Source organism: Yersinia nurmii (assembly GCF_001112925.1).
Lineage (GTDB): Bacteria > Pseudomonadota > Gammaproteobacteria > Enterobacterales > Enterobacteriaceae > Yersinia > Yersinia nurmii.
The window spans coordinates 115191-172861 of sequence record NZ_CPYD01000010.1 but is presented as its reverse complement, the minus strand read 5'-3'; the positions used below and the strand labels follow the sequence as shown (position 1 = coordinate 172861).

Sequence of the window (57671 nt, the reverse complement as noted above, 5' to 3'; positions counted from 1 at the left end):
AACGCGGTATCGAAGTGGGTCATATCTTCCAGTTAGGCACCAAGTATTCCGAAGCGATGAAAGCGACGGTTCAAGGCGAAGATGGCCGCAATCAGGTAATGACCATGGGCTGTTACGGCATCGGGGTTTCCCGCGTAGTGGCGGCGGCGATTGAGCAAAATCATGATGACCGCGGGATTATCTGGCCAGACGCTATTGCGCCATTCCAGGTTGCTATTCTCCCGATGAATATGCACAAGTCTTTCCGCGTTAAAGAGCTGGCGGAAGAACTGTACGCCACTCTGCGCGCTAAAGGCATTGATGTCATTCTGGATGACCGTAAAGAACGTCCGGGCGTGATGTTTGCCGATATGGAACTGATTGGCGTGCCGCACAACATCGTTATTGGCGATCGCAATCTGGACAGCGAAGAGGTGGAATACAAAAACCGCCGTGCCGGTGAGAAGAAAATGATTAAAACCAGCGAAATCATTGAGTTCCTGCTGAGTGAAATCAAAGGTTAATCAACCGAGAATGAGTACCAAAAAGCCCTGTTTTTAACAGGGCTTTTCTTTGGCTGAATCACGGAAAAACTTGTGAATAATCCGCCGGCTTACGATTATTTGCTATTGCAGGTTTTACCCGCAGTGAACTTGATATTGCCATCAGGAATCATAGACTTATCCCACTGTCCATCTTCCATAGACGGTCGCATACCAAAATGTCCATTTAACGTCAGGAAAACCGGCTCACCGGCGTTTTTCCGCGCATTCATATAACCGGTTTCCAACTCGACATTATTATCAACGGCGAAGCTATGGCCGGTAGCGCAGTCGGTAAACTGTGCCGCATCAGCCATATAAATATACATGCCGCGCAAAGGGATAGACGTCGTTGGCAAAGCTTCGCTGGCCGTTAACTGGTAGTTCAGAGAGGATTTAATCCGTAGGCCATCTTGATCCAACATTTCCAGATTCTTTCCTACCGGATGGAAATAGCGCTTCTCACCTTTAGAGCTGGTTAACACTAGTTTATCGGCAGTTCGCGCCCAAGTTCCCTGCTCTGAGAATGTCCGATCGCCATCTCTGGTGCCACGATAGGTTTCCTGTAACACGAAGGTGCCGTCAGCATCTAAAAATAAAGACGTATCCAACCCACTGCAATCCGCGCAAGGCAATACGCCCTGATAACTTTGAAGCATCGGCTGTAAAGGTTGCTCTTTTGGCTGATAAAGGTTTTTACAGCCCAGCAGTGACAAAGCGCCAGCTGCTAATAACAAAGTAATACTGAGTTTTCTCACAGTTTATCTCCTACTGTGTACCAATCCTATGGACCCACACCCCTGCGGTATCAATCCTGATGTATTTTGCCACGCAGCGCTTTAGTTGCACCTTTGCGGACTTTTCCTTCCACCCGCCGAATTTTAGAGCCTTTGGTCGGCTTAGTTGGTCGTCGGGTCTTTTCTACGACCATGGCTTGGCGAATCAGCGCCGCTAAACGAGCCAGAGCTGCCTCGCGATTCATATCCTGACTGCGGTATTCCTGAGCCTTGATAATCACCACCCCATCCGCCGTGACCAGATGATGATTCAGCGCCAACAGGCGCTGCTTGTAATACTCTGGCAGGCTAGAGGCCTTGATGTCAAAGCGCAAATGTATTGCCGTTGAGGATTTATTAACATGCTGTCCGCCCGCGCCCTGAGCCCGGATCGCCGTGAGCTCTATCTCGCTGTCGGCCAGCGTCACGCTATTCGAAATATTTAACACACTTATTGCTCGCTGCCTTGCCATTCAGAAAAAGTGATTTCCAGATTATTCTGAGCATCAGAAAGCCAAATGGTTCCCTCTTGCAGGGTCGCCTGCAAATTCATGTTGCGAGTGGACATCGCAGCCAGTTTCGTCATTTGCTCATCATCCAGAAAACGTACCTGAAGATTCTCATGGCCGGAAAGTTTCTCTTTAACCTGTGGCCACCACACTTTAGCCGCGCGTTCCCCATAGGAATAAAGAACAACTTTTTTCGATTGATTACAGGCTTTACGCAAGCGTTTCTCGTCCGGCAGCCCTAACTCCACCCACAGCTCGATGCCGTTATGATCGTTACGCAGCCAGATTTCCGGCTCATCGTCCGCACTCAGGCCTTTGGTAAATAACAAACGCTCGTCCGCATGGCAAATCCACGCCAATAGACGCAGCATCATGCGTTGATCGGTTTCGGATGGGTGCTGTGCCACCGTCAGGTTGGTATCCATAAAGACATTGCGATCCATATCGGCAATATTGACTGTGGCTTTGTGAATGGTTGCTTTTAGTGCCATGGGTGACCTCTTAATTTTCAGGGGGACAGTGTACTTGATCCCGCCTTTTCGCGCGCTGCTTACCCCACATAAACCGATTATTAATGGCTTTTAGTAAGCAAAGAAACCTTCCGTTGAACGCTGATATCTCTTCAACTCCTGTGCTATAGTCCTTATAAGTTCAGAGTTTATCTTCGTGGTTTTACAATGTGATTTACCATTGAAAATCCACCGGGTTAAACTTTTCCGGGAGGATACCGTGCAACAATACTGTGAATTAGTACGTCGTTTTTATTCCGAGATTGGCAGTGGCGATCTTGGGTATGTGCCTGATGCGCTGGGCTGTGTATTGAAAGCATTGGACGAAGTTGCGGCAAATGACGCACTGCCGTCCTCCGTTAGGGAACAGGCGGCTTACGCCGCCGCTAACTTATTGGTGAGCGATTATGTCGATGAGTGAAGAGTATCAACCCATCAATTGCGATGATTACGATAATCTGGAACTCGCCTGCCAGCATCACCTGATACTGACGTTGAAGTTGAGAGGCGGTGAGATCGTAGAAGGTAAAGCCAGCGACCTGCTATTACGCAAGCATGTCGAATACCTGATTGTGGAAGAATCGGGGAAAATGCGCGAGTTACGGCTGGATCATATCGCCAGCTTCAGTCATCCGGAAATTGGAACTGTCGTGGTAAGTGCTTCGTAATCCTTTCGCCAAAAAATGGGCCGCTGAAAAGTGGCCCGTTTTGTTTTTAACTAACACGAAATATTAGGGTTTCAGGCTGGCATAGTAAGCCGCCAAATCGGACATATCCTCATCGGTCAAACCTGAAACATAGGCGCGCATTACCTCAGCCTGACCGCCAGAACGCCCGCCGGTTTTATACGCTTTTAGCGATTGCTCCAGATACAGCGCATTTTGCCCAGCCAAATTCGGATACATCGGCACCGAAACCTTGCCATTCATACCGTGGCAGGCAATACAGGCGGCAGACTTCGCCTTACCGGTCTCAATATCATTTTTCGCCATTGCAGAAAAAGGGCTTAAGCTTAACGCCACTGCCAGACACAGAACTGATTTCATCATTATTGCTCCTCAAGACCGCTTTTATTATTCGTTATTTATTATGTTATTCAGTTGACGCCACTGAACGCACCAGCAGGCTCCGTCTTCTTCCGCTACGCCCTCTGGCGTGATAAATACGCCAACGGCGGCTATCAATTGCTCACCAAAATACAATAGCGGAATACGTTCACGCTCCCAAGGTGGAATACCCAATTCCTGCCACAGTTTTTTAGCGCGCCGCGAATGCTGGCGCCCAACGATTCTGACGTTCCCTTGTAGGCCAAAACGGACGCTAACAGGTTCATTTTCCGCAGGCACTCGGATTTTCTGCCCCTTATCATCAGTCAGTTCCAGACTTCCCAGCCCGGCGGGTAGCGCCAACCGCGATGGTACAGACCACGGTAAAACCGGCGTAGTGATGGCTTCCAACCGTGGTAATACATACAAATGTTGGCGAAAACGCCGTACCTGATGAGGAGCCAACTCCAGCACCGGTTCTGCATCAGCCCGCGCCAACGCCACTTCATTCCAAATTCGCTGTAGCTGTTCTCTGGCTGGCATCGCTACGCCTTTCTCCGCCAACCAGCGCCGCAGCAAGGCACCGCGTTTGGCTTCCGACATTAGCGCTAACCCATTGATCGCCAAAGAACCATCCGGCTGCCGTAGTTGTGCTAAGGATTCAGATAATAGCTCATCTAACAATTGTTCCTGCTCAGCACAGAGCTCCGCACTACGCGCCACCGATCGGGAAAAGTGCGGCCAACGTTCGGATAAAACAGGCAATACTTTCAGACGCAGGAAATTACGATCGAAGCGGTCGTCCTGATTGCTATCATCTTCTATCCATTCCAACTGGCAATCTTCGGCGTAACGCTCTAATTGTTTGCGGGAAATAGCAAGTAATGGGCGCAAAATCTGACTATCCGCAAATGGCATAACCGCAGCCATTGAAGATAAACCCGCAGGGCCGCTGCCGCGTTTTAACGCCAGCAAAAAGGTTTCACTTTGATCATCGAGATGCTGAGCGGTAAGTAAGGTTTCCCCTACTGCCAGGTGGCTGGAAAAGGCCTGATAACGCGCGGTTCGCGCGGCGGCTTCTATCCCACTGTGGCGCGTATCGAGCTGTACCCGAACAACCTCAAACGGCACATTCCAACCCTGACACTGCGCCTGGCAATGTTCCACCCAGTTTTCCGCCAGTGGATTCAAGCCATGATGTATATGAATAGCGCGCAGGGTTAGAGACGGCAACAGACTGGCGCGCAGCTGTACCAACGCGTGGAGCAACACGCTGGAATCTAGCCCACCGCTAAATCCAACCAGAAAACAGGTTTGCCCACGCAAGTTATCGGCAATATGTTCAATGAGCTGTTGTGGCTGATTCATCGATAAATCACCGAGACGGCTGCAATTCATACAGTTCCAACGGCAGCCCGTCCGGGTCCTGGAAGAAAGTGAAACGCGATTGTGTATAAGGATCAATACGCACCGCTTCACACATCACACCCTTCTCACCCAATTGTTTGACGCTCAAATCAATATCATCTACCTGAAACGCCAAGTGACGTAATCCACAGGCTTCCGGTCGACTTGGCCGCGCAGCCGGAGTCGGGAAGGAAAATAGCTCAATGATATAATTACCGTTTAATGCCAGATCGGCTTTCCAGGAATCACGCTCTGCGCGATAAACCTCGCTCAACAAAGTGAATCCCAATACGTCGCAGTAGAAATCCTTGCTGACCTGATAATCTGAGCCGATCACCGCAATATGGTGAATCTGGCGAATGTCCAACATGGCTGGCTCCATCATTCTTCTTTCACCCGCTGGCCAACGGGTGATGGGTTATCAACTGGTTTTCAGCACCTTAACCATATATCGTCCATCGTCGGTCAGATGAGCGCCATGAATATCGGTTTCAAAACCGGGATAGTGCTCGCCGATGGCACACAGCATCAGCAGGAAATCCAACACCGCGCGGCTTTCTTCGGTAATCATTTCACCCGGCATCACCACGGGTACGCCCGGCGGATAAGGCAAAATCATATTGGCAACCACCTTGCCAATCAGATCATCCATTTCACATTCTTCTATATTACCGCGGATTTGCTGTTGGAACATATCGTAAGGCGTCAGTTTCATTTCCGGCAATACGCTAAAAGACTGATGCATTAGACGCGGCAAGTCATGATGACGAATAAGTTGATGTATGCCAGCGGCAAGATCCTGAATGCGCATATGACGATAAAAATCAGGATCTTCCGCATACAAATCCGGCAGCATATTTTTGACACGTAAATTCAGATCGTAGGCACGCTTAAACTCCATCAGCCCACGTAATAAACTCATTGCTTTGGTTTTATCGATACCAATACTGAATAGGAACAATAAGTTATACGGCCCGGTTTTCTCAACTATAACACCACGTTCATCGAGATATTTTGCCACCAGAGCGGCAGGAATACCTTCCTCAGCCAACTGCCCATTACTGTTCATTCCCGGCATCAGAATCGTGACTTTAATCGGGTCCAGATACATATGATCAGCGTCTGCCTGAGCAAAGCCATGCCAGTTTTCACCCGGCTCTAGCGGCCAGCATTGGGTTTCTTCAATATCATCTGGCTGCCAAACGTCAAAGAACCAATTATCGCTTTCTGCCCTCAACCGCTTAACTTCTTTACGGAAATGCATCGCGCGCTCAATAGAACGCTGAATCAGCCGTTTACCGGGTTTACCTCGCATCATAGCGGCTGCCGTTTCCATTGAGGCCACGATACCGTAATGAGGGGAAGTGGTGGTGTGCATCATATAGGCTTCATTAAAGGTCGATTCGTTGTAATCACCTTTTATATGAATCATTGAAGCCTGAGAAAATGCGGCCAGCAATTTGTGAGTCGATTGGGTTTCATAAATAACTTTACCGGGAATCCTATCGCCGCTCATGCCACTCTTACCGTCGTATATCTCGTGAAATTGAGTATAAGGCACCCAAGCAGAATCAAAATGTATCGAAGGAACGTCCAGAGTCTGTTTAATATAATCGGTGTTATACAGTAGGCCGTCATAGGTTGAGTTAGTAATAACCGCATGGACAGGCCAGGTAGCCCCCGCCGTTTGCGCGATCTTTTCGTTGATGCTTTCGCGGGTAAACTCTCTCTTCGGTATTCCACCCAAAATGCCGTAGGCATTACGCGCAGGCCGTAAATATAGCGGCGTGATATCACTCATCATCAATAAGTGAGTCAGCGACTTATGACAATTACGGTCGATCAATATGCTGCAACCGGCTGGTGCAGAGTACATACCAACGATTTTATTGGCGGTCGACGTACCGTTGGTCACCATATAACTTTGTTCGGCGTTAAAAGTACGCGCGATATACTCTTCCGCTTCCAAATGCGGGCCGCTATGATCCAATAAAGACCCCAGTTCGGTCACCGAAATAGAAATGTCGGCCTTTAAGGTATTGGCGCCAAAGAAATCATAAAACAGGCTCCCCACCGGGCTTTTCTGAAATGCCGTGCCCGCCATGTGCCCAGGGGTGCAAAACGTATATTTTCCCTCTTTAACATAGTTAAACAACGCTTTGGTCAGCGGCGGCGTGATGGCATCAATATACTCGGCGGTATACTGTTCAATATGTTGAGCAATATCATCGGCAGCGTTAAGCGCATACTCGAAGAAATACAGTGCCATGCGCATTTCATTCAGGGTGACATCCAGCGATGAAGTCGTATTGATAAAAGCATAAATCGGCAGGTATTCATTTAACTCGTTGATCTCGGTACACAGCGCCATACTATGCTGATCCCAATCGAAAATGACGCCAATAATTCGAGCATTATGCTCAATCAGCTTGAGCAAATCCTGCTGATCTTTCGGGTAAACCAGCTGAAAACCTTTAGTTTGCAGAGCACTATGAAGTTCACGGATTGGCTCATCCTTATAGTAAACCCCCATTGGGCTCATAATGGCGATGATATTCATCTGTATAGTCCTCACATTATTAATTTTATCCCTATAACAGCATGAAAACTCTCCGCTGTGTACCTAATTAGATCATAATATTGGAAATTCCATATCAGACATCATGCCATATATTTATTTCATTCTGGGAAAACCAATGAATTTAATCATTGAGTAAATTAATAGAGCGAAATCAAATCCAAAATTAAAACTCAAAAATGGAATAACAAGACAATAAGAGTAGTTATTGGAATAAACCCTACAGCAAACTTTAACACATCAAGTAATAATAACAATGTAACTTATTTTGAGGCTTTTAACTTTTAGATTTATATTTAATACTACACTCTCAAAATATAATATTTTATTTCATAGATGATAAAGGAGGTGTTATGCAGGGAAAGTGTCTCTCTCTATTACTCAATCCACTTTTTATTATTGGCTTTCTATCTTTTTATATATCCGCCAGCTATGCTATTTATCCCGTTAACTTGGTATACCGCGCCGATACCCGGAACTTAGGGGAGATATATGCAGCCAACGGAATGCGTCCTTGGGCTGGTTCGCCCGTTGATTATGATCTTATTCATCATTTTGATGGAGAATCTGTCGAAGATTACACCAGTGCGTTTGTCTCAACCAGTGCTTCGTTTCGTCAAAGCATTGAGCACGCCGCGTCACTTGCCAGAGCCAATAGCGAAGAACCTTTTGAGGAAGATTTTCGAATTTTTATCTATGCCATCAGGCCAGAGTCAAACTTCTATGAAGTCGAAGGTTCTATCGCACATGCCAGAGATACCAGCGCTGAGCACTCACAACGACAAGCCGGATTATCAGCGCTATTACATAATTATGGCGGAATGGAGGAATGGGTGGCGCTGGAAGGTCTATCCGCGGAGAGGATCATTTCTTTTATCGAAATAACCGGAGAAATGTTACAAAACTATTATCAATCTGGTCAGCTATTTTCATATAGCTTTTGGATAAATCGATGGCAGCCCAATTTGCGTTATAACTCAGCCAGCGATGGCGATATCAGTAGCTCAGAATTTTATACACACATTGGCAATCCACGAGGTTATCGTGACGTAATACAAGGTGAAATACCGACTCCATTAGCAGCTTCTTTTATTTGTATAACCCCTACACCTAATTCCATAAAGAAAAGGCAGTTGCAAAGTGAAAGATGTAAAACCCGAAAAGGCAGACATTTTTATTTCGTCAACAGGCTGATTACTGCATTAGAAAATAGCATTGAATAAAGAAGCATATTTCAAGTAAATATCAACCAACCATAATATAAATGATACACGGAGGTTATTTTGAATAAACCGATTATTTTTTCTCTGTTCGCTTCATTAATGCCCATGGCCTTTGCAGATGATACTCCCGGTTCCAGCTATGTTATCGATGGAACCGTTGCAGCCATTCGCGTATCTGACCAGGGGTGCAGGATTTCATTTAGTGAGCGAACCGTACCACGCGAAAATATGGTCTGGCATTTTAGTAATGTACCGATAATCTGTAACTTGGCTAAAACGGCTTATGTACTGCGGGAAAAGGTCAGAGCAAACGTGGAGATAAACCCGAATAAAAATTACGTTAACACTATTTCCAGTATTATTCTTGGCGATACCAACGCAAGGTGGTTACCCAATAATCTCTGATTGAGCGGCTATTACCGCCCAATAAAAAAACCCGGAGTCAAAATGAGTCCGGGTTCTTATCTGAAAGATTAAATCAGCAATAACCGTAGTTCATCAACCGCTGGTAGCGGCGATTCAGCAACTCTTCGTTATTCAATACATCCAGATCGCTCAGATCGGCCAGCAGTTGCGCTTTCAGTGAAGCGGCGATGGCCTGATAATCCCGATGCGCACCGCCTAAAGGTTCAGGAATCACAGAGTCGATCATCTTGAGCTCTTTCAGGCGCGGAGCGGTAATGCCCATAGCTTCGGCAGCTAACGGCGCTTTATCCGCACTTTTCCACAGAATTGACGCACAGCCTTCCGGTGAAATCACCGAATAAGTACTGTACTGCAACATATTCACTTTGTCGCCTACGCCAATCGCCAACGCGCCACCGGAACCGCCTTCACCGATAACGGTACAGACGATAGGAACATTCAGACGAGACATTTCACGCAGGTTACGGGCAATGGCCTCTGACTGGCCGCGTTCTTCCGCGCCAACGCCAGGGTAAGCCCCCGGAGTATCAATGAAAGTAATGATCGGCAGCTTGAAGCGCTCGGCCATTTCCATCAAACGCAGGGCTTTACGGTAGCCTTCTGGAGCAGGCATACCGAAGTTGCGGCGAATTTTTTCTTTGGTTTCACGGCCTTTCTGATGACCAATGATCATCACCGGGCGGCCTTCCAAACGGGCAATGCCGCCGACGATAGCTTTATCATCAGCGTAGGCGCGGTCACCTGCCAGCTCTTCGAAATCCGTAAAGATGTTAGCGATATAATCCAGGGTATAAGGACGTCGCGGATGGCGCGCTAATTGAGCGACCTGCCAGGCCCCGAGGTCCGAAAAAATCTTCCGCGTCAGCTCAACGCTTTTCTCACGCAGACGCTGGACCTCTTCATCCAGATTAATATCTAATTTTTCGTCTTGACGGCTGACTGCAGTCAGCGAGTCAATTTTCGCTTCCAGCTCTGCAATCGGCTGTTCAAAATCAAGAAAATTCAGACTCATAGCATTCCTATTTTAGTCAAATTCCAGTTCCACCTGCTCATTACCAACCAGCGTCCGCAGGTCGATCAATAAACGGTCTGTCGGGGTAACACGCCACGTGGCACCAAATCGTAGTCTGGCGCGCGCATCTTCCCGTTGGTAATAAAGATGTACTGGGATCGTCCCCGATCGGTGGGGTTCCAACGATTGGCGGAGACGGTTCAAAAGCTGGTCATCAATTTGCCTGTCAGTCAGCGAGATAGCAAGCCCACGGGCATATTTTTCACGAGCTTCACTGATATCCATTAACTCACGGGCAGTCATTTTAAGTCCACCGCTAAAGTCATCAAAGCTGACCTGCCCACTGGCTATCAGGATACGGTCTTTTTCTAACAAATGCTGATATTTTTCCAACGCATCCGTGAACATCATCACTTCCAGACGCCCGGAACGGTCATCTAACGTACAGATGCCGATACGATTTCCGCGTTTTGTTACCATCACGCGCGCAGCGGTTACCAGCCCCACTGCCGTCGTCATTTTACCCCGATCCGTCGGGTGCATATCTTTCAGGCGCAACCCACCGGTATAACGCTCGATTTCCTTTAGATACTGAGTAATCGGGTGACCGGTTAAATAGAGCCCCAGCGTCTCCCGCTCACCATCAAGAACCACCTGTTCCTGCCAGCGCGGCACATTGGCATAAGATTGCTCGACCTGCTCCGGCGCATCCGCCAGTACGCCGAACATATCTGCCTGACCAATAGCTTCCGCTTTGGCATGCTGATCTGCCGCTTTCAGCGCTTCTCCGAGAGAGCTCATCAAGGCCGCGCGATGCGGGCCGAGACGATCGAAAGCGCCGGACATTATCAGTTTTTCCAGAATCCGTCGATTCAGTTTTTTGGTATCAACCCGCGCACATAAATCGAACAGATCTTTAAAGTAGCCGCCTTGGTTACGGGCTTCCAGCATGGCTTCGATTGGGCCTTCGCCCACGCCTTTGATAGCGCCGATGCCGTAAACAATCTCGCCTTCATCGTTCACATGGAAATGATACAGCCCGCTGTTAATATCCGGCGGCAGGATTTTCAGCCCCATACGCCAGCACTCATCCACCAAACCAACGACTTTCTCTGTATTATCCATATCGGCGGTCATTACCGCAGCCATAAATTCAGCCGGATAATGTGCTTTCAGCCACAAAGTCTGATAGGAAACCAACGCGTAGGCGGCAGAGTGAGATTTGTTAAAACCATAACCCGCGAATTTCTCTACCAAATCGAAGATCTTAATCGCCAGTTCGCCGTCGATACCCTGACTTTTAGCACCATCCTCAAACACGGAACGCTGCTTGGCCATTTCCACCGGATTTTTCTTACCCATTGCACGGCGTAGCATATCCGCCCCGCCGAGAGAGTAGCCCGACAGAACCTGAGCGATCTGCATCACCTGTTCCTGGTACAAAATAATGCCGTAGGTAGGCTCCAGTACCGGTTTCAGGGATTCATGCTGCCATTGGATATCTGGATAAGACAACTCTTCGCGACCGTGCTTTCGGTCAATAAAGTTATCTACCATGCCTGATTGCAACGGCCCAGGACGGAATAGCGCCACCAAGGCAATCATATCTTCGAAGCAGTCGGGTTTCAGGCGTTTAATCAGATCCTTCATCCCGCGGGATTCGAGCTGGAATACCGCCGTCGTTTCCGACCGTTGCAGCATATCAAAGCTCTTTTTATCCTCCAGCGGAATCGACGCGATATCGATGGGTTCCAGCCCGGTCTTGGCGCGACGGGCATTGATCATCTCCAGCGCCCAGTTAATGATGGTTAGAGTACGCAAGCCGAGGAAGTCAAACTTCACTAAACCGGCATATTCCACATCATTTTTATCGAACTGAGTAACCGGGTTATTCCCCTCGGCATCGCAATACAGCGGCGCAAAGTCGGTAATTTTGGTCGGCGCGATAACCACCCCACCGGCGTGTTTACCGGCGTTACGGGTAACCCCTTCCAACTTACGCGCCATATCGATCAAAGCTCGAACTTCTTCGTCCGCTTCGTAAATTTCAGGTAACTGTGGCTCCGCGGCGAAGGCTTTTTCCAGCGTCATCCCTGGATCGGGCGGAATCAATTTGGAAATTCGATCGACAAAACCATAGGGATGACCCAGCACCCGGCCAACATCGCGAATTACCGCTTTAGCGGCCATCGTACCGAAGGTAATAATCTGTGAAACCGCGTCACGACCATACATTTCAGCAACGTGCTCAATCACCAGATCGCGTTTTTCCATACAAAAATCGACGTCGAAATCGGGCATGGAGACACGTTCAGGGTTTAGGAATCGTTCAAAAAGCAAGTCAAATTCCAGCGGATCCAGATCGGTGATTTTCAGGGCATAAGCCACCAGAGAACCTGCGCCCGAACCACGCCCCGGCCCAACCGGTACGCCGTTGTCTTTCGACCACTGGATAAACTCCATCACGATCAGGAAGTAACCTGGGAATCCCATCTGGTTGATAACTTTAAGTTCGATATCCAGACGTTCATCATATTCAGGCCGCTTTTGCGCCCTGACTTCGGGATCCGGGAATAAAAACTCCAGCCGTTCTTCCAGACCTTGTTTAGATTTTTCGATCAGAAAATCTTCAGTACTCATATCCCCTGTCGGGAATTGAGGCAGGAAGTATTCACCCAGTCGAATAGTCACGTTACAACGCTTGGCGATTTCAACGCTATTGATCAGAGCTTCAGGAATATCCGCAAACAGCTCGCACATCTGCTCTTCATCGCGCATAAACTGCTGAGGACTATAATTTTTGGGTCGTTTCGGATCGACCAAAGTGAAGCCATCATGAATCGCCACGCGAATTTCATGGGCATCAAAATCCGTTTCATCAATAAAGCGCACATCGTTAGTGGCGACCACGGGAATACCGCGTTCGGTCGCTAATGCTACCGCTACGTGCAGATAATTCTCTTCGTCCTGTCGTCCAGTACGGATTAGCTCTAAATAATAGCTACCAGGGAAGTATTCATTGTAAAAATCAAGACATTGATCGACCTGTGCCTGATTGCCACGCAGCAAAAATTTGCCTACGTCGCCCATGCGTCCACCGGACAACAGAATCAGCCCTTCGCGGTGCTTAATCAGCCAATCACGATCGATAACCGGCCCAGCGGCGCCATAGCCACGCTGATAAGCCTCGGAAATAAGCAGAGTAAGGTTTTGATAGCCTTCGTTGTTACGCGCCAGAATAGTCAGGTGCGCAAACTCATCGCCCAGCATCTCACTCTGCACGCAGAAATCAGCGCCAATGATAGGTTTGATTCCCGCGCCGTGAGCGCTGCCGTAAAACTTCACCAAACCGCACAGGTTGGTAAAGTCAGTAATCGCTAACGCGGGCATGCCTAAGGCGGCAGCCCGCTTCACCAAGGGTCCAATCTTGGCTAATCCATCGATCATGGAATAATCGCTGTGAACACGCAGGTGGACAAAACGAGGTTCGGCCATATCCAGATACCAGAAATTAGTGGATTGAATCACACCCGCAGGAGTGGGTGTCTCGGGGCATCATAACTATAACCTGTATCACGCAGCCCATTGTATGTATGCGATTCGATATTCATTGGCTATATGTTGTTTCTATCAGGCCGTAGCAATGCGTGCCTATGCCAGCCCGAGTACGCGTTTAACCGGAGCAAAACTGCGACGATGGTGCTCTGTCGCACCTAATGCGGCCAGCCGCTCCAGGTGGAACGCAGTCGGATAGCCTTTATGCTGAGCAAAGCCGTAATCCGGAAACTCAGCATCCAACAACGTCATTTCCCGATCGCGGGTCACTTTAGCGACGATAGACGCAGCGCTAATCTCAGCTACACGACTATCCCCTTTCACCACCGCGAGGGACGGCATCGGCAGTGCCGGACAACGGTTACCGTCGATTAAGACATAGTCAGGCGCAATATGCAGCCCGGCAACCGCTCTCTGCATCGCTAGCATGGTAGCGTGCAATATATTCAACTCGTCAATTTCTTCCGGCTCTGCTCGCCCTAAGCTCCAAGACAGCGCCTTTTCAGTAATCTCATCGTAAAGCGCCAATCTGCGCTTCTCACTGAGTTTCTTTGAATCTGCCAGCCCGATAATGGGCTGATTCGGATCGAGGATCACGGCAGCGGTCACGACCGCGCCAACCAGAGGCCCACGCCCGACTTCATCAACGCCGGCAATGAAATTTGCCGGCGGATAAATAAAAATATCGCTCATCGCTTCGCTAATTCCAATACTGCCTGTGCGGCCTGTTTGTCCGCATCGCAGCGAATGCTTTGGTGCAAGGCCAGGAAACGTGTTTTTAGTGTTTCAACCGCTTCGCCGCCCTTCAATAAAGGTAATAAAGCGTCTGCCAATTTTTGCGGCTGACACTCTTGCTGTAGTAATTCGGTAACCAGTTCTTCGCCAGCCAGTAAGTTAGGCAATGATACATAAGGTGTTTTCACCAAACGCTCCGCCAACCAGAAGGTAAAAGGCTTCATGCGGTAACCCACAACCATCGGCGATTTGGCCAGCATACATTCCAGCGCGGCGGTGCCCGAAGCCAACAGCGTGGCATCACTGGCGACCATTGCAGCTCTGGCTTGCCCATCCAATAAATGGACGGATAATTCCGGTGCAACTTCGGCTTTTATACGTTCGAACTGTTCCCGACGCTTGCTGTTCACCAGCGGTACCAATACTTCTAAATCAGGGATTTGCTGCCGTAATATTTCGGCGGTGCGGAGAAAGTCGGCACTTAACATTTCGACTTCTGAATGCCGACTCCCCGGCAATAACGCCAGACAATGAGCATCAGTAGCAATACCTACTTCAGCACGAGCCGCCGCACGATCGGCAACCAACGGCATGGCATCAGCCATCGTGTGGCCGATAAAACGACAGGGAACGTTGAAACGGTCGTAAAACGCTTTTTCGAAAGGCAGAAAAGCCAAAACCATATCTGTGGCTTTACCGATTTTGAAAACGCGCTTTTGACGCCAGGCCCAAACCGAGGGACTGACGTAATGAATAGTGCGAATTCCGTTCTGCTTTAAGCGCCCTTCCAAGGTGATGTTAAAATCGGGAGCATCGATACCCACGAATACATCGGGAGAAAGCTCGCTGAAACGGCGCGTCAAATCCTTACGAATCTTAAGAAGACGCGGTAACCGTTCCAGCACCTCCACAACCCCCATCACAGCCAACTCTTCCATTTCGTACCAGGCTTCGCAACCCTCGGCTTGCATCAAGGGGCCGGCAACGCCGACAAAGCGTGCATTGGGAACCTGAGCTTTAAGCGCTCGGATTAACCCTGCACCTAAAATATCGCCGGAGGTTTCTCCGGCAACTAACCCGATAGTTAATGGGCGATCGGCTGTCATTACAGGCTCTTGCATAAGTTAGCGGATAATACCGCGGGTCGAACGAGCGAAGAAATCGCTGAACGGCTTAACCGCAGGATGCTGCTCGGCCAATTCGGCAATTTCCGGCTTCACTTCATCCAAAGTACGTCCGCTGCGATACACTAGCTTGTAAGCATTACGGATAGCATGTAGAGATTCTTTATCAAAACCACGGCGTTTCAGCCCTTCGATATTAATACCGAACGGTGTCGCGTGGTTTCCTTGCGCGATGACAAAAGGAGGCACATCCTGCGCAACCCCGGAACAGCCGCCAACCATTACATGTGCACCGATCACACAGAATTGATGGACAGCGGTCATTCCGCCAATAATGGCATAATCATCCACTTCAACGTGGCCACCCAAAGTCGCGTTATTGGCAAAGATGCAGCGGTTGCCGATAATGCAGTCATGAGCGATATGGGCATTAATCATCAGTAGGTTATCGCTACCAACTTTAGTCACCCCGGTACCTTGTACCGTGCCACGGTGGATAGTCACACTTTCACGGATACGGTTACGATCGCCAATTTCCACCCGTGTCGGTTCGCCGGCATATTTCAGATCCTGGTTGGCTTCACCAATGGAAGCAAACTGGTAAATCTCATTATCGCGGCCGATTTTAGTCACGCCGTTCACGACAATATGGGATTTCAGTACTGTGCCTTCACCAATTTCCACCTGGGAACCGATATAGCAAAATGGGCCAATGTGAACATTAGCACCAATCACAGCACCTTCTTCAACGATAGCACTCGGGTGGATAAAGGCGGTTTTGTCAATCACGTATCAAGACTCCTTAGATGCGGGTACTGCTGGCGCCGCCGGTTTGCTGCGTGCGCACATCATGGTGGCAGTACAGACAATTTCACCGTCAACTTTAGCAACACCGGTAAAGCGGGTTAAGCCACGACGCTCTTTGACGAATTCAACTTCCATAATCATCTGATCGCCAGGCACTACCGGGCGTTTAAAGCGGGCTTCATCAATACCAGCAAAGTAGTAAAGTTCGCCTGGTTCAAGTTTCCCGCGGCTTTTAAATGCCAGAATGCCGGTAGCCTGTGCCATTGCTTCTAAAATCAGTACGCCAGGGAAGATAGGCTTACCTGGGAAATGGCCTTGGAAAAAAGGCTCGTTGAAAGAGACGTTCTTCACTGCACGTAGAAATTTCCCTTCCTCAAAATCAAGGACGCGATCTACCAGCAAAAAAGGAAAACGGTGCGGCAGCAGATCTAAAATCTCTTCAATATGCAGAGTATGAGTGTCAGTAGTCAAAATACTCTTCCTGTCTAAAAAATTAATGCTATCAACGACACGGCCTGCTTTGACCCCAAAAGGAGATCATTAGGCAGGCCGCAAATTAGGAACTCTGTACGCTTTGGGCAGTAAGCGCCAATAGCTTTTGTTATTGGCTCAGAGTGGTCATTACTCTTTATCGATTTTACGTTCTACAGCTTTCAAACGCTTATTCATCTCATCGATATTCATCACCAGTGCTGCGGTTTTTCGCCACGCTTTATTTGGCTGCAACGGAATCCCGGAGGAGTATACCCCAGGTTCAGTGATTGGACGCATCACCATTCCCATTCCGGTCACAACAACCTTGTCGGCAATCTCCATGTGACCATTGATCACACTGGCACCACCGATCTGGCAATAACGGCCAACTTTCAGGCTACCCGCCATGATAACGCCGCCCGCAACTGCGGTATTGTCGCCAATAGTCACGTTATGCGCAATCTGGCATTGATTATCAATGATGACACCATTACCGATAACCGTGTTATCTAGCGCGCCGCGGTCGATAGTTGTACAGGCACCAATCTCCACGCGGTCACCAATTATTACGGTGCCAAGCTGCGGGATTTTGATCCAATTACCACGATCGTTAGCGTAACCAAAACCATCTGCACCAATGACCGTACCGGATTGAATCAGGCAATGCTGCCCAATCTCAACGTCATGATAAACGGAAACATTGGCCCACAAACGGCTATCTGCACCGATTCGTGCATTTTTACCGACAAAACAGCCCGCACCAATAACCACGTTATCACCCAGAACAACGCCGGATTCAATCACCGCATTTGCGCCAATTGATACCTGCTTGCCCAAGGTTGCTTCAGGGGAAATCACTGCGCTTGGGGCAATATCCTGAGCTGGCTGTGGTGTGGTATCCATAATCTGCGCCATGCGCGCATAGGTCAGATACGGATTTTTAACGACTAAAGCAGCAACGTTACAATAAGGCAGATCTTCCTCGGTCAAAACCACGGCGCTAGCCTGGCAAGACGCGAGTTGTTCCCGGTAACGGCTGTTTGACAAAAACGTGATTTGCGCAGATTTGGCAGAATGCATTGAAGCGATGCCGGTGATGACGATATCGCCATCACCGTGCACTCGTGCATCCAACTGCTGGGCTAAATCAGCCAGTCGAATTGAAGGCATGTGTTATTTAACCTGTTTCAGCACGTCAGCAGTGATGTCTTTTGAGGAATCAGCGTATGCCACAGCATTCGCGTCGATAACCACATCATACCCACCTTTACTTGCAACAGATTTCACAGCGTCCTGAATACGACTCAGGATTTTGTTACGCTCTTCCATCTGGCGACGGCGGTTGTCTTGTTCAAACGCCTGTGCTTTTTGAGAGAAGGTTTCACGCTGTGCCATGACGTCTTTTTCCAGTTTGGTACGATCGCTGGCTTTCATGGTAGAACCGTCACGCTGCAGCTTCTGCATTTTGGTCTGCAGATCGCGCTCCATTCCTTGCAGTTCGGTTGCACGGCCTTTGAATTCATTCTCCAGCTGCTTAGCCACGGTTTCACGCGCGGGTAATTGTTGGAAAATGCTGGAAACATTAACAATAGCAATCTTGTCAGCGGCTTGAACGCTGGCTGAAGCAGCCAATGCTAAACCAAGACCTGCGGCACACAACCACTTTTTCACTATAAACTCCTTACCATTACCCGTTTGTGTCAGAGACACCCTGAAATGCACTTGACGCCGGATTGATCCGATGCAGCAAAGGTAATACTAGATCACCTTTACCACAGAGAGATCGGCGTCAGCGCGATCTTTACTTATCGATCAACAATTCTTGCTCAACGACTCAGTAGCCTGTTACCAGGTTTTACCAATGTTAAACTGGAACTGCTCGGATTTATCACCCGGATAATCTTTGACTGGTTTGGCGTAAGAGAACACCAATGGACCCAGCGGTGACATCCACTGTAGTGCCACACCCGCAGAAACGCGAATATTGCTTGGGTCGCTGTAGTCAGGGATCCCGGCTGCTGCCGTTGCCGCAGTGTTTTCCCAGTGAGTATCCCAAACGGTACCTGAATCGATAAAGATCGAAGTACGAACCGAGTTAGAATATTTTTCACTGATAAACGGCGTTGGCGTGATCAATTCGATACTCGCCACCGCCATGGCGTTACCGCCCACAGCATCGGTAGATTTATTAACCGTAGTACCATTATTCGCATAGTATGCAGCTTTAGGCCCGATGTTGTTCGAGCGGAAACCACGTACGGTGCTGGAACCACCGGCATAGAAGTTCTCGTAGAACGGCATTTCTTTGCCACCGAGACCATCACCATAACCCAAGCGCCCGCGACCTAACAGAACCCAAGAGCGATCCTGATCCAACGGCAGGTAGCCGGAAGTATCGAAGGTCACTTTGTAGAATTCGTTATCGGAACCAGGGACGGTTACTTTACCGTTAACTGAAGATTTCACACCGGAAGTCGGGAAGAAACCGCGGTCCAGGTTGTTATAAGTCCAACCAAGGTTCAGGGTAAAGTCATCAGCGGTGAAGTCAGCGCGGTCAGTATAATTCGGCTTCTGGCCGACTGACTCGAGATAACGCCACATAGCAACCTGCGGCAACATGTCAGATAGACTGTTGTGCACGTAGCCCACGCCTACGCGTAACGAGTTATTTTCGTTGATTGGGAACCCAAGGGTACCGTCAACGCCATAGCTGCTGTTGGTATAACCTGACAGGTCTGCGTTATCCGCTTTAAAGTCGTTGTAGAACACACGACCACCCAGACTCACGCCATCAACGGTGAAGTAAGGGTCGGTTAACGTAAATTCAGCATAGGTTTGGTAATCATTCTTAGTACCGTTAATCCCCACGGTGTTACCCGTGCCCAGCCAGTTATCCTGCTGAACACCCACCTGGAAACTCACGCCACTTTCAGTACCGTAGCCAATGCCGAAGTTCAGGCTACCGGTATTACGTTCTTTAACTTTGTAAACAATATCAACCTGATCGGCAGTACCCGGAACACGCTGTGTTTCCACATCGACGGTTTCGAAGTAACCCAAACGGTTCAGACGATCTTTACCTTGTTCAACCTGAGCGTTACCCAGCCAAGCACCTTCCATTTGACGCATTTCACGACGAAGAACGGAATCTTTACTGGTGTCATTGCCTTCGAAGCGAACATGACGCACATAGAAACGGTTACCCGCATCCACATTAATGTGCAGTTTCACGGTCTTATCCGCATCGTTGATTTCAGGCTGAGTCTGTACACGCGGGTAAGCGTAGCCATAGCGACCTAACATCTTTTTGATGTCGTCTTCCATGCGCGTCACTTTACCGCCGTTGTACAACTCGCCCGGCTCGATTTTGGTCAGCTTCTCAGCTTCAGACTGATGGCCCGCCAGATTCCCGTTGACCACCACGCTGCTCAACTTGTACTGCTCGCCTTCAGTCAGGTTGATCGTGATGTAGATGCCTTTTTTATCCGGCGTCAGACTCACCTGAGTAGAATCGATGTTGAAGCGTGCGTAACCGCGATCCAGATAGAAGCTACGTAGGATCTCAAGATCGCCTGCCAGTTTCTGTTTCTGATATTTACGGTCACCAACCACGTTCCACCAAGGCACTTCATCGCGCAGTTGGAAACGTGAAATCAGTTCATCAGTGCTAAACGCGTGGTTCCCGACGATATTGATCTGCTGAATTTTGGCAGATACACCTTCGGTAAACACCAGCTTCAGATCGACACGGTTGCGCGGCAATGGCGTCACTACGGCTTTCACCGAAGCACTGTATTTACCCACGCTGTAATAGAAGTCCTCCAGACCTTTTTCAATGCTGGAGATCGTTGTGCGGTCTAGTGCCTCGCCAACCCGAACGCCAGAGGCTTCAAGGTTCTGTTTGAGCATATCCTCTTTCACCGCTTTGTTACCGGAGAAAGTGATACTGGCGATCGTTGGGCGTTCTTTGACTTGAACAATCAGAGTATTACCATCGCGCAGAACGCGAACGTCCTCGAAGTTGCCTGTGGCAAACAACGCACGGATAGTATTACTGATGTCATCATCACTGACGGTATCGCCTACGCGAACCGGCATATTAAGTAACGCCGCACCGACGGCGACTCGCTGCAGGCCTTCGAAATGAATGTCTTTCACTACGAACCCGTCTGCACCGTATACGGTGGCGCTGCCAAACAGCAGCGACGCTATGAGCAACTTTTTCATCGCCATCGTTGTTATGCGTTCTTCCTAACCTATCCCCTGCCGTTAAAAGCGGGAGAAATCATTGAAAAGTGCAAGTCCCATCAACAGCATTAGCAATATTGAGCCAATGCGGTAGCTGAAATCTTGAACTCGCTCAGAAACCGGCCCACCCTTGAGCTTTTCTATCGCCAGGAAGAGCAGATGTCCACCATCTAATACCGGTAACGGGAACAGATTGATAATCCCTAGGTTGACACTAATTAGTGCCAAAAACATCAGGTAATAAATCAATCCGAACTCGGCTGAAACTCCTGCACCCTGTGCAATGGAAATCGGGCCACTCAGGTTATTCAGCTTAACATCACCAGTAATCAGTTTACCCAACATGTTGACCGTCAACCGCATCAGCTGCCAGGTTTTATCTCCAGCCTGATAGAGTGCCGTAAACGGACCATATTGGCGAATCGTTTTATACTCATCCGGAAGCGGTATAACTTTCGGAACTACGCCTGCAAAGCCCTCGGTTCTGTCTTTACCCGCCGATTTTGTATCTGGAATCAGGGTTAAAGACAAGGGAGAACCACCCCTTTCAATTTCAACTGCCAGTGGCTTGCCAGGATTTTCTCGTACCCGACTGGCAAATGTCTGCCAGCCTTCAACTAACTGACCGTCAACTTTAACGATCCTATCCCCTGCTTGTAAACCCGCCTTTTGCGCCGCCGACGCTGGTTGAACCTCTTGCAGCACTGATTCAATCTGCGGGCCACGCGGAATCATCCCCAAAGTCACCACGGGGTCTTGCTTATCAGGCTCAAACGACCATTGACGTAAATCCAGAGTTTTCTGTACTACGTTATCAGAGCCAAAAGGCGCTACGCCAACCTGCACCTGCTGGTCGCCAATTTTACCAACCAGAGCCAGGCGAACTGCAGACCAATCAGGCGTTTCGATACCGTCAACAGACTTAAGTTCCATTCCAGCAGAAATATCAGCCTGCGCCGCAATGGATTGTGGTGATATTTCACCCACAACCGGACGAAAGCTCGGGATGCCGATGATAAACACCAGCCAGTAGGCAAAAATAGCAAAGAGGAAGTTGGCGATAGGGCCGGCGCTGACGATCGCAGCACGCTGGGCAATACTTTTATTGTTAAAAGCCTGATGGCGGAATTCCGGTGCAACGGCTTCGGCACGCTCATCCAGCATTTTCACATAACCGCCGAGGGGAATCAGGGCGATCACATACTCGGTACCTTGTCGATCGGTTCTGCGCCATAAGGCTTTGCCAAAACCGATAGAAAAGCGCTCAACACGGACACCACAGCGACGCGCCACCCAAAAGTGGCCGAACTCGTGAACCGTAATTAAGATGCCCAGCGCAATGATAAATGCAGCCAGGTTCCAGAGTATGCTCATCATAATCCCTAAACTCCCCGTCAGTGACGGATTAAAACACTAACAGCATCAGGCAGGCAAATACCGGCACGGCTGCGGTCAGGCTATCGATACGATCCAGTATCCCGCCATGACCAGGAATCAGATGACCACTGTCTTTGATTCCCGCTTCACGTTTGAACATACTCTCGGTCAAATCCCCGAGTACTGAGGCCAAAGCCGCAACCACAGAACACACTAACAGTTTTTCCGGAATCACATCCAGCGGAGCATAGCGGCCGAACAGCCAGGCTATCAACGCCGATGACAGCAAGCCGCCTATCAACCCTTCCCAGGTTTTTCCTGGGGAAACTTTCGGTGCAAGCTTATGTTTGCCGAACATTTTGCCAAACATGTAGGCACCGGAATCCGCCCCCCACACCAGCAACATCACGTAAAGTAGCCACCAGGCGCCGGTTGAATGATTTTGTTCATAACCGTACTGACGCAGTGCAAACATGCCCCAGAAGAATGGCACTATGGTCAGAATACCGAAGATAATTCTGATGGTTCGCGAGTTACGCCAGAAAGCAGCCGAGCGCGGGTAGGTCAACACCAGCAACAGAGCGACTATCCACCACCCCATCGATGCCCAAAGTGGGCCGCTGACTTGCAAGTCGTGCACTTTAGGTTGATATTCTGGAATACTCAACCACATTGATACCAGCAAGAAACCGCAGAGTATCGCCAGCCAGATGCGCTGTGAGTGTGAAGCGAAGCCAGCGAGCTGCCCCCACTCCCAAGCCGCCAACATACAGACCGCCAGCGTCACAATGGCAAAACCAACCGGCGGCAGCAAAAACAGCGCCCCGATGACGATAGGGATTAAAATCAAAGCAGTTATGAGACGATACTTCAGCAAAAGTTCCCCCTAAGATGCAGCAACATCGTTAGGTGTAGTTCCACCGAAGCGGCGCTCGCGTTGTGCAAATGCATTCAGCGCACCTTCAAAGACAAGTTCATCAAAATCAGGCCAGAGGACATCAGTAAAGTAAAGTTCAGCATAGGCTATTTGCCACAGCAGGAAATTACTGATGCGATGTTCGCCACCGGTCCTGATCACTAGATCCACCTGAGACTGTTCGCTCAGGCAAATATGAGAATTTAACAAATCCTCAGTGATATCTTCAGGTTGTAACAATCCCTTTTGAACCTGCCCAGCCAATTGGCGCATTCCCTGAATGATATCCCAACGTCCACCATAATTGGCAGCAATGTTAAGCTTTAAACCATCATTATTTGCCGTCAGCGCTTCAGAGCGTCGAATTCGTTCCTGCAAACGTCCACTGAAGCGGCTGATATCACCGATAACGCTTAAACGTACGTTATGTTTATGCAGACTTTTCACTTCGCTGTCCAGCGCTCGAACGAAAAGCTCCATCAGTGCGGTCACTTCCTGAGCAGGGCGATTCCAGTTTTCACTACTAAAAGCATAAAGCGTGAGCGCATCTAATTGATGAGTGGCGGCAAAACTTACCGCACGGCGAACTGATTTCACTCCCGCTTTATGACCGAAGATCCTTAATTTACCCTGACGTTTAGCCCATCGACCATTACCATCCATAATAATAGCAACGTGGCGCGGGCCTTGGGGGGACAAGTTAGCCCTATCTTCATTTACGGACGACATAACGCGAACATTCTTCCTCAATAAATACGACTGCTCTTCCCGAACATTAGGCCTCATGCGCACAAAAAAAGCCGTGTACTGAATCACGGCTTCTTATATGACAGCCAAACCAGAGGGTCTAAATACCCATAGAACCGTTAATCAAGGGTCTGTCTGCCCATTGACGGCGCAGACTATATCATCTCAGTCCGAGTCGAACAAATTCCGCCAATGAATAACATCACCTTCAACGACTTAATGCACCTAATGCTCGCTCAGCAGCAATCCGTGCCAAACGGTCAATATCTAAGACTTCATCGACTGAATTGGGTTCCTGCAATACCAAACTTTCGAGCACATTTCTGTTTAATCTTGCAATATCCGTGAAACCAATGCGCGATTGCAAGAAAGCCATGACAGAAATTTCATTAGCCGCATTTAATACCGTGGTCGCCGCCTGCCCTGCGTTAAAAGCTTCCATTGCCAGCTGCAGACACGGATAACGCTGATAATCAGGCTCTGCAAACGTCAGCGGCCCCATACGGCAAAAATCTAACGCTTCAACGCCTGATTCTACCCGATTTGGGTAAGCCATCGCGTGGGCGATTGGCGTGCGCATATCCGGTGTACCAAGCTGTGCCAGCACGCTTCCGTCCTGATAGCGAACCATCGAGTGAATCACCGACTGCGGATGCAGAATCACTTCAATCTGCTCCGCCGAAGCGTTAAACAGCCAGCGAGCCTCGATATATTCCAGCCCTTTATTCATCATGGTCGCTGAATCAACGGAAATCTTGCGACCCATAGACCAGTTAGGATGAGCACAGGCTTGGTCTGGCGTCATTGTGGCAAACTGATCCAACGGTGTTTCACGAAAAGGACCGCCGGAACCGGTCAGAATAATACGCGATACGCCATTCTCAATTAGAGAAGAATAGCCTAATTGTTGCTGTACGCGCTCTGGCAAGCTTTGGAAAATGGCATTGTGTTCACTATCGATAGGGAGCAGTTGCGCACGACTTTCCCGCACCGCGTCCATGAAAAGACGGCCACAGGTAATCAGTGATTCTTTATTGGCCAGCAGCACTTTTTTACCCGCGCGGATCGCTGCCAGCGTAGGTAATAGCCCGGCTACGCCGACGATGGCAGCCATGACCTGATCGACTTCACCGAGAGCAGCCAGTTCGCAGGCAGCCTTTTCACCGGCTAACACTTCGGTTTTGCTACCTTGTTCAGACAGCAAACGGCGCAGCGCTGCAGCAGAATCTTCGTCCGCCATTGCCGCATAACGCGGGGTAAATTCCAGACATTGTTCTGCCATTAATGTGACATTGCGCCCTGCAACCAATGCGGTGACAGCGAATAAATCGGGATTAGCCCGCACAACGGCCAGTGTACTGCAGCCAACGGAGCCAGTAGAACCAAGAATAGTCAGTTGCTTCATGAGGGTGCTCTGAATAACTGTTTTTATGATAGGAAGATGCATCAGTATGAAACATCTGAGCCCGCAAGACTAAGACATTTAGCCCAAATATCAGCTGTTGTCTTCAATAAAACCGTACAGATGTAAAAAACAAAGCGCCGCCTAAGCGACGCCTTGCGGAACCGGTTAACGATTAGAAATTCATTAACTCAGCTTCTTTATCAGACAAGATAGAGTCGATTTTCTTGATGAAGGTATCAGTCATTTTCTGAACTTCATCCTGACAACGACGATCTTCATCTTCGCTGATAGCTTTATCTTTCAACAAGGCTTTAACCTTATCGTTAGTATCACGACGCACGTTACGCACAGAGACACGGCCCTGCTCTGCTTCGCCACGCACCACTTTGATCAGGTCTTTACGACGCTCTTCGGTTAGCGGAGGCAGTGGAACGCGGATCACGGTGCCAGCTGAAGATGGGTTCAGACCCAAATCAGAAGACATGATCGCTTTTTCTACCGCGGCGTTCAGGCTGCGGTCAAATACGGTAATTGCCAGAGTACGGGAGTCTTCTACTACCACGTTGGCCAACTGGCGCAATGGCGTTGCGCTACCGTAATATTCAACTTGAATACCATCAAGAATACTTGGTGAAGCACGGCCAGTACGTATTTTGTCGATATGGCCCTGGAATGCTTCTACGCACTTACCCATGCGCACTTCTGCATCTTTTTTAATTTCGTTAATCACGTTGCGAACCCTTGTAAACTGGTTACTTGGCAGGCTATACCTTGCAGCATAGCCGGTGAATATGTAAACCAGCAATTGCTGGTTAAAGGGGACTCAGCGCACAATTACGTGAAGCCCCCTAATAAGAACGGCGCTATTTAGCGATCAACGTCCCTTCGTTTTCACCCATCACAACACGACGCAGCGCGCCAGGTTTGTTCATGTTAAATACGCGAATTGGCAAGTTATGGTCACGAGCCAGCGTAAAGGCGGCAAGATCCATCACTTTCAGTTCACGTTCTAACACGTCTTGATAGGTTAACTGTTCGTACAGCGTAGCATCAGGATCTTTCACCGGATCGGCTGAATACACACCGTCAACTTTGGTGGCTTTTAACACCACGTCGGCTTCGATCTCGATACCGCGCAAACATGCCGCTGAATCAGTAGTGAAGAATGGATTGCCGGTTCCGGCAGCAAAAATCACCACGCGATTGTGACGCAGCAGGCTGATTGCTTCAGCCCAGCTGTAGTTGTCACATACGCCGTTCAACGGGATTGCCGACATCAGGCGGGCGTTCACATAGGCACGGTGCAGTGCATCACGCATTGCCAGGCCGTTCATTACGGTAGCCAGCATTCCCATGTGGTCGCCCACTACGCGGTTCATCCCAGCCTGTGCCAAACCGGCACCGCGGAATAAGTTACCACCGCCAATTACCACACCGACCTGAATACCCAGTTCGACCAGCTCTTTGACTTCTTGAGCCATACGATCCAAAACGCTAGCGTCGATACCAAAACCTTCCGCGCCTTGCAGGGCTTCGCCACTCAGCTTTAGCAGGATTCGCTGATATACGGGTTTTGCATTGGTTGCCATGGTGTTCTGTCCTAAGCAGCAGTAATAGTATTGGGGATTTGACCGTCATACATTCAGAACACCTATAAGCGAGCTGAAAGTCTACGGACTAAATTCTAGATTGGATAAAATGGAACCGCCTGTTGGCGGCCCCATTTTTAAGCATTAAGACTGTTTGCTCATTGCTGCAACTTCAGCAGCAAAGTCAGTCTCAACTTTCTCGATGCCTTCGCCCACTTCGAAGCGGATGAAGTTAATCACGTCAGCTTTATGCTCTTTCAGCAGTTCACCAACGGTTTTGCTTGGGTCCATTACGAAGTGCTGACCGGTCAAAGAAACTTCGCCGGTGAACTTACGCATACGGCCTTCAACCATTTTCTCTGCGATTTCGCGTGGCTTGCCAGATTCCATAGCGATGTCCAACTGGATTTGGTGCTCGCGAGCAACAACTTCAGCCGGGACGTCTTCTGGTTTAACGTATTCTGGTTTGCTTGCAGCGATGTGCATAGCGATGTGCTTAACCAGCTCTTCGTCAGCACCGGTAGCGGCAACCATAACGCCGATACGCGCGCCGTGCAGGTAAGTACCCAGAATGTCGCCTTCCAGAGCAGCAACACGACGGATATTGATGTTTTCACCGATTTTAGCAACCAGGTTAGCGCGTTGTTCTTCGAACTGTGCTTTCAACACTTCGATATCAACGATTTTGCCAGCCAGTGCTGCTTCGATAACTTCGTCGCCGAATGCTTTAAAGCCAGCATCTTTAGCAACAAAGTCAGTTTCGCAGTTCAGTTCCAGCATCACGCCGAATTTGCCGTCTGCAGAAACTTTAGCCAGGATGATACCTTCAGCAGCGATACGGCCTGCTTTCTTGGCAGCTTTAGCCTGACCAGATTTACGCATGTTATCGATCGCCAGCTCGATGTCGCCATCAGCTTCAACCAGCGCTTTCTTACATTCCATCATACCTGCGGCAGTACGCTCACGCAGTTCTTTTACCAAAGCAGCGGTAATAACAGCCATTTCAATTTTCCTCGGTTCTCTCGTGAAGATAGTTCTCACTGTAGATACGCAAAGGGGGCCTATAAAAGGCCCCCTAACCAACATATTTCAATACCTGGTTAATAAGGGCTCAGTGACGAGCCTGTCTTATTATTCAGCTTCTACGAAGCTTTCTTCCGCTTGAACGGCCAGATCTTGAGAACGACCTTCACGGACGGCGGCAGCAACAGCGCTCAGATACAGTTTAACTGCACGGATTGCGTCATCGTTACCAGGGATAATGAAGTCAACGCCATCTGGATCGGAGTTGGTATCAACGATAGAGAATACCGGGATACCCAGGTTGTTAGCTTCTTTGATAGCGATGTGTTCGTGATCGGCGTCAACAACGAACAGTGCGTCAGGTAAACCGCCCATGTCCTTGATACCGCCCAGGCTGTTTTCCAGCTTGTTCAGCTCACGGGTACGCATCAGAGCTTCTTTTTTGGTCAGCTTTTCAAAGGTGCCGTCTTGAGACTGGATTTCCAGATCTTTCAAACGTTTGATGGACTGACGAACGGTTTTCCAGTTAGTCAGCATGCCGCCTAACCAGCGATGGTTCACGAAGAACTGGTCGCAGTTATGAGCAGCTTCTTTTACCGCTTCGCTTGCTGCGCGTTTAGTACCAACGAACAGGATCTTACCTTTACGGGAAGAAATCTTAGTCAACTCAGCCAGAGCTTCGTTGAACATTGGTACAGTTTTTTCCAGGTTGATGATGTGAACTTTGTTACGTGCGCCGAAGATGAAAGGCTTCATTTTCGGGTTCCAGTAACGAGTTTGGTGACCAAAGTGAACACCAGCCTGAAGCATGTCGCGCATGGAAACAGTTGCCATGATTAAAACCTCTATATTTAACGATTGGGGTTATGCCTCCACGTGTCCCATAACACCGACCCCACAAGCCTCCGCTATAAGACAGCGGCTTTAGGGCACCCCGGTGTATGTGCCGACACGTGTGTGTTATTTACACATATGAGTGCGATTAGTACTACTTGGCTGAAGGCTCATTGCTGCCCTAAGGGCATATGACGCAGAGCGGATCGCCGGCGCGCTTTATACCATAATCCGGCACCATACACCAACTTTTGTTGCATTTCGTGGCAGCATAAAAAGGAAAGTTTGGCAGCAATTTGCTGGGCTGGTACCATATGCAACAGCATTTTTTACTTATTTAATCATAACAGCGGCCACACTCTGGCCCCTGTGGACCTTTTCTTCATGGCTATCACAATTAAAACACCTGCAGATATCGAAAAAATGCGCGTTGCCGGCCGCCTGGCCGCTGAAGTGCTAGAAATGATCGAACCTTACGTAAAACCGGGCGTAACGACCGGCGAACTGGATCGTATTTGCCACGATCACATCACCAATAAGCAGCAGGCTATTTCCGCCTGTCTGGGCTACCACGGCTTCCCGAAATCAGTCTGTATTTCCGTTAACGAAGTCATCTGTCACGGTATTCCAAGCGACGATAAAGTGCTGAAAGACGGCGATATCGTGAATATCGACGTGACCGTAATCAAAGACGGTTTCCACGGTGATACGTCCAAAATGTTTATCGTTGGCAAACCAACTATTCTGGGCGAGCGCCTGTGTCGTGTCACTCAGGAAAGCCTGTATCTGGCGATTAAAATGGTGAAACCAGGCATTCGTCTGCGCACCTTGGGTAAAGAGATTCAGAAATTCGTCGAGGCGGAAAACTTCTCCGTAGTACGCGAATACTGCGGCCACGGTATCGGTGAAGGTTTCCACGAAGAGCCACAGGTTCTGCATTACGATGCGGATGACGGCGGCGTGGTACTGCAGCCCGGTATGGCTTTCACTATCGAGCCGATGGTTAACGCCGGCGATTACCGCATCCGTACCATGAAAGACGGCTGGACGGTAAAAACCAAAGATCGCAGCTTGTCTGCACAGTATGAGCATACTATTGTGGTGACTGAGAACGGCTGCGAAATAATGACGTTGCGTAGGGATGACACCATCCCCAACATCATAACGCACGAGTAATGACGACAAGCCGGCAATCGCCGGCTTTTTTATGGGCTGCGTTTTATATCGGAAAACCCTATGTCTGACCACAACACTGAAAACCCTCTCCCATCGGCATCAGTGAGCGCTCTCCCTGAGCAGCCTGCATTTCCCAGCACTTATTCCGATAGCGAACTCCACTGCCAACCGTTGAAACAACGTTTGGAAACCTTCCAGAACTGGCTGGCCGATGCCTTCAATGCAGGGGTTAGCGCGGAAAAACTGGTGGTTGCCCGCAGCAATTATATTGATGCTCTGTTACAGCGACTGTGGTCCTTTTATGGCTTTGAGCCTATTCCGCAGACCGCACTGGTCGCCGTTGGTGGCTATGGCCGCGGCGAACTGCACCCCCTGTCCGATATTGATGTATTGGTATTGAGCGAGCAGCGTTTAAGCGATGAGCAGGCGCAGCGCGTCGGGCAGCTTATTACCCTGCTATGGGATTTAAAACTGGAAGTCGGTCACAGCGTACGCACCCTTGAAGAGTGTCTGCTGGAAGGGCTAGCTGATTTAACCGTCGCCACTAATTTGATCGAATCCCGCTTGATTTGTGGTGATGTCGCGCTATTTTTGCAAATGCAGAAACACATTTTCAGCGATAGCTTCTGGCCCTCTCCCGAATTTTTCGATGCCAAAATTGCCGAGCAACAAGAACGGCACAAACGCTACCACGGCACCAGCTATAATCTGGAGCCGGACATCAAAAGCAGCCCCGGCGGCCTACGAGATATTCACACTTTGCTGTGGGTTGCCCGTCGCCACTTTGGGGCCACCACGCTGAGTGAAATGGTCGAGTTTGGTTTCCTGACCAAAGCGGAAAGCAACGAGCTTATCGAATGCCAAAGCTTCCTGTGGCGCATCCGTTTTGCCCTTCATCTGGTCTTAAATCGCTACGATAACCGGCTGCTGTTCGATCGCCAGCTTAGCGTGGCGCAACTGCTTCGTTATCAGGGAGAAGGCAACGAACCGGTTGAGCGCATGATGAAAGATTTCTATCGAATGACGCGTCGCGTCAGCGAACTGAACAACATGCTGCTACAGCTATTCGATGAAGCCATACTGGCGCTGGATACTAATGAAAAACCACGGCCTTTGGATGATAATTTCCAGCTACGCGGCAATCTGATTGATCTACAGGATGAGCAACTGTTTATCCGCCAACCCGAAGCCATCATGAGAATGTTTTACCTGATGGTCCGCAACCAGGATATCACGGGCATCTATTCCACCACTGTGCGCCAACTGCGCCACGCTCGCCGTCATCTAAAACAGCCGCTGTGTACCATTCCAGAGGCTCGCAAGCTGTTTATGGCTATTCTGCGCCATCCGGGAGCCGTTTCCCGTGCCTTACTACCGATGCACCGCCACAGCGTGCTGTGGGCCTATATGCCGCAGTGGGGTAGCATTGTCGGCCAGATGCAGTTTGACCTGTTCCATGCCTACACTGTCGATGAACACACTATTCGGGTATTACAAAAACTGGAAAGCTTCGCCGACGAATCAACTCGTCCGCGCCATCCATTGTGCGTAGAGCTATATCCGCGCCTGCCTCAGCCGGAATTACTGTTGCTCGCCGCGCTGTTCCACGATATAGCCAAAGGGCGCGGCGGTGACCACTCCATTCTCGGCGCGCAGGATGTGCTGGAATTTGCCGAGTTACACGGATTGAACTCGCGGGAAGCTCAACTTGTTGCCTGGCTAGTTCGTTGCCATTTATTGATGTCAGTGACGGCTCAGCGTCGTGATATTCAGGATCCAACAGTTATTCAGCAATTTTCTGCCGAAGTACAAAGTGAAACGCGCTTACGCTACCTGATTAGCCTGACGGTGGCTGATATTTGTGCCACCAATGAAAACCTATGGAATAGCTGGAAGCAGAGTTTATTGCGCGAGCTCTATTTCGCCACTGAAAAGCAGCTGCGACGAGGCATGGAAAACAGCCCGGACCTGCGAGAACGTGTGCGCCATCACCGTCTACAGGCGTTGGCATTGCTGCGAATGGATAATATTGACGAAGAAGCACTTCACCGAATCTGGAGTCGCTGCCGCGCCGATTATTTCCTGCGCCATTCACCAAATCAATTGGCCTGGCATGCCCGACACTTACTTGAGCATGATTCCACCAAACCTTTGGTGCTAGTCAGCCGCCAAGCTACACGTGGCGGCACAGAAATCTTTATCTGGAGCCCTGACCGCCCTTCCCTATTCGCTGCCGTGGTGGGTGAATTAGATCGACGTAACCTGAGTGTTCACGACGCCCAGATTTTCACCAATCGTGACGGTATGGCGATGGATACCTTTATCGTCCTAGAACCGGACGGCAGCCCGCTGGCGCAGGATCGGCATCCGGTGATTCGTCATGCGCTGGAACAGGCAATGACACAGCCGAACTATCAGCATCCACGGGTCAGACGTTTATCGCCCAAACTGCGTCATTTCAGCGTGCCTACCGAGGCTAATTTCCTGCCAACTCATACAGATCGCCGTAGTTATCTCGAACTTATCGCCTTGGATCAGCCGGGACTATTGGCCAGAGTTGGGGAAATATTTGCTGATTTGGGATTATCACTTCACAGCGCTCGCATCACCACTATTGGCGAAAGGGTTGAGGATTTATTCGTATTAGCAGATAAGGATCGTCGGGCATTGAATGCCGAAACGCGAAAGGAATTAGCTCAACGGTTGACAGATACCCTCAATCCGAACGATAAACTGTGATACAAATAACTTTTTAACGATTATTTTTCTTACAACCTTTCAACTTCAGGAAAGAGAACCGGATGCAGCAACTACAGACCGTTATTGAAAACGCCTTCGAACGCCGTGCAGAGATCACTCCGGCTAACGTAGACACCGTAACGCGCGAAGCCATTAACCACGTTATCAATCTGTTAGATACCGGCGCATTGCGCGTAGCGGAAAAGATTGAAGGCCAGTGGGTAACACATCAATGGCTGAAAAAAGCCGTTCTGCTCTCCTTCCGTATCAATGATAACCAAGTGATGGAAGGTGCAGAAACTCGCTATTACGATAAAGTCCCAATGAAATTTGCTGATTACGACGAAGCGCGCTTCCAGCGTGAAGGTTTCCGCGTCGTACCACCGGCTACCGTACGCAAAGGCGCTTACATTGCCCGCAACACCGTGCTGATGCCTTCCTACGTCAATATTGGCGCTTTCGTTGACGAAGGTACCATGGTTGATACCTGGGCAACGGTAGGTTCTTGTGCTCAGATCGGTAAAAACGTGCACTTATCCGGCGGCGTTGGCATCGGCGGCGTATTGGAGCCATTGCAGGCTAACCCAACCATCATCGAAGATAACTGCTTCGTAGGCGCACGTTCCGAAGTCGTTGAAGGGGTTATCGTAGAAGAAGGCTCGGTGATTTCCATGGGCGTATTTATCGGCCAAAGCACTCGTATTTACGATCGCGAAACCGGCGAAATCCATTATGGTCGCGTACCGGCTGGCTCAGTTGTGGTTTCTGGTAATCTGCCTTCCAAAGATGGTAGCTACAGCCTGTACTGTGCGGTTATCGTGAAGAAAGTCGACGCAAAAACCTTGGGTAAAGTCGGCATTAACGAGTTATTACGCACCATAGACTAACATTCAACTAGCGGGCCAATCAGCCCGCTATTTTTTTGTCTTGTAAGCAGTTATCGCCTGCAATCACATTTTATGGCAACAATAACCGCCATAATAGAAACTGTGGAATATAAAACCAATAAGGTGGCGCTATGTATGACAACCTGAAAAGCTTAGGAATCACTCAACCGGAAGATGTCGATCGCTACAGCCTGCGTCAGGAGGCCAATAACGACATTCTGAAAATTTATTTCCGCAAAGATAAAGGCGAGTTTTTTGCTAAAAGCGTCAAATTCAAGTATCCGCGCCAGCGTAAAACCGTAGTTGCGGACAACGCCGGACAAGGTTACAAAGAAATTCACGAAATTAACCCGAATCTGCGTTATGTGATTGATGAGTTGGACCAACTCTGCAAACGCGACCAAGTTGAAGTGGATTTGAAACGCAAAATTCTGGATGACCTGCGTCATTTGGAAAACGTGGTTGCTCACAAAATCTCTGAAATTGAATCCGATCTGGAAAAACTAACGAAAAGCGGCCGCTAATACCCGCCCATAATCCGTTAGGAACAAGATAGGCAATAACGAGACAAATAGTAAAAGTGGCGATATCTGTTCGCCACTTATTATTTACGTCAATTTTTTATTGACGCTAATCACGTGAACACAGCAACGACGGGATTCCAACGCGGTTTATTTCAGCAATTGGCCCCATTGTTCTACCCACGGGCAGGAAACCGCCTCAGGCTCCGGCTGCTCAATCGCATCAATTTCTAAGATCTCGCCGATACGCGTCGCGCCCTGCTCCTGCAATAAAGCGTCAAACGCGCGCCCTGCACCGCAGTAGTTATCGTAGCTGCTATCACCTAATGCAATAACGCCGTAGCGCAGCTCTGGCTGGAAACCAACCTGATCGCGCACAGCCTGAAACAACGGCACGATATTGTCAGGGAAATCCCCTTGCCCGGTGGTGGACGTGATCACTAACGCATAATGCTGGCGATAATATTGCCAGGCTTCCAGCGTACCTTCGTCAAATAGCTTAACTTCGTGGCCTTGCTCATTCAGTATGTTTTCAGCTTCTTCCGCAACTAAAAGCGCATTGCCATAAACCGTACCGACAAAAATACCCACCTGAGCCATAAAAAACCTTCTTTAAATTACCAATTAGTTACTCACTATCCTGACCTGCGTCGGCGGGAAACTCAACCCTTTCAAGCTCAGGGAGAAGCCCTTCCCAGCCAAATTGTGATATCACGCCCTGCCAGGCACTGTCCCAACGCGCAGATAGCGCCAAGGATTCACCGGTGACCGGATGGTTCAGCGATAAATGGCTGGCATGTAACATTAAGCGTGAGCAATCAAAATGTTGCGCCATTCCGCGATTCTGACGTAAATCGCCATGCGTGCTATCCCCCAGAATCGGGTGACGAAGATGCGCCATATGACGTCGTAACTGATGTTTACGCCCAGTTTCCGGAGTCAATTCCATCAAACTGTAGCGAGCGGTTTCGTAGCGACCAATAGCGACTGGCATCTCGGCTCTCGCTAACGCACGGTAATGCGTAATCGCTGGTTTTGGCGCTTTATCTTGGCTGGCAAACTTATCGGCAATTTTGTCCAACTCTTCGGTCAAAGCGTAGTCAAGAGTGTCTTCGTCTAACACATAACCACGTACAACCGCATGATAAACCTTCTTAACTTCATGTTGTTCGAACTGTTGTGACAATGCGCGCGCCACTTCGCTAGACAATGCCATTAACAATACGCCAGAAGTCGGACGGTCCAGACGATGTAGGGTGTACACATGCTGGCCAATCTGGTCACGCACCGTTTGCATCACAAAAACGGTTTCATTGCGGTCAAGCCAGCTGCGGTGTACCAACCAACCAGCAGGCTTATTAACCGCAACAATATGTTCATCTTGATAAAGTATTTCGAGCATTATTCGCTTTCTATATTTAACAGGTCATCGAGACGCTGCAACTGTGCCAGAAGAAGACTGCAATCCGTCTGATGATCTTTCAATGCCACCTCAAAATAAGGCGTTACGGCAAAACGGGTTGGTAAGGGAGCACTATTTTCTAGCAGCGCATTCATTCGCGGTAGCAATACCCACTGAAGCCATTGCTCAGCGGCCATGGTATCGACGCAAAAAGGCTCAACGCTTTCAAAAGCCTCAGCCTCTGGCGGAGATGACTGCCAAAGATTAATGGTGCGTAATGCCAGATCGATATCCTGTAAAATCTGGCGTACCTGATTGTTTAGACTCATGTTTTAATTCTCGACCAAAAATGGGCCAAAACAGGCCAGAAAGGAAGGTTCACTCCTGATAATCCGGGTGAAAACAAAAGCGCGCAAGCATACCATCGAAGCGCAAGAGGCCCAACTATCGGCTAATTAAATCCGCTATCAATAAACTAAATAAAGAAAGTGAGTTTAAGCCGCAGTGAAAAAAACATAAAAAAAGGGGTACTGTTTTACCAGTACCCCTCTGTTCGTTTTATAGCAATCCAGCTAAATTGATGCTCCCTGCTCAATCCTTGAAAACTTTTCCTGCGGTTATCCTAACCAGCAATCCTTCGCGATGTCCTACACCATCCTGGTGCGATCCTTAGGTCATCCTAACCCACCAATAATCCTTTATCGGCTCCCTATCTCCATCCTGGAGGTGTCCCTTGTTTCGTCCTAAAACATCCCTTCACTCGTCCTGAGCAGTCCCTGATTTCCTTCATCCTGAAGCTGCATCATCCCGATGCTGTTCCTTTCCAACCAGATCCTATCTGGTGAATAAAGGATCACTTAATTGGCGAACAGAGACAAGATACTGTAAAGCCTCTTATCTATACGTTTTAATAGACAAAAAAATGAATGTTTATAACGGAGTGATTTTATTGAGAATAATTCTCACGCAAGAAAATCGTCTCTAAAAAATAGAAGCTATATCTTACAGCCCGTGTGAGAGATCTCTCACACGGAAATCAGATAACCTTAATTAAATTAAGGTTTATATTGGCATCACTGGGCGCAATGCATCGAGGAAATGGCTCAGACTGGAGGCTAAAAGCGAACGTTGATTACTGCCAAAGTGCTCCAAAACGACATTGCCAGTAACGTTGCACAACGATGCCATTGTCATTTCAGATTCAGTCGTTGCCAGAAACAGCGTCGGGGACAGTTTGAGCCGTTTTTGCGTAACCAAATGACCAATAAGGTTTTCCTGTAATCGGGTAAAATCATCCTCACTCCATACCTGCAATAGAGTAAAACGATGATCGCCCAATTCCGCGGTCATATCTCCCGCGTACTGCTGCGTGTAAAAGGTATGAATATCTTCATGTAACTGGATTTCTAACGCGCGAGCCACGCTTTCTAACGTTGCTGCCGGTAAGAATGGCTGCGGAAGCCAGTAAATCTGATCCTCCTGAGTCTCCGTAATACAAGGCGAAGCCACTCCGTACAACTCGTGGCTGGCTGGCGCATGGCCGGTTTGCTGCTGCCATAGCTCAACGTAGCGCTGCGTAAAGCTCTGTAGAGCGGTTGAAACATTCTGGTCCATATTATCTCTCAACATGCGATAAGCCTGCGCTAAACTGGGAAAACGAAACTTCGCCTTCAGCGACAATGCCTGACGCGGCATAAATGGTAAACTATCGGCTATTGTACCGATCTCTCACCTAGGGAACAGCATGTCTTCATATCAAGATCATCAGGCTCTGGCCGAACTCACTTTAGGAAAGCCTACCGCTTACCGTGACCATTATGATGCGGCCTTGCTACAGGCAGTTCCCCGCAGTATGAATCGCGAGCCGCTGGGATTATATCCTAATAACCTCCCCTTCCACGGCGCGGATATTTGGACTATGTATGAGTTGTCCTGGCTCAATGCCAACGGCTTGCCGCAGGTTGCCGTCGGCGAAATCAGCCTGAAAGCCGATAGTGTTAATCTTATCGAATCCAAGAGTTTTAAGCTGTATTTGAACAGTTTTAACCAGACTCCCTTTAGCGATTGGGAAAGCGTTCGCCAGACTTTACAACAAGACCTATCAACCTGCGCGCAGGGCGAAGTCAGTGTCAATCTCTATAAACTGAATGATCTAGCTGGGCAACTTATTGCTGACTTCAATGGAGAATGTCTGGATGAACAAGATATTCGCATCGATAATTACGAATTCAGCACCGATTATCTGAAAAATGCTGCGGGTCAACAGATCGTCGAAGAGACGCTGGTCAGTCACCTATTGAAATCCAACTGCCTAATCACTCATCAGCCAGATTGGGGATCGGTTCAAATCCGCTACCGTGGCCCACAGATCAACCGTGAAGCATTGTTGCGCTATCTGGTTTCCTTCCGTCATCACAATGAATTTCATGAGCAATGTGTGGAGCGTATTTTCAACGACTTAATGCGCTTCTGCCAACCTGAAACTCTGTCGGTCTATGCCCGCTATACCCGTCGCGGCGGCTTGGATATCAACCCTTGGCGCAGCAATACCGACTTCACTCCGTCGAGTGGGCGTTTAGCGCGTCAATAATGCGTGCCATTACGCAACATTGGCAGTAAAAGTCTCGTTAGTATTGGCAAAAAACAAGGGACGACGTTAAGGTGGATTGAAGTGTGTTGCGGCAATAATGAACCATAAAGACTGCCATCACCTAAAGAACAATTAATCTGATATTCCAATGGAGACATCGAGAGCGGGACTCTGGTACGCAAAAAAGCGAGATCATAAAGAGAATAGCCGCTCTTTGGTGCAATGCAGTGACTACGGCCCCTCTGAGGGGCGTAAAGGAGTAATTTTGATTACACATATTAGCCCGCTTGGCTCAATGGATCTGTTGTCTCAGCTTGAAGTTGACATGCTAAAACGCACTGCCAGCAGCGACCTTTACCGCCTGTTCCGTAATTGCTCTCTGGCAGTATTGAACTCAGGTAGCCAGACTGATAACAGCAAAGAGCTGCTATCTCGCTACGAAAGTTTTGATATCAATGTGTTACGCCGCGAGCGAGGCGTCAAGCTGGAGCTGGTCAATCCGCCAGAACATGCCTTTGTTGATGGACGAATTATCCGTTCACTACAGGCTAACCTATTTGCGGTTCTGCGAGATATCCTGTTCGTGAATGGTCAGATCGTCAGCGCCGGACGTTTCCAGCACCTTAATATGGAAAACTCCAGCCATTTGACCAATCTGGTATTTTCTATCCTGCGTAACGCCCGCGCACTACATATTGATGAAGATCCTAATATGGTGGTGTGCTGGGGTGGGCATTCTATTAATGAAATTGAATATCTGTATGCCCGCAAGGTCGGTAGCCAATTGGGCCTGCGTGAACTGAATATCTGTACTGGCTGCGGGCCAGGCGCGATGGAAGCGCCAATGAAAGGCGCGGCGGTAGGCCATGCGCAACAGCGCTACAGACAAGGTCGTTTCATCGGTATGACCGAGCCTTCGATTATTGCCGCTGAGCCGCCAAATCCTCTGGTTAACGAACTGGTAATCATGCCAGATATCGAAAAACGTCTGGAAGCCTTTGTACGCATAGCCCACGGCATTATCATTTTCCCCGGTGGCGTTGGTACCGCAGAAGAGTTGCTCTATCTGCTTGGGATTTTGATGAATCCTGAAAACAGCAATCAGGTTTTACCTTTGATTCTGACCGGGCCAAAAGAAAGTGCAGATTATTTCCGAGTATTGGACGATTTCATCGTTAATACATTGGGAGAGAAGGCGCGGACTTACTATCAGATTATTATCGACGATCCGGACGAAGTGGCTCGCCAAATGAAAAAAGCCATGCCACTGGTGAAAGAGAATCGTCGAAATACCGGCGATGCCTATAGCTTTAACTGGTCGATGCGCATTGAACCAGACCTGCAATTGCCATTTGAACCAACCCACGAGAATATGGCTGCACTGAATTTATACCCTGATCAACCGGCAGAAAAGCTGGCTGCAGCACTACGTCGGGCATTTTCAGGCATTGTGGCTGGGAATGTAAAAGAAATCGGCATTCACGCCATTGAGGCTTATGGGCCTTATAAATTACATGGCGACCCGCAGATGATGAAGCAAATGGATCATTTGCTACAAGGATTTATTGCTCAGCATCGAATGAAGTTACCGGGCAGCGCATATACGCCATGTTATGAAATATGCCCTTAAATGCGAGCGGCGACTACGCTCGCTCAATAAGGCTTAAGTGACAGTGAGGCGGCAAATTAGAATACTCCCCCGATACTTAGCCATTCTAAGTATCGGGGGGAGTAAAAGAGTCGATGCGATAACATGACGTATTGGACGTATTGGACGTATTGGACGTATCAATAATATCGATTTTATTTCCACCCACACAATTTCGACTATCAGGACTCTTGCATTCAGGTTATGGATATACACCTTCTTATCGTTGACGCACTCAATCTCATTCGCCGCATCCATGCTGTGCAAGGTTCCCCTTGTGTAAATGCCTGTACTCATGCGTTACAGCAGCTTATTGCGCACAGTCAGCCTACCCATGCGGTTGCCGTTTTTGATGAGGATGACCGTTCCGATAGCTGGCGCCACCATTGTTTGCCAGATTACAAAGCCGGGCGATCGCCAATGCCGGATAATTTACAGCAGGAAATGCCGCAGCTTAGACAAGCTTTTTCCGAACTAGGCGTCCCTTGCTGGCACTCTCCCGGCAATGAGGCCGATGATTTAGCCGCCACGCTAGCGGCTAAAATTGCTGGTGCTGGACATCAAGTTACCATCGTTTCTACCGATAAAGGTTACTGCCAGTTATTGGCACCAAACGTACAGATTAGGGATTACTTTCAGAAACGCTGGCTGGACTTGCCATTCGTCAAACAGGAGTTTGGCGTTGCCCCACATCAATTACCTGATTATTGGGGGCTGGCCGGTATCAGCAGCAGCAAAATTCCCGGCGTAGCAGGAATAGGCGCTAAAACGGCGGCGGTGTTATTGCAACAGGTCAACAGTCTGGAAACGTTGTATCAAAACCTTGAACAGGTTCCTGAAAAGTGGCGAAAAAAGCTGCAACAGCATCAGGACATGGCCTTTATCTGCAAACAGGTAGCAACACTTAAAACAGATTTACCGCTGAACGGTAACCTACAACAGCTGCGCTTAGGCAAAAGTTAAGGGATCCATTGGCCTAATGCTGGTCACTTAAAGTGACCAGCTGCCTTTTTATCCGGGTTGGCGAGATTACCGGCCTGCTCGGAGAAGTAACATTGATAATGCCGAGGGCTCGTGAAAGCTCCATTAAAAAAGGGTTCATGCAGAGACATGAACCCTTTTTACATCAACCAACAGAGCGGTCAACCGATCCTTAAACGATCGGCACTAGCCTATCGCCCCTTCTGATTTTACATATTAGCTATTCAATCTCTGGCATTAACCCGAAGGTTTTAAAGATTGGGGTTTAAACGTTTCATTTTGATTCCCGAACGCCCAATCATACATGTCTAGCTATGAGTTAAATCAAATAGTTAGCTTTGAAAATAACTAAATACGTTCATCTCTACGCCCTGGAACGCCAGCCCAGATACGACGAACATGCACGGTCACTTCTTCACGATCGTGATAAAGCTGTTTAGCCTGAATATGCGCATTAATACCGTTTTCTTTCAACTGTTCGTCCATCAGTGCCAGGTTTTGCAACACTTCTTCGTAGCGCTTTTTCATTGGCAATTTAAGATTGAAAATTGCTTCGCGACACCAGCCATTGACCAGCCAATCGGTAATAAGCTGCGTTACACGCGCTGGCTTTTCAACCATATCGCAAACCAGCCAATAGATATTGCTACGCGTTGGCTCGTATTTGAACCCATCCGCACGGTGATGAGTCACCTGCCCGGTATCCATCAGACTCTGCGCCATAGTGCCGTTATCCACCGCCTGCACCATCATGCTGCGTTGAACCAGTTGATAAGTCCAGCCACCCGGACAAGCGCCGAGATCCACCGCGTGCATGCCGCTTGCCAGTCGTTCTTCCCACTCATCCGCAGGAATAAATTCGTGGAAAGCCTCTTCCAGCTTGAGCGTCGAACGGCTTGGCGCATCCGAAGGGAATTTCAGGCGCGGAATCCCCATATACAGAGGAGAGTTGTTGTTACTGTAGGAATAACCAACATAACAGCAGCCAGAAGCGATAAAGAATACGTGAACCACCGGACGATGCGGATTTTCACGAGTCTGCAAAATTTTCTGTTCACGCATCGCGGCACGCAGCGGCACCGTCAGCTTGCGGCAGAATTTAAGCAATTCTTTACTCTCATTGGTATCCGGCACTTCAACTCGCAGTTCGCCAGCTTTTTCCACCACGCCGACCAACATCCCTACAATCGGAGACACTCGATCTTCCGGCGGTAGATCCTTCAGCAGTTCGCCAACAACCATCATTTGGCGAGCAAAAATCAGCTCCTTAAACGGCAACTCGCGAATCAGGCGATCCGCATCTTCATGCTGGTAACATTCGAATAAGACATAACCGCTATTATCTTTTACCCGAGCAAAACCAAAGACTTCGTGTTCTGCGGCCTTGGCGGTAATTTCTGCCGCACACTCTTTTTCAAAGCCTTGACGGCAATATAAAGCGATTTTATTCATGGCGTTCTGCCCTTTTCCGTAGACGCAGCGCGCCAATCAACATCAAAATCCATCCCGCCATAAAGCATACGCCGCCAATTGGCGTGACATATACCCAAAGTTTCAGGTGCGATAGAGCCAGGCAGTAGAGACTGCCACTAAATAACAAGGTGCCGAGGGCCAATAAAGCGCCGCTCCAGTAAAACCAAATACTAATCTGGCGCTGCATAGCAACGGCCAAAGCGAGAATAGCCAGAGTATGAAATCCCTGATATTCCAAACCGGTACGGATCCAGGCCATTTCATTTACGCCCAGACTTCCGCTTAATACATGTGCGCCAAAAGCACCAAAAGCGACATAGAAAAAACCGCTGATAGCGGCAAAGATCAGCATCAAACGACCACTCATCGTTATTTACCTTATTTTATAAATAGTTACTGTGGTGAAATTAGGTAATTTTGCGTTTTTTTACGATCAATTTTCGTAGCGGAATCGTAATTTCTCTTGTTCACTGGCAGCCCGAGCCAGAATCCACTGACGAAAGGCAGCTATTTTACCCAGTTCTGCCTGACTGTCATGACAAACCAGATAAAAAGCATTTTTACTTACCAGAACCTCATTGAACGGGCATACCAACCGCCCCGCTTCGATTTCGGTCTGAGCCATCACATTATTCACCAAAGCAATACCCTGACCGTGAACCGCAGCCTGAACCACCATGGCACTGTGACTAAAAATCGGCCCTTGCTGCACATTAATTTGCGGAACACCCAACTGACGGGTATAAGCCAACCAATCGCGGCGGGAAGTATCATGCAACAAAGTATGATTAGCCAGATCTGCCGGAACTTTCAACGGATGTTCACCCATTAACAGGCTAGGAGCACAAACTGGCAGCAGAAACTCGGCGTACAATCTTTCGGTGCGCAGCCCTGTCCAGTTGCCGCGACCGTAGAAAATAGCCACATCTACATCATCTGCCAATTTATCTTCTTCACGGTCAACCGCTTGGATTCTGACGTCAATCCCCGGATAAGCTGAGTTAAAGCTAGATAAACGTGGAACCAACCATTGAATAGCAAAACTCGGCGGCAAACTGACCGTTAATGCCCCCTTGGCACTACGGGCCTGTAATTTGCGCGTAGCTTCGTTAATCGAAGTGAAAATTTCTTTAATATCCAGGTAGTAACTTTGCCCCTCTTCCGTCAGCAGTAAGGAACGGTTACGTCGACGGAAAAGCTTCAGGCCCAGAAAGTCTTCCAGAGATTTAATCTGGTGGCTAACGGCAGCCTGAGTGACAAATAATTCATCCGCCGCCTTAGTAAAACTGAGGTGGCGCGCGGCCGCATCAAACACGCGGAGAGCATTAAGGGGTGGCAATCGTTTTGACATGAATTGGATACTTTTTTATAACGGCTCATCCGTGGATGAAACCCTTTGTTTACTTATTAGTTTTTGTAATGCGAGCCATTATAAATTGTCCGTTGATGATGCGCCAGCAAATACCTATAGTGGCGGCACTTCCCGAGCCGGAACGAAAAGTAGGTTTGGTATCCAGGTACTGAATTACTTTTGGCTTTGTGGTTGTGATGTTGTGTTTGCAAATGGTCTGGTATGCCAGACATAGTAGCTAAGCTACTGTTTTTTCACTTCCTGTACATTTACCCTGTCTGTCCATAGTGATTTTATGCAGCACCGCCCCATAAAGCGGTGCTTTTTTTTATCTTAAATTTGAGCTTCACTGCGCGTTGCACGTCAGAAAAGCTTAAACTTAATCAGGTAGTCAGGCTAAAATCCGCCGGATTATTTCCCTTCCGCCATTTCTTTTACTTCGGAACGGTTAATTTGCTGTTCTGTGCCGTTGGCATCAATGTAACTGATCATACCGGTATCATTATCGACTTTAGGTTTACCATCAGCGACGATGGTGCGACCATCGTTGGTATGCATGACATAGTTGCTAGAGCAGGCTGCGAGAGTAAAAGTAAGCATTAAAGCGGAAAGTACGGCAGCTGTCTTATTCATAGAACACTCCTTGCAGATTAAAACACTGAAAAAAATAATTTAGATTATTAAATTAATTATTCACCAGACACTATTCAGCATAACAAACTTATTACATATTTCCATGAATCTGGGTAATTAGCGGGCTAATTACCCGTTAAACACCGAAAAATAAGAATGATCTTAGCTTTTCAGAGGATATGAGAACGGTATGAAGTCTTTTAACCCCGCAGCTTTTCGCGCAGAATTTCCGGCTATTAATAGTTCGGGGATTTACCTGGATAGCGCCGCTACCGCGCTGAAACCCCAAGGGGTGATTGACGCCACTCAACAATTTTATGCACAAGATGCGGCCACGGTACATCGCAGTCAGCATCATGCCGCTCGTTCCCTGACCTTGCGTTTTGAACAAGCTCGTCAGCAAGTTGCTGATTTTATTAACGCCCCTACGGCAGAAAATATTGTCTGGACCAAAGGCACTACCGAAGCGATTAATCTGATCGCGCAAAGCTACGCTCGCCCTCGCCTCCAACCCGGAGATGAAATTCTGGTGAGCGAAGCTGAACATCATGCCAACCTGATTCCCTGGCTATTGGTTGCAGAGCAAACTGGCGCAACCTTGGTAAAACTACCGCTGGGCAGCGACTTTCTCCCTGATTTTCAGCAGCTACCCGCGTTATTAAACGGGAAAACCCGCATTTTAGCGCTGGGACAAATGTCTAATGTCACCGGCGGCATGCCTGATTTGGCTTTGGCTATCAATCTGGCACACAGCAAAAACTGCGTAGTGGTCGTTGATGGCGCTCAAGGTGTGGTGCACAGCCCGGCGGATGTTCAAGCATTTGATATTGATTTTTATGCTTTTTCTGCCCATAAACTCTATGGCCCGACGGGAATTGGCGCATTATATGCCAAAGCAGAACTGCTGGACGAAATGCCCCCTTGGCAGGGTGGCGGTAAAATGCTGACTCAGGCTTCCTTCGCCGGTTTTACTCCACAGGACGCTCCTTACCGTTTCGAAGCAGGAACCCCCAATATCGCTGGCGTTATCGGCCTGTCCGCCGCACTTAGCTGGCTTGAAAATATTGATATTGAAGCGGCGGAAGAATACAGCAGCAATTTGGCTACGCTAGCGGAAGAGAAACTGAGCAAACTGGACGGATTTCGCAGTTATCGTTGCTCTAACTCCAGCTTGCTGGCTTTTAACTTTGACGGAGTACACCACAGCGATTTGGTCACATTGCTGGCAGAGCAAGGTATCGCTCTGCGCGCCGGCCAGCATTGTGCTCAGCCGCTAATGAGTGCGTTGGGTATCAGCGGTAGCCTGCGAGCCTCATTCGCTCCCTACAATACCCGTGAAGAAGTAGAAAGCCTCTGTTCAGCGATAACTTTCGCGCTAACATTATTGCAGGATTAATGAATACCTCAGGAAAAGCTGAGCCTCACTGAACATGAAAGAGAAGAAAATGATCGCCCCACACCCATTTGGCCAAGAAATTACCCGCGACGACCTTATCGAGAAATTCAGAACGCTGAAACAGTGGGAAGATCGCTATCGCCAGCTAATTTTGCTGGCTAAGCAGTTACCGCCGATGGATGAATCGTTGAAACAAACTGAATTCGAACTGTCCGGCTGTGAAAACCGAGTCTGGCTTGGCCACGAACTTTTGGCAAATGGCCGACTGCATTTTTATGGGGACAGCGAAGGCCGAATCGTTCGAGGTTTACTGGCGGTATTACTGACCAATGTGGAAGGGAAAACGCCACAACAAATTTTAGATCAAGATCCGTTAGATTTATTTGATCGACTGGATCTGCGCCAACAGCTAAGTAGTTCCCGCGCCAGCGGTCTACAGGCACTGGCGCTGGGAGTTAAAACGATTGCAGCTCGCTATCAGGATCCGATTTAGACCACCTGATTTTGTCGCGCCGCTTTTGCCAGCATTTTTTTCAGCGCGTGAGAGACCGCAACAAAACCGAAGGTGGCGGTGACCATAGTCACGGAACCGAATCCTGAGGCGCAGTCCATCCTTTTAGGGCCTTCCGCCGTGCTGCGGGAGGCACAGACGGAACCATCAGGCTGCGGATAAACCAGCGGCTCAGTGGAAAAAACGCAATCAATCCCGAGTTTACCTTTGCTGTTTTTCACTACGTTATAATCGCTTTTCAGCCTTTCACGCAGTTTAGCTGCCAATGGATCCTGAATCGTCTTGGCTAAATCAACAACGTCAATACGAGTTGGATCTATCTGACCGCCAGCACCACCTGTTGCGATAACCGGAATTTTATAGCGGCGGCAATAGGCCAGCAATGCCGCTTTAGGACGAATACTGTCAATTGCATCAATAACATAGCTAAAGTTACGATCCAGCATCTCAGCCACGTTGTCCGGCGTAATAAAGTCATCAATGCAGGTAACCTGACATTCAGGGTTAATCGCCCGAATACGCTCAGCCATAACCTCTGTTTTAGACTGCCCCACATTTTGTCGCAGCGCGTGTACCTGTCTGTTGGTATTGGTGACGCACACATCATCCATATCAATCAGAGTAATGGCACCGATACCGGTGCGGGCTAAGGCTTCTGCCGCCCATGAGCCCACTCCGCCAATACCAATCACGCAAACGTGAGCCTGCGAAAATACCGCCAGCGCCTGCTGACCATAAAGACGGGCTATGCCACCAAATCGCTGTTGATAAGCTTCAGAATACAGTGTGCTCATAACCTTATTTGTACCTTATAGAGAAATAACCTAAAACCAGTCTTACGAATGCAAAAGCGGCCAATTGGCCGCTTGAGAAGCTGTGACTGTAAACAGAGTCACGCCATTAGTCGCCTAGTTATTCACTAAAAGCGAAGAGCTGGAAGGCGTGTTGGCTTTATCACCTTTATAAGCGGTAAACATTGGGCCACCGCTTTGAGCATTTTTCAGTACCCATACACGACCATAGTGATTATAGAAACCAGCAGCCTGACCGGCCTCATGACCAATACCCTGATAAATATCGAAATGCTGACCTTTGATTGCGCCACCGACGTCCAGCGCAACCATCAGGCGCATTTGATATTGTCCGGTAAATTTGCCCTGTTCGTCCAGCAGTGGCACTTCGGCCAGCAACGTTGTTCCCGCAGGAATTAATGAACGATCCGATGCCACAGAAGCTTTCGCAATTAATGGAACCGCGCTCGCACCTTTTACCGGGGCGTACATTTCCGGTTTAAAGAACACAAATGACGGGTTCTGCTCTAATAACTCTCTGACTTCTGCTTCACTGTGCGTTTCAGCCCATTTACGAATAGCTTGCATCGACATATCGGCCTTAGCGACTTCACCACGGTCAATCAGCACTTTCCCGATACTGCGGTAAGCATGGCCATTTTTGCCTGCATAACCAAAGAAGGTCAGGGGTCGCCCATCACCAAAATCTACGTAACCGCTGCCCTGTACTTCCATCATAAAGTTATCCATCAACGAATTGGTGTATGCGATAACTAAATTGCGATCATCCAACGCACCGGCGTAGATTCCGGCGCGATCGGGCAGACGGCCTTTGCCTTTTTTAGATGGCATACGGTATAGAGGATGACGGAATTCTCCCTGCGGCGTATAGCGAGCTTGTAAAACTGGAGTGTAATAGCCGGTAAACTGGACGTTTCCAAAATTATCCACCCCTTCCATTTGATAAGCGTTCAAACCAAACAGGCTGAGTTTGCTGGTATCCGCGCCCGCCAGCATCCAGTTTTGGACTGCTTCAAAAGTATTACTGTGGCGGTTGTAAAGATTAGGTGAAGCCTGATTAATCACTTTCACCTGATCTGAATAATCTTTTGCGTTGACCGGCTTACCCGTGGCGCTGGGTTCATTGACCAGTTCCAGAGAATGGCTCAATCGACCATCCTTATATTGTTGACCACGATCGGTTGGCCGTGACTGACAACCAGCCAATACCGCAATCATTAATCCGCTCAGTAGGTATTTGCCCCAACGTCCTTTCATTACACGCCTTCTTATTACACATTTTATCTTCCGGCTGAACGATAACAAACGCCTATGGATAAAGGAATCAGTAGCCACAAAAAATCATAGTCTGGCTCATATTGCCCATAACGTAGAAAAACAAACCACATAGTTCACAAATTAGTCAATCGATTATCTTTATGCAGTTTAAATGCCAAAAGCACTTGCAAGAAATGTGATCCAGAGTATAGTGCGCTGAATCGGACGCGGGGTGGAGCAGCCTGGTAGCTCGTCGGGCTCATAACCCGAAGGTCGTCGGTTCAAATCCGGCCCCCGCAACCAACAACTTGATAGTCAGTAGAAAATAAGCATTAAGACGGACGCGGGGTGGAGCAGCCTGGTAGCTCGTCGGGCTCATAACCCGAAGGTCGTCGGTTCAAATCCGGCCCCCGCAACCAACCGATACTGAGTACCAGCAGTATCAAATGTCGTCCGATGGTGTTGAAATAATAGTAAAATAAGTTGTTAGACGGACGCGGGGTGGAGCAGCCTGGTAGCTCGTCGGGCTCATAACCCGAAGGTCGTCGGTTCAAATCCGGCCCCCGCAACCAATTCTTAATGACAGTTTTCTCACTCAAAACACCCTCAAGGGTGTTTTTTTGTTTCTGGCTTCCGGAAACTACCCTATCCCGGCTGACTCACCCAATAAATTTCCTTACTCCATTCCCAATCAGCCAATCCTTTGACCGGTAAATTCAATAACGCCTTAATACCATTACCAGCGCCATTACACCCGAGCAACTGCCCCACCGTTAGCAAAGTAAGCTTTGATTCCGGCAAATACAGATTCAGCAATTTGTTGTTGGAAATGACTGGTGCGTAATTTACGTTCTTCTTCTACGTTACTGATAAAAGCGGTTTCTACCAGAATCGAAGGGATATCCGGCGCTTTTAATACGGCAAATCCAGCTTGATCGACTCGGTTCTTATGCAGTTTATTAATTTTACCTAACCGATGTAACACTTCTTTACCAAATTTTAGGCTGTCGTTAATCGTTGCGGTCTGTAGCAGGTCAATCATGGTGTGATCCAGATAGCGATCGCCGCTTTTACTGACGCCGCCGATCAGGTCAGCCTCGTTCTGGGTTTGCGCTAGGAATTTCGCCGCCGTACTGGTTGCACCTTTGGTGGATAACGCAAATACCGACGAACCGCGAGCAGCTCTATTGGTAAAAGCATCTGCATGAATCGAAATAAACAGATCGGCGCGCTGCTTACGGGCTTTTGCCACCCTGACTTTCAGCGGGATAAACACATCTTCATTTCGCGTCATAAATACCCGCATATTCGGCTCACGCTGAATCAGCGCGCGGAGGCGACGGGCAATTTGCAGTACAATGTCTTTTTCGCGAGTTTTGTTTTTTCCTATTGCGCCGGGGTCTTCGCCACCGTGCCCTGGATCCAGCATAATCACAATCGGACGATCGCGTCCTGCCTTACCAGCCCGAGCCGATTCTGCCGGCAAGGTTCGCTCCACGTTGCCTTTGTTGTAATCCTCAAGCAGCGCCAGCAAAGGATCGTCTTCCTCGGAAACGCCTCCCTTAGCGGGATAAAGATCAACAACCAGACGGTTACGGAATTTGGAAACGGGCTTCAGGGTAAACAACTGCGGGCTAATACTTTGCTTGAGTTCCAATACCAGACGCACGGTATTTTTATCAAATTGTCCAACGCGAGCCTGCTTTAAGTAAGGATCGCCAGACTGGATTTGCTCACCAATCTCTTTCAGTACGCTATTGAGATGAACACCTTCGATATCCACCACAATTCTGTCGGGATTTGTTAAAGCAAATTGGCGATATTTAAGTGGCGTATTCGATTCCAACGTCACACGGGTATAGGTTGAGGAAGGCCATACCCGAACGGCAACTACCTGAGATGCGGCGGCAAATCCAACCTGACTAACGCTGAGTAACCAGGTTGCAGCTACGCCTTGCAGTAAACGGCGACGCGCGGGATTATGATCTGAATTTGCCATGGAACTCCAAAGTAACTACCAATAAACGATGAAAAAACAACCAAAAAAGATAATGATGGCAAAACTTTAGCGAATCACTCCCCCTCTGTCATCAGAAAACATTTTTATGTTATTCAATTTATTACTCTCTCATAGCCATACACATGCATCTAATAGCAATTTCTTACTTGCCTTCACGACCATAAAAGAATAAAAATACAAAAATACCGAATAAAAATTCAAAGAGGGTCTGCCGTGAAGGAACGTAGTACTGAACTGGTCCAAGGGTTTCGCCACTCAGTTCCCTATATTAATGCGCACCGTGGCAAGACGTTTGTCGTCATGCTCGGCGGGGAAGCGATCGAACATGAAAACTTCGCCAATATCGTCAATGATATAGGGCTATTGCACAGCCTGGGGATTCGCCTTGTGGTGGTTTATGGTGCTCGCCCACAAATCGACAGTAATCTCGCTCAGCATAACTATGAACCTATTTATCATAAGCATACTCGGGTAACTGACTCTCGAACCCTGGAATTGGTTAAGCAGGCCGCAGGATTACTTCAGTTGGATATCACCGCTCGTTTATCCATGAGCCTCAACAACACACCATTGCAAGGTGCCCATATCAACGTTGTCAGCGGTAACTTTATTATCGCGCAGCCGCTCGGCGTGGATGATGGCGTTGATTATTGCCACAGTGGCCGTATTCGCCGTATAGATGAAGAAGCGATTCATCGTCAATTGGACAGCGGTGCTATCGTTCTGATGGGGCCAGTAGCCGTTTCAGTCACCGGAGAGAGCTTTAATCTGACCTCTGAAGAAGTGGCGACGCAGCTTGCGATTAAGCTAAAAGCGGAAAAGATGATCGGTTTCTGCTCGTCCCAAGGGGTAACGGATAGAGAAGGGAATATTATTTCCGAGTTGTTCCCCAACGATGCCCAGAAACGCATTGAAGAACTGGAGCAATCAGGCGACTACAACTCCGGCACGGTACGTTTCCTGCGCGGGGCATTAAAAGCCTGTCGCAGCGGCGTTCGTCGCAGCCATTTACTGAGTTATCAGGAAGATGGAGCGCTCGTGCAAGAACTGTTCTCCCGCGATGGTATCGGTACCCAAATCGTAATGGAAAGTGCAGAGCAGGTAAGACGGGCAACTATTAACGATATTGGCGGCATACTGGAGCTTATTCGCCCATTGGAACAACAAGGTATTTTAGTGCGCCGCTCCCGTGAGCAATTAGAAATGGAAATTGATAAATTTACTATCATCGAGCGTGATAATTTGACCATCGCCTGCGCGGCTCTCTATCCATTCCCAGAAGAACAAATTGGCGAAATGGCCTGCGTAGCGGTTCATCCCGATTATCGTAGTTCGTCCCGCGGTGAAATGCTGTTAAAGCGGGTAGCCAATCAGGCACGCCAAATGGGACTGAAAAAGCTGTTTGTATTAACCACTCGCAGCATTCACTGGTTTCAGGAGCGCGGTTTTACTCCCGCAGAAGTGGAAGTTTTGCCCGTGGAGAAGCAGGAACTGTACAATTATCAACGGCGTTCAAAGATCTTGCTGGCGGATTTATAGACCATTGATATAAATAGCTCGTTGATATAAATAAATTTGAATTTAAGAATTTAAAAAGCGCAGCTCGTAACCGGTAAAACTAATAATCGATAATAAAAATTATTAGTAGGGGTCGAGCTGTAACTTTTATTTATAGGCAGCGTTTATGTATAGATAGATGTAAATGCTGAGGCGTCGAAACGATAGATATCTTGTAAGACGAACATCAAAAACCAAGCATACGACAAATAGCAAGATACTGATTTATAGATATTTACCTATTTCCCGCTATTACTCTGCTTTGCTCATCCACATACCGAAACATTAACTGAAAGCCTACCGCCTAACCCTTCCCCTGATAAGTTCTACCATAATAACCATCAGCTTACGTTGAGATTTTGCGGCCATTGTCCCATGAAACATGGCCGCAAAATCACTGGCTAAACGCTAGCGAATTAAGCGTTCCACCAAACCACTCCGTCGCTGAGTCGGAGTCAGTATTGCGCTCGTCAATACCTTGTCAGTGCAATAGAGCGTTAAATGCTTCCGAGCACGGGTTATCGCCGTATAAACTAATTCTCTGGTGACTACCGGAAGAAAATGGTTCGGTAAAACTAACGCAGTGTGCTCAAACTCGGATCCCTGAGACTTATGCACCGTCATTACATAGGCTGTTTCATGACTAGGCAAACGACTCGGCTGTACCGATTTAATGCTGCCATCTGGTAACTGGAAATGAACACGCAAATCGCCTTCAGAGTCATATAAAGCAATACCAATGTCGCCGTTAAATAACCCAAGGGCGCTATCATTGCGGTCAATCATTACCGGCCTGCCAAGATACCAGCGACCTGATGGCCCCGGAATCCGGCGAATCAATCCTTTTTGGTTGAGAATCTGCTCAATTCTTTCGTTCAGACCGCTAACGCCAAATGGCCCCGTTCGAAGCGCACAAAGCAACTGATAACGACCAAATTCAGTCAATATAACAGCGGGGTCGGCGCCCTCAACCACCTGCTGCAAATAACGCTGATAACCGACGAGGCTATGGTGTAATAGACGCTGGTAGTCATCAGCTTCAGATAACGGGAAATACTCGATATCTTCGAAGTTGCCATTCAATATGGAAAGTGCCTCACGAGGCTTGCCCGCATTGACCGCTAACGCCAGTTGTCCAATGCCGGATTTCTCATCAAAACGGTAGCTTTTTCGGAGCAAACATAGGCTATCGCGTATATTTGCTGCGTTATCGATAGCAGTTCCCGCAAGCTGGCAACCCGTCAGACGCGTCAGTTCTTCTGCGCGCTGTGGGCTATACCCGGACTCGACCAGCCGGCAGATATCCCCTAAAACGGCACCGGCTTCAACCGATGCCAATTGATCCCTATCTCCGAGGAAAATCACTCTGGCCTGCGGTGGCAGTGCCGCAATCAATTTTGCCATCATAGGCAAATCAACCATAGAAGCTTCGTCTACCACCAACACATCCAGATTCAATGGATTTCCCCGGTGAAAGCGTAAACGTTGGCTATTGGGCTGAGCGCCAAGCAGACGATGTATCGTTGAGGCCTGATCGGGAAACAGCTTTCTTTCGTTTTCACTGAGTGGCAGATCGTTACTGGCCTTGCCTAATGATTCCGTTAATCGTGCGGCAGCTTTACCGGTCGGTGCAGCCAATTGAATACGCAATTTTTTATCTTCATTCAATTGCACTAGCGCCGTTAACAACCTGGCCACCGTGGTCGTTTTCCCAGTGCCTGGCCCGCCAGAAATTACCGAAATTCGGCGAGTAACGGCAACAGCCGCAGCCACCTTCTGCCAATCGATTTCACCCGATGACGCACCAAACAGGTTATCCAGAATCCCTCGTAACCGTTTCTCATCGATTGGTTCATTCACGTCATCGTGGGCAATAAAATCCGCTACATCGCCCTCACTTTGCCACATACGTTGTAAATAGAGGCGTTCCTGCTGTAATACCAAAGGAGTAGGTAAAGAGCCATCACTGATTGCATCCGAAAGTGCTAACGCGGCCTGCAAATCTGCAGCCTCCGGCTCTCCGGCAGCTTGCCATAGGGCATGAGCCAAATCGGGCTGCCGTCCACCAAACAGTCGCTCCGGATGCAGTCTGTCTAAAGGCAGGCAAACGTGCCCAGCTCCGGTTTCAGCGCTTAAATATGCCGCAACCAATTGGATCAAAGGAGAATTATCAGTAGCGATCATCCGTGCAAACTGAACGTCTAACGGGCGCAATAGTTTGTCGCTAACCGCCTGTTCCAGCAGCGTTATCATTCTGACTCTCCATCTGCGTTCACGGATTCCCCGCTAAATAGGCGATCCATTCCTTCAACCAAGGCGATATCCGGCCGACAGTCAAAAACGCCGTTTCCAGGTTTTTGACTATCTGCGCCACGTAAAAAGAGATAAATCACGCCGCCAAAGTGCCGCTGATACTCATAATCGGGTAAACGATGCCGTAAATAACGATGCAGAGCCAAGGTATAAAGCTGATACTGCAAATCATAGCGATGTTCAGCCATAGCCTGTTCCATCGCCTCTCTGGTATAGGCGCTGCTATCTTCCCCCAACCAGTTTGATTTGTAGTCCAACAGATAATATTTACCCTGCCAGCAAAATACCAGATCGATAAAACCTTTGAGCATTCCTTGAACCTGCTGGAAATCCAGCTTGGGGCAACGAGCGGACAGAGGGTCATATTGCCTGACCAAAGCATCCAGTTCATTTGGCTGCAATAAACGCTCGATAGGTAGGTAAAACTGTAGCTCTGCCTGCTTATCCTTCGGTGGTAAATGGCTCAATGTCACGCCTGTATTGTTTAACGGCGTAGTGAGAATATCGGTAAGCCATTGATGCAGAACCGGTTGCCATTCATCCCCTAATCCCTGCTGCTGCAGTTGCTCAGCTAACCAGGCTTCGTCGAGGGGCTGACTGAAGTCCAAAGGCTCCAGTAAATCATGCAAAAAGGTTCCGGGCGCGGCACCTCTTGGGAAGGTATGAGCCGTCAAACTCGCTTCTTCCGCAGGCCCTTTTTCTCCAGCAGCGTCGGTGTCCAGCTTCGGTAATAGCTCTTGGGGTAACACATCGTCTGTCGGAATGCTGATATTTTTGGACGAGCCATGTTGTTGTAATCCCGAATAACTGGTTACGCGCCAATTATCGAACATTTTACGCGAGAAGGTACGAGCTGCCAGTTCTGGCATAGGTTCGTTTTGCTGCTGCCACTGGCGATCATCCAGCCGTTCGACCAAGGTGACCGCAATATCCTCATCGGATAAGTCAGCCAGCTTTTCAGCCAGGAAAACGGCGTCTCCTGCCTGCGCAGCTTGAACCAAGTAGCCGAGAGCGCTGAGATGCATATCACTCTCCCCCTGTTTTTTCCGGCCACCTTTAATAAGGGGAGCAATACCGATGCTACAGTGATAAATCGAGCGGGTAAGGGCAACGTATAACAGGCGAAGATCCTCAGCTAACCGCTCTTCTTCAGCGAGTTGCTTACTCTCGTCACTGGCGTTCAAATCCAGCAGGGCTTCAAAATTAGTTCTATCGTGGTACAACACATCCTGTTGCTGCCTGAAATTGCCCACAAAAGGCAACCAGACCAAGGGGTACTCCAATCCTTTCGACTTATGAATGGTGATGACCTGCACCAAATGGCGATCGCTTTCGAGCCTTAACTGTTGGTTTTCCGATTGATAGTTGGGCTGAGCAATCTGTTGAGCCAGCCAGCGAACCAGACCATGCTCACTGTCTAACTGCGATTCTTCTTCCTGCAATAACTCACCCAAATGCAGCACGTCAGTCAGCCGCCGTTCACCACCAGCCGTGGCCAGTAGGTTTTCGGCCAATCCCCTACGCGCAATAAGCTCACGTAGCATCGGTAAAACACCACGTTTTTGCCAGTGTTGTCGATAGCGATCAAATTCCTCAACTAACGCATCCCAAGCTTTTTCATCGTGATTAAGCGCATCTAACATCTGCGCATCCAGCCCCAGCAAACTGGTCGCCATGGCGCTGCGTAATGCCCTTTCTTGTTCTGGTGCCAATACCGCCTGCAACAACCACAATAAATCCTTGGCTTCTGGGGTTTCAAATACGCTGTCTCGGTTCGACATATACACCGAAGGAATAGACAGCAGACTTAAGGCATCACGGATTAATGCAGCTTCCGCGCGGCTTCGCACCAGAATAGTGATATCCGACGCTTGTACCGGACGCGGCCCATCAGGTGTCTGTAAAATAGCCTTCCCTTGCTGCCCGGCGGTTAACCAATCACGAATCTGCACGGCACATTGGCGAGACATAAGCTGCTGATATTCGCTCACACCAACGCCATCACCATGCTGTAACCAGAAATGCAGTGCAGGTTGCGTATGACCTTCAATCTGGAAATCCAATACCTGGTTTTTCTCTGCCGCCGCAACTTCGATAAAGGGTATTTGCTCGAATAAAAAAGGCGCTCTAACTCGGCTAAATAAGCGGTTTACCGAACGAACCATCGGAAAAGATGAACGCCAGTTGGTTTCCAAAGTGTAGTGAGCACTAACCTCAGAACGAGCGCGAATATAGGTAAAGATATCCGCTCCGCGAAATGCATAGATCGCCTGTTTGGGATCGCCGATAAGCAACAGGCCGCACTCTTTCTGGCGACCATACAGCGTATTGAAGATCCGGTATTGTTGAGGATCGGTATCCTGAAATTCATCAATCATTGCAACGGGATAACGCTGCCGGATAGCTTCAGACAACATTTCACCGCCCGGCTGCTGTAAAGCGGCATCCAAACGGCTGAGAAGATCGTCAAAACCGAGCTCTGCCCGCTGCCGTTTCTCCTGCTGAACACTCATTCGAATTTCACTGATCGCCCGAGCCAAAATCAGGTCTCGCAGCGTTAAGGGTTGTTCAAACAAAACGTCAATCGCGGTAAATAGTGGATGTTCAGGAGCCGCTCCTTTTTTGGTTTTTTCAAACAAAACTGTCTGGCGAAACTTCTCTAACTCTTTGGGCAAGATATAGTCTAGGGTTTCCTGCTCGGCCCATAGCCCAACTTTCTCAAGCCAATTGGGAAGGTGCTTACTGCTGTAACTACGCTTATCCACTCCTGATTCACTAATCAACCCAGCCAGTTCATGGGCGCTTTGACGCCAGAATGCTTTTAACTCATCGATCTTCGTGATGACCTGCTGATGACGGCTGAAAATCGTTTCGTCATCTCTAGGAGTTTGTCGCAGCTTAGGCGCCTCCCCCTGAAGATAAGCAGATAAATCTTTGAGTAACGCTTCTGGACCGCTCCATTCCTGACTCACTACCGCGGCAATAGCCAAAGGCAATGGATAACAGTGACGACGCCAAAAATCGGCACAGGCCTGCCGCCGCAGTGGTAATTCATCCTGAATCAGTTTTTGTTCGAACAGAATCCCTGATTCAAATGCGTTATTAGCCAGCATCCTCTGGCAGAAACCATGAATGGTATAAATCGCGGCTTCATCCATTTGCCGCTCGGCCGCAAGCAGATACGCCGCAGCAGCGGGTAAATCTGTGATCTCTGCCAATAACGCCCGATGCGCCGGATTATTACTTTTCCCTCGCACACAAGCGATACGTAATTCATGGATATTGCTACGGATTCTCCCCCTCAGTTCCTCGGTCGCTGCTTCGGTAAAGGTTACCACCAAGATTTCTTCTACAGTCAGCGGGCGTAGGTAAGCGGAGCTTCCCCCCAGCCCGAGTAACAATCGTAAATAGAGCAATCCGATAGTAAACGTTTTTCCCGTACCGGCCGACGCTTCAATCAGGCGTTCGCCATAAAGCGGTAAAGTCAGCGGTTCAAGTCGTTGGGGAGAATTTGTCATCATGGCACCAATACTTTCCGTGGCAGAGTTTGCTGTAACGATGAC

53 protein-coding genes and 3 tRNA genes (2 of these 56 cut by a window edge) are annotated in these 57671 nt (G+C 48.7%); 18 read left to right on the top strand and 38 right to left on the bottom strand.

The genetic code is table 11. The features are described 5' to 3' along the window. On the top strand, positions 1-503 hold the 3' end of the coding sequence (proS, locus tag AD970_RS13515) for a proline--tRNA ligase (RefSeq protein WP_049599978.1). It extends 1216 nt beyond the left edge of the window; the window shows 503 of its 1719 coding nt (coding positions 1217-1719); its start codon lies off the left edge, out of view; its stop codon occupies positions 501-503. A 95-nt stretch (positions 504-598) separates the two neighbouring features. On the opposite strand, the gene nlpE is transcribed toward proS, so the two are convergent. Genes nlpE through AD970_RS13500 form a run of 3 tightly spaced genes read right to left on the bottom strand, consistent with a single transcriptional unit; the run spans position 599 to position 2297 of the window. Beyond that, positions 599-1279 (bottom strand): envelope stress response activation lipoprotein NlpE, encoded by a 681-nt coding sequence (nlpE, locus tag AD970_RS13510; protein WP_049599975.1) that lies wholly within the window; start codon positions 1277-1279, stop codon positions 599-601. Positions 1280-1329: 50 nt separating this feature from the next. Then, the gene (arfB, locus tag AD970_RS13505) at positions 1330-1746 is read right to left on the bottom strand and encodes an alternative ribosome rescue aminoacyl-tRNA hydrolase ArfB (RefSeq protein WP_049599972.1); all 417 of its coding nucleotides are present in this window, start codon (positions 1744-1746) and stop codon (positions 1330-1332) included. A 2-nt stretch (positions 1747-1748) separates the two neighbouring features. Then, positions 1749-2297 (bottom strand): YaeQ family protein, encoded by a 549-nt coding sequence (locus tag AD970_RS13500; protein ID WP_049599969.1) that lies wholly within the window; start codon positions 2295-2297, stop codon positions 1749-1751. Positions 2298-2535: 238 nt separating this feature from the next. On the opposite strand from AD970_RS13500, the gene AD970_RS13495 reads away from it, so the two are divergent. Both AD970_RS13495 and rof read left to right on the top strand, forming a co-directional pair. Next, positions 2536-2736 carry a YaeP family protein gene (locus AD970_RS13495; protein WP_049599966.1) on the top strand — a complete coding sequence of 67 codons (201 nt, stop codon included), beginning with the start codon at positions 2536-2538 and terminating at the stop codon, positions 2734-2736. Then, positions 2723-2983 (top strand): Rho-binding antiterminator, encoded by a 261-nt coding sequence (gene rof, locus AD970_RS13490; RefSeq protein ID WP_049599964.1) that lies wholly within the window; start codon positions 2723-2725, stop codon positions 2981-2983. Before AD970_RS13495 ends, rof begins: the two co-directional genes overlap by 14 nt. 63 nt (positions 2984-3046) lie before the next feature. Here the strand turns inward: rof and AD970_RS13485 are convergent, their stop codons facing one another. The 4 genes from AD970_RS13485 to AD970_RS13470 are packed head-to-tail and all read right to left on the bottom strand — an operon-like array spanning position 3047 to position 7328. Then, the gene (locus AD970_RS13485) at positions 3047-3364 is read right to left on the bottom strand and encodes a c-type cytochrome (RefSeq protein WP_084728159.1); all 318 of its coding nucleotides are present in this window, start codon (positions 3362-3364) and stop codon (positions 3047-3049) included. Between the two features lie 24 nt (positions 3365-3388). Next, positions 3389-4759 (bottom strand): tRNA lysidine(34) synthetase TilS, encoded by a 1371-nt coding sequence (tilS, locus tag AD970_RS13480; protein ID WP_408068307.1) that lies wholly within the window; start codon positions 4757-4759, stop codon positions 3389-3391. Beyond that, a complete protein-coding gene (locus AD970_RS13475) occupies positions 4737-5138 on the bottom strand; it encodes a VOC family protein (RefSeq protein ID WP_049599962.1) in 402 nt (133 codons plus the stop codon). The genes tilS and AD970_RS13475 overlap by 23 nt, the downstream gene beginning before the upstream one ends. 51 nt (positions 5139-5189) lie before the next feature. After that, positions 5190-7328 (bottom strand): lysine decarboxylase LdcC, encoded by a 2139-nt coding sequence (locus AD970_RS13470; protein WP_049599959.1) that lies wholly within the window; start codon positions 7326-7328, stop codon positions 5190-5192. A 371-nt stretch (positions 7329-7699) separates the two neighbouring features. Between AD970_RS13470 and AD970_RS13465 the strand changes: the two genes are divergently transcribed. After that, positions 7700-8569, top strand: a complete 870-nt coding sequence (locus AD970_RS13465; RefSeq protein ID WP_049599957.1) for an enterotoxin A family protein — start codon at positions 7700-7702, stop codon at positions 8567-8569. A 60-nt stretch (positions 8570-8629) separates the two neighbouring features. Further along, entirely contained in the window at positions 8630-8974 is a 345-nt protein-coding gene (locus AD970_RS13460; RefSeq protein ID WP_049599954.1) for a hypothetical protein, read from the top strand. A 73-nt stretch (positions 8975-9047) separates the two neighbouring features. On the opposite strand, the gene accA is transcribed toward AD970_RS13460, so the two are convergent. The 17 genes from accA to rpsB all read right to left on the bottom strand — a co-directional run bounded on the left by accA (position 9048) and on the right by rpsB (position 28841). After that, positions 9048-10007 (bottom strand): acetyl-CoA carboxylase carboxyl transferase subunit alpha, encoded by a 960-nt coding sequence (gene accA / locus AD970_RS13455; protein ID WP_049599952.1) that lies wholly within the window; start codon positions 10005-10007, stop codon positions 9048-9050. 12 nt (positions 10008-10019) lie between these two features. Continuing rightward, positions 10020-13502, bottom strand: a complete 3483-nt coding sequence (gene dnaE / locus AD970_RS13450; RefSeq protein ID WP_049599949.1) for a DNA polymerase III subunit alpha — start codon at positions 13500-13502, stop codon at positions 10020-10022. Positions 13503-13658: 156 nt separating this feature from the next. Then, a complete protein-coding gene (rnhB, locus tag AD970_RS13445) occupies positions 13659-14255 on the bottom strand; it encodes a ribonuclease HII (protein ID WP_049599946.1) in 597 nt (198 codons plus the stop codon). Continuing rightward, a complete protein-coding gene (lpxB, locus tag AD970_RS13440) occupies positions 14252-15418 on the bottom strand; it encodes a lipid-A-disaccharide synthase (protein ID WP_049599943.1) in 1167 nt (388 codons plus the stop codon). The genes rnhB and lpxB overlap by 4 nt, the downstream gene beginning before the upstream one ends. 3 nt (positions 15419-15421) lie before the next feature. Continuing rightward, on the bottom strand, positions 15422-16210 hold the full coding sequence (lpxA, locus tag AD970_RS13435) for an acyl-ACP--UDP-N-acetylglucosamine O-acyltransferase (RefSeq protein WP_049599940.1): 789 nt from the start codon (positions 16208-16210) through the stop codon (positions 15422-15424). Positions 16211-16213: 3 nt separating this feature from the next. Next, positions 16214-16699 carry a 3-hydroxyacyl-ACP dehydratase FabZ gene (fabZ, locus tag AD970_RS13430; protein WP_049599939.1) on the bottom strand — a complete coding sequence of 162 codons (486 nt, stop codon included), beginning with the start codon at positions 16697-16699 and terminating at the stop codon, positions 16214-16216. A gap of 150 nt (positions 16700-16849) precedes the next feature. After that, positions 16850-17872, bottom strand: coding sequence for a UDP-3-O-(3-hydroxymyristoyl)glucosamine N-acyltransferase (gene lpxD, locus AD970_RS13425; protein ID WP_049599937.1), 1023 nt, complete (start codon positions 17870-17872; stop codon positions 16850-16852). A 3-nt stretch (positions 17873-17875) separates the two neighbouring features. Continuing rightward, positions 17876-18373: a molecular chaperone Skp gene (skp, locus tag AD970_RS13420; protein ID WP_049599935.1), complete on the bottom strand. Its 498-nt coding sequence runs from the start codon at positions 18371-18373 to the stop codon at positions 17876-17878. A 174-nt stretch (positions 18374-18547) separates the two neighbouring features. Next, complete coding sequence (gene bamA, locus AD970_RS13415) at positions 18548-20935, bottom strand: outer membrane protein assembly factor BamA (protein ID WP_049599932.1); 2388 nt, start codon at positions 20933-20935, stop codon at positions 18548-18550. A 36-nt stretch (positions 20936-20971) separates the two neighbouring features. Then, a complete protein-coding gene (rseP, locus tag AD970_RS13410) occupies positions 20972-22327 on the bottom strand; it encodes a sigma E protease regulator RseP (RefSeq protein ID WP_049599929.1) in 1356 nt (451 codons plus the stop codon). A gap of 28 nt (positions 22328-22355) precedes the next feature. Next, complete coding sequence (cdsA, locus tag AD970_RS13405; RefSeq protein WP_049599927.1) at positions 22356-23204, bottom strand: phosphatidate cytidylyltransferase; 849 nt, start codon at positions 23202-23204, stop codon at positions 22356-22358. Positions 23205-23213: 9 nt separating this feature from the next. After that, complete coding sequence (gene ispU / locus AD970_RS13400) at positions 23214-23972, bottom strand: (2E,6E)-farnesyl-diphosphate-specific ditrans,polycis-undecaprenyl-diphosphate synthase (protein WP_049599924.1); 759 nt, start codon at positions 23970-23972, stop codon at positions 23214-23216. A gap of 226 nt (positions 23973-24198) precedes the next feature. Then, the gene (gene ispC, locus AD970_RS13395) at positions 24199-25395 is read right to left on the bottom strand and encodes a 1-deoxy-D-xylulose-5-phosphate reductoisomerase (RefSeq protein WP_049599921.1); all 1197 of its coding nucleotides are present in this window, start codon (positions 25393-25395) and stop codon (positions 24199-24201) included. Positions 25396-25567: 172 nt separating this feature from the next. Next, positions 25568-26125, bottom strand: coding sequence for a ribosome recycling factor (frr, locus tag AD970_RS13390; RefSeq protein WP_049599918.1), 558 nt, complete (start codon positions 26123-26125; stop codon positions 25568-25570). Positions 26126-26258: 133 nt separating this feature from the next. Beyond that, positions 26259-26984 (bottom strand): UMP kinase, encoded by a 726-nt coding sequence (pyrH, locus tag AD970_RS13385; RefSeq protein ID WP_004719674.1) that lies wholly within the window; start codon positions 26982-26984, stop codon positions 26259-26261. A gap of 144 nt (positions 26985-27128) precedes the next feature. Beyond that, positions 27129-27986: a translation elongation factor Ts gene (gene tsf, locus AD970_RS13380; RefSeq protein WP_049599914.1), complete on the bottom strand. Its 858-nt coding sequence runs from the start codon at positions 27984-27986 to the stop codon at positions 27129-27131. A 129-nt stretch (positions 27987-28115) separates the two neighbouring features. Further along, entirely contained in the window at positions 28116-28841 is a 726-nt protein-coding gene (gene rpsB, locus AD970_RS13375; RefSeq protein ID WP_049599912.1) for a 30S ribosomal protein S2, read from the bottom strand. Positions 28842-29225: 384 nt separating this feature from the next. On the opposite strand from rpsB, the gene map reads away from it, so the two are divergent. The 4 genes from map to AD970_RS13355 all read left to right on the top strand — a co-directional run bounded on the left by map (position 29226) and on the right by AD970_RS13355 (position 34167). After that, positions 29226-30017, top strand: a complete 792-nt coding sequence (gene map, locus AD970_RS13370; protein ID WP_049600024.1) for a type I methionyl aminopeptidase — start codon at positions 29226-29228, stop codon at positions 30015-30017. Positions 30018-30077: 60 nt separating this feature from the next. Next, positions 30078-32756 carry a bifunctional uridylyltransferase/uridylyl-removing protein GlnD gene (glnD, locus tag AD970_RS13365; RefSeq protein WP_049599909.1) on the top strand — a complete coding sequence of 893 codons (2679 nt, stop codon included), beginning with the start codon at positions 30078-30080 and terminating at the stop codon, positions 32754-32756. Positions 32757-32818: 62 nt separating this feature from the next. Next, on the top strand, positions 32819-33643 hold the full coding sequence (dapD, locus tag AD970_RS13360; protein ID WP_049599907.1) for a 2,3,4,5-tetrahydropyridine-2,6-dicarboxylate N-succinyltransferase: 825 nt from the start codon (positions 32819-32821) through the stop codon (positions 33641-33643). Positions 33644-33774: 131 nt separating this feature from the next. After that, positions 33775-34167, top strand: coding sequence for a DUF3461 family protein (locus tag AD970_RS13355; protein WP_049599904.1), 393 nt, complete (start codon positions 33775-33777; stop codon positions 34165-34167). Between the two features lie 147 nt (positions 34168-34314). Here AD970_RS13355 and AD970_RS13350 read toward each other — a convergent pair whose 3' ends face one another. From AD970_RS13350 to syd, 4 genes are all read right to left on the bottom strand, one after another. Next, on the bottom strand, positions 34315-34764 hold the full coding sequence (locus tag AD970_RS13350; RefSeq protein ID WP_049599901.1) for a flavodoxin: 450 nt from the start codon (positions 34762-34764) through the stop codon (positions 34315-34317). 28 nt (positions 34765-34792) lie between these two features. Next, on the bottom strand, positions 34793-35566 hold the full coding sequence (gene truC, locus AD970_RS13345; protein ID WP_049599900.1) for a tRNA pseudouridine(65) synthase TruC: 774 nt from the start codon (positions 35564-35566) through the stop codon (positions 34793-34795). Beyond that, the gene (locus AD970_RS13340; protein ID WP_049599898.1) at positions 35566-35895 is read right to left on the bottom strand and encodes a YqcC family protein; all 330 of its coding nucleotides are present in this window, start codon (positions 35893-35895) and stop codon (positions 35566-35568) included. Before AD970_RS13340 ends, truC begins: the two co-directional genes overlap by 1 nt. Before the next feature lie 733 nt (positions 35896-36628). Beyond that, positions 36629-37180: a SecY-interacting protein gene (gene syd, locus AD970_RS13335; RefSeq protein ID WP_049600022.1), complete on the bottom strand. Its 552-nt coding sequence runs from the start codon at positions 37178-37180 to the stop codon at positions 36629-36631. Positions 37181-37310: 130 nt separating this feature from the next. On the opposite strand from syd, the gene queF reads away from it, so the two are divergent. From queF to xni, 3 genes are all read left to right on the top strand, one after another. Continuing rightward, positions 37311-38156 carry an NADPH-dependent 7-cyano-7-deazaguanine reductase QueF gene (queF, locus tag AD970_RS13330; RefSeq protein WP_049599894.1) on the top strand — a complete coding sequence of 282 codons (846 nt, stop codon included), beginning with the start codon at positions 37311-37313 and terminating at the stop codon, positions 38154-38156. A gap of 265 nt (positions 38157-38421) precedes the next feature. Then, the gene (gene ppnN / locus AD970_RS13325) at positions 38422-39786 is read left to right on the top strand and encodes a nucleotide 5'-monophosphate nucleosidase PpnN (RefSeq protein ID WP_049599892.1); all 1365 of its coding nucleotides are present in this window, start codon (positions 38422-38424) and stop codon (positions 39784-39786) included. A 222-nt stretch (positions 39787-40008) separates the two neighbouring features. Continuing rightward, a complete protein-coding gene (gene xni / locus AD970_RS13320) occupies positions 40009-40767 on the top strand; it encodes a flap endonuclease Xni (protein ID WP_049599889.1) in 759 nt (252 codons plus the stop codon). A 366-nt stretch (positions 40768-41133) separates the two neighbouring features. On the opposite strand, the gene rlmM is transcribed toward xni, so the two are convergent. The 4 genes from rlmM to AD970_RS13300 all read right to left on the bottom strand — a co-directional run bounded on the left by rlmM (position 41134) and on the right by AD970_RS13300 (position 44242). Next, on the bottom strand, positions 41134-42237 hold the full coding sequence (rlmM, locus tag AD970_RS13315) for a 23S rRNA (cytidine(2498)-2'-O)-methyltransferase RlmM (protein WP_049599886.1): 1104 nt from the start codon (positions 42235-42237) through the stop codon (positions 41134-41136). Continuing rightward, the gene (locus AD970_RS13310) at positions 42230-42625 is read right to left on the bottom strand and encodes a DUF423 domain-containing protein (protein ID WP_157045528.1); all 396 of its coding nucleotides are present in this window, start codon (positions 42623-42625) and stop codon (positions 42230-42232) included. Before AD970_RS13310 ends, rlmM begins: the two co-directional genes overlap by 8 nt. A gap of 66 nt (positions 42626-42691) precedes the next feature. Beyond that, positions 42692-43609, bottom strand: coding sequence for a transcriptional regulator GcvA (locus AD970_RS13305; protein WP_049599883.1), 918 nt, complete (start codon positions 43607-43609; stop codon positions 42692-42694). Positions 43610-44020: 411 nt separating this feature from the next. Continuing rightward, positions 44021-44242, bottom strand: a complete 222-nt coding sequence (locus tag AD970_RS13300) for a YgdI/YgdR family lipoprotein (RefSeq protein WP_049599880.1) — start codon at positions 44240-44242, stop codon at positions 44021-44023. Between the two features lie 190 nt (positions 44243-44432). Between AD970_RS13300 and csdA the strand changes: the two genes are divergently transcribed. After that, on the top strand, positions 44433-45638 hold the full coding sequence (csdA, locus tag AD970_RS13295; protein WP_049599876.1) for a cysteine desulfurase CsdA: 1206 nt from the start codon (positions 44433-44435) through the stop codon (positions 45636-45638). A gap of 49 nt (positions 45639-45687) precedes the next feature. Then, positions 45688-46131: a cysteine desulfurase sulfur acceptor subunit CsdE gene (gene csdE / locus AD970_RS13290; protein ID WP_049599873.1), complete on the top strand. Its 444-nt coding sequence runs from the start codon at positions 45688-45690 to the stop codon at positions 46129-46131. Here the strand turns inward: csdE and tcdA are convergent. Further along, positions 46128-46943: a tRNA cyclic N6-threonylcarbamoyladenosine(37) synthase TcdA gene (gene tcdA / locus AD970_RS13285; RefSeq protein ID WP_049599870.1), complete on the bottom strand. Its 816-nt coding sequence runs from the start codon at positions 46941-46943 to the stop codon at positions 46128-46130. The two genes, csdE and tcdA, sit on opposite strands and share 4 nt — an antisense overlap. A gap of 114 nt (positions 46944-47057) precedes the next feature. Then, positions 47058-48218, bottom strand: a complete 1161-nt coding sequence (gene mltA / locus AD970_RS13280; protein ID WP_049599868.1) for a murein transglycosylase A — start codon at positions 48216-48218, stop codon at positions 47058-47060. 226 nt (positions 48219-48444) lie between these two features. Here mltA and AD970_RS13275 point away from each other — a divergent pair. The 3 genes from AD970_RS13275 (at position 48445) to AD970_RS13265 (ending at position 48790) form a co-directional block, all read left to right on the top strand. Then, positions 48445-48521, top strand: a tRNA-Met gene (locus AD970_RS13275). A 39-nt stretch (positions 48522-48560) separates the two neighbouring features. Beyond that, positions 48561-48637: transfer RNA gene (locus AD970_RS13270), tRNA-Met, on the top strand. Positions 48638-48713: 76 nt separating this feature from the next. Then, positions 48714-48790: transfer RNA gene (locus AD970_RS13265), tRNA-Met, on the top strand. A gap of 176 nt (positions 48791-48966) precedes the next feature. On the opposite strand, the gene amiC is transcribed toward AD970_RS13265, so the two are convergent. Beyond that, the gene (gene amiC, locus AD970_RS13260) at positions 48967-50217 is read right to left on the bottom strand and encodes an N-acetylmuramoyl-L-alanine amidase AmiC (protein WP_049599865.1); all 1251 of its coding nucleotides are present in this window, start codon (positions 50215-50217) and stop codon (positions 48967-48969) included. Between the two features lie 234 nt (positions 50218-50451). On the opposite strand from amiC, the gene argA reads away from it, so the two are divergent. Continuing rightward, positions 50452-51777, top strand: a complete 1326-nt coding sequence (argA, locus tag AD970_RS13255) for an amino-acid N-acetyltransferase (protein WP_049599862.1) — start codon at positions 50452-50454, stop codon at positions 51775-51777. A gap of 426 nt (positions 51778-52203) precedes the next feature. Here argA and recD read toward each other — a convergent pair whose 3' ends face one another. The 3 genes in view from recD to ptrA are tightly spaced (each overlapping or abutting the next) and all read right to left on the bottom strand, a layout consistent with a single transcriptional unit that may run on beyond the window. Continuing rightward, positions 52204-54048, bottom strand: coding sequence for an exodeoxyribonuclease V subunit alpha (recD, locus tag AD970_RS13250; protein ID WP_049599859.1), 1845 nt, complete (start codon positions 54046-54048; stop codon positions 52204-52206). Continuing rightward, positions 54045-57629, bottom strand: coding sequence for an exodeoxyribonuclease V subunit beta (gene recB, locus AD970_RS13245; RefSeq protein ID WP_049599856.1), 3585 nt, complete (start codon positions 57627-57629; stop codon positions 54045-54047). The genes recD and recB overlap by 4 nt, the downstream gene beginning before the upstream one ends. Beyond that, positions 57626-57671, bottom strand: the 3' portion of a protein-coding gene (ptrA, locus tag AD970_RS13240; RefSeq protein WP_049599853.1) for a pitrilysin. The gene runs 2843 nt beyond the window's last position; only the last 46 of its 2889 coding nucleotides appear in the window; its start codon lies off the right edge, out of view; it ends in the stop codon at positions 57626-57628. The genes recB and ptrA overlap by 4 nt, the downstream gene beginning before the upstream one ends.

Coding starts and splice junctions, on each gene's coding strand:
- AD970_RS13500 (WP_049599969.1), bottom strand. CDS start 2,297: ATGGCACTAAAAGCAACCATTCACAAAGCCACAGTCAATATTGCCGAT.
- rof (WP_049599964.1), top strand. CDS start 2,723: ATGTCGATGAGTGAAGAGTATCAACCCATCAATTGCGATGATTACGAT.
- AD970_RS13485 (WP_084728159.1), bottom strand. CDS start 3,364: ATGATGAAATCAGTTCTGTGTCTGGCAGTGGCGTTAAGCTTAAGCCCT.
- tilS (WP_408068307.1), bottom strand. CDS start 4,759: ATGAATTGCAGCCGTCTCGGTGATTTATCGATGAATCAGCCACAACAG.
- AD970_RS13475 (WP_049599962.1), bottom strand. CDS start 5,138: ATGTTGGACATTCGCCAGATTCACCATATTGCGGTGATCGGCTCAGAT.
- AD970_RS13470 (WP_049599959.1), bottom strand. CDS start 7,328: ATGAATATCATCGCCATTATGAGCCCAATGGGGGTTTACTATAAGGAT.
- AD970_RS13465 (WP_049599957.1), top strand. CDS start 7,700: ATGCAGGGAAAGTGTCTCTCTCTATTACTCAATCCACTTTTTATTATT.
- accA (WP_049599952.1), bottom strand. CDS start 10,007: ATGAGTCTGAATTTTCTTGATTTTGAACAGCCGATTGCAGAGCTGGAA.
- dnaE (WP_049599949.1), bottom strand. CDS start 13,502: ATGGCCGAACCTCGTTTTGTCCACCTGCGTGTTCACAGCGATTATTCC.
- rnhB (WP_049599946.1), bottom strand. CDS start 14,255: ATGAGCGATATTTTTATTTATCCGCCGGCAAATTTCATTGCCGGCGTT.
- lpxB (WP_049599943.1), bottom strand. CDS start 15,418: ATGCAAGAGCCTGTAATGACAGCCGATCGCCCATTAACTATCGGGTTA.
- lpxD (WP_049599937.1), bottom strand. CDS start 17,872: ATGCCTTCAATTCGACTGGCTGATTTAGCCCAGCAGTTGGATGCACGA.
- bamA (WP_049599932.1), bottom strand. CDS start 20,935: ATGGCGATGAAAAAGTTGCTCATAGCGTCGCTGCTGTTTGGCAGCGCC.
- rseP (WP_049599929.1), bottom strand. CDS start 22,327: ATGATGAGCATACTCTGGAACCTGGCTGCATTTATCATTGCGCTGGGC.
- ispU (WP_049599924.1), bottom strand. CDS start 23,972: ATGTCGTCCGTAAATGAAGATAGGGCTAACTTGTCCCCCCAAGGCCCG.
- ispC (WP_049599921.1), bottom strand. CDS start 25,395: ATGAAGCAACTGACTATTCTTGGTTCTACTGGCTCCGTTGGCTGCAGT.
- pyrH (WP_004719674.1), bottom strand. CDS start 26,984: ATGGCAACCAATGCAAAACCCGTATATCAGCGAATCCTGCTAAAGCTG.
- tsf (WP_049599914.1), bottom strand. CDS start 27,986: ATGGCTGTTATTACCGCTGCTTTGGTAAAAGAACTGCGTGAGCGTACT.
- rpsB (WP_049599912.1), bottom strand. CDS start 28,841: ATGGCAACTGTTTCCATGCGCGACATGCTTCAGGCTGGTGTTCACTTT.
- map (WP_049600024.1), top strand. CDS start 29,226: ATGGCTATCACAATTAAAACACCTGCAGATATCGAAAAAATGCGCGTT.
- glnD (WP_049599909.1), top strand. CDS start 30,078: ATGTCTGACCACAACACTGAAAACCCTCTCCCATCGGCATCAGTGAGC.
- dapD (WP_049599907.1), top strand. CDS start 32,819: ATGCAGCAACTACAGACCGTTATTGAAAACGCCTTCGAACGCCGTGCA.
- AD970_RS13355 (WP_049599904.1), top strand. CDS start 33,775: ATGTATGACAACCTGAAAAGCTTAGGAATCACTCAACCGGAAGATGTC.
- AD970_RS13350 (WP_049599901.1), bottom strand. CDS start 34,764: ATGGCTCAGGTGGGTATTTTTGTCGGTACGGTTTATGGCAATGCGCTT.
- truC (WP_049599900.1), bottom strand. CDS start 35,566: ATGCTCGAAATACTTTATCAAGATGAACATATTGTTGCGGTTAATAAG.
- AD970_RS13340 (WP_049599898.1), bottom strand. CDS start 35,895: ATGAGTCTAAACAATCAGGTACGCCAGATTTTACAGGATATCGATCTG.
- syd (WP_049600022.1), bottom strand. CDS start 37,180: ATGGACCAGAATGTTTCAACCGCTCTACAGAGCTTTACGCAGCGCTAC.
- queF (WP_049599894.1), top strand. CDS start 37,311: ATGTCTTCATATCAAGATCATCAGGCTCTGGCCGAACTCACTTTAGGA.
- xni (WP_049599889.1), top strand. CDS start 40,009: ATGGATATACACCTTCTTATCGTTGACGCACTCAATCTCATTCGCCGC.
- rlmM (WP_049599886.1), bottom strand. CDS start 42,237: ATGAATAAAATCGCTTTATATTGCCGTCAAGGCTTTGAAAAAGAGTGT.
- AD970_RS13310 (WP_157045528.1), bottom strand. CDS start 42,625: ATGAGTGGTCGTTTGATGCTGATCTTTGCCGCTATCAGCGGTTTTTTC.
- AD970_RS13305 (WP_049599883.1), bottom strand. CDS start 43,609: ATGTCAAAACGATTGCCACCCCTTAATGCTCTCCGCGTGTTTGATGCG.
- AD970_RS13300 (WP_049599880.1), bottom strand. CDS start 44,242: ATGAATAAGACAGCTGCCGTACTTTCCGCTTTAATGCTTACTTTTACT.
- csdA (WP_049599876.1), top strand. CDS start 44,433: ATGAAGTCTTTTAACCCCGCAGCTTTTCGCGCAGAATTTCCGGCTATT.
- csdE (WP_049599873.1), top strand. CDS start 45,688: ATGATCGCCCCACACCCATTTGGCCAAGAAATTACCCGCGACGACCTT.
- tcdA (WP_049599870.1), bottom strand. CDS start 46,943: ATGAGCACACTGTATTCTGAAGCTTATCAACAGCGATTTGGTGGCATA.
- mltA (WP_049599868.1), bottom strand. CDS start 48,218: ATGAAAGGACGTTGGGGCAAATACCTACTGAGCGGATTAATGATTGCG.
- amiC (WP_049599865.1), bottom strand. CDS start 50,217: ATGGCAAATTCAGATCATAATCCCGCGCGTCGCCGTTTACTGCAAGGC.
- recD (WP_049599859.1), bottom strand. CDS start 54,048: ATGATAACGCTGCTGGAACAGGCGGTTAGCGACAAACTATTGCGCCCG.
- recB (WP_049599856.1), bottom strand. CDS start 57,629: ATGATGACAAATTCTCCCCAACGACTTGAACCGCTGACTTTACCGCTT.